Consider the following 44,787-nt stretch of genomic DNA (forward strand, 5'->3'; position numbering starts at 1 on the left):
TCAGCCTTTTCGTCGTTTGTTCTTATTTTGTTTTTACCACTTGTTGACGAATTGTTGACGAATTGCCGTGGATCGAATTTATTGAACCGTTCTGCAGTAGCTTTACTTGCTTTTTTCGTAACATGTCCATATGTGTCTGTAGTAATTTTTGAACTGGAGTGGCCGGCTCTTTCCTGGACGTTCAAAAGACTTTCCCCTTCATTTAGCAGGAATGAAATCATCGTGTGCCGCAGATCATGTAGTCGGATGTTTTTTAACTTATGTCTCTCTCTTATTTTACCCCACATGGCTGTGGCAGCTTCCGGTATATAAGGTTTACCTCTTCCGGAATGAAATATATATTGATCGTACTCATCTATCCATTCATCACCGATCAATTCTTTTTCTTTATCCCACCATTCTTTAAAAGCTTTCATTTCTTCCATATACCATCCTGGCATTGGGATAATCCTTTTATCCTCATCTGTTTTTGTTGACTTCACGTGTGGTTTCCCATCTTCAAAAAAGGGAATACTTCTTGATAATTCAATATAACCTTCATCAAAATGGATGTCAGGCCATTGCAATGCAATTACTTCACCACGTCTCATTCCTGATATTGCTGCAGTAATGAAATACATACGCCAGACTATGTCCACTTTTTCATACATAACTTTCATAAATTGGACAACCTCTTCATCCTCATAGTACTTCATTCTCTTTTTTTTTACTTTGGGTCTGTTTAGACCTTTCATGGGACTCTCCTTGATTAATTGCCATTCAACAGCTTTATTCAGCACTACCCGGAACGTTTTATCAATCTCATATATAGTGGAATCACCCAAGGCCTCTTTTCGACCGCTAGCTGCAGCACCTGGAAGCGACACATCGTAAAGAAAATCCACAATATGCTTTGGCTTTATATCACTGAGTTTTCGGTGTCCGAATCTCGGCAGTATATAATTATTAAGTTTTTCAGTGTAATTTCTTATAGTTTTCCCTTCCAGGTGTTTATTTGCATGCTTTTCTATCCAATCGTCAACAAAGTCTGCAAACTTTAATTTTTCCGGATTAACGTATTCCCCGGCATCCACTTCCATCTGGAATTTTGCCAACTCGAGAGTCAGATAATCTTCTAATCTTTTTGTTGTTTTTAAAAGGGAATCATCTGTGATCCGTATCGTTTTAGTTTTCTTTTTCCGTTTTCCTTTAGCATCGTATCCAGCTTCTACTACAAGCAGGAATGATCTCTTGCCGCGTTTTTGATAGCTACCCAATTTAATAACCCCCCATCAATAGCATAAAGTCAAAATTTGTAGTAATGTTTGATGAAAAATATACAAATTCCACTTATACAGTAATGATGGCTTTGCTTTGTTTAAATACGTTTGTATCTTTTTTATTAATTAAATTACTATCGTTTAATCTCTCGTAGAAAAGAGCAGCTTTTATTTGTCTTTCATAATGTGCGAGTCTAAGATCAGCAAATTCATGGGTTACACTATACGTTTTTGCTATAAGATCAACTGATTGTGCTCTTTCTTTGTACAATTTCTGATTCAGTAACATAAAAGTAGGTACACAAAAGTGAAGAGCAAAGTTTCTTGCTTGGTATTCTTGTAACAATCTAAATGATTCGGGCATAATTAATTGAATTCCGACATGGAATAAAACGTGTGCCAGTTCATGACCAAATACTTCTTTTTGTTTTTCTGGCGACAACCGTGGATCCAAAACCACACACCCTCTAGAAGAAAATGATGCGGTTTGCAAATAACATAATTCAATATCGAGCCTATCAGCAATGTCATCAATAGAATGATCTGGCTGACATACATCGATTCTTTGATAAAGCTGCTGGACTAAATCTTCTAATGGTGTCATTACATATTTCATAATATCCCCTTTCTGAAAACGTATGTTCGGTTTAATTGTATAATAAATGGTGTACAAATGTGTGTACACCTAAAAGAAGGTTAGTTTTCGTTTGGCATAACAGCTTCAATTCGTTTATATTTACCTGCGATATCACTTGATAATTGATTGACCTTTTCATTAAAAGACTGCAATGATCCATCAGGGTTAAATGCCATATCTACATACTCTGTATAAAATGTATACATATCTAAAAGTTCGTCATATGTCTTTTCGAATTCTTCGGGAGGATCATTCAACTCATTGATTTTGTTCTTAATTTCATCCGCAGTTTTTTCTATATGATCCAAATCTCCAGAATCATTATAATAAGCATTTAAAGAGTGAATATTATTAGAAAAGTCATCCGGGATGTTATCGATGTTGTTTACTTCAAAATAACCTCTTACAACACTTTCTTCCAACCCTGTTATTGTAGACATTTCCGAAACAGGTATAGCGCCGCCACTTTGTATAGTATGGTCCCAAACAACCGCATATTGATTCAAAATTTCCTCTGCTTTGGCAGCGTTATCTAACATTTGGTCTGCAACATCCTGTAAACCTTCCCCATACTCTGCTGCCTGGCTATTACACCCAATTAAGAGACCACTAAATAACATAATAAATAATGCCTTTTTCACCTAATCTCCCCTTTTTGCTTTTCTTTCTTTTGCCTTATGGGTTATGTACTTAAAATGATTTTTGATCTCTTTGATATCTTCATCGGTTAGATTTTTCCAATCTTCAATGTTGTGAAAGAAAATATCCTCTATGCCATAATCTTCTACTATTTTTTTAATCTCTGCAAGGGAATCAGATTCATCGTTATTATTTTTGCGTGGTGTATTTGTTCTACCTAATAAATAATCTGTATCTACCCGAAAGTAATCAGCAAACTTTCTAATTAAATCCATATCAGGCTCTACATGATTGTTCTCATAATGTGAGTAGCGAGCTCTGGATATGCCTATTGAATCTGCAGTTTGTTCTTGCTTCTCACCTTTATTGTTACGCAATTCTTTTAACCTTTTCCCGAATACATCATTCTTTTTTTCCATTAATAACACCCCATATCACCTCCTATTATATATGAAATGCGATAAAAAATTTATCCATGATAAAATATTTTTCAAAAAAGTGTTGACGATAAAAAACTTATCATGTATAGTTTAGATAGCGATAAAAAACTTATCAAAAAAGAGGTGACAAAATGGAACGCGAATTACTATTACAGCTTAGAAGTGAATACAATCTTACCCAACAACAACTGGCTGAAGAACTTAAGTTATCAACGGTTTATGTTCGAAAGTTAGAGAAGGGAGTGGTAAACCCTGGCAGGGAAACAATGTTGAAATATGAGCGTTTTTTTGAAAAAGATATGCGTCAACTTTTCCCGGATCTTTTTTTTAACAATAATGATAAAAAATTTATCAAAAATGCTCAGGAGGTTATCTAATGAACCAATTAAAAGTTATTTCGGTTGAAGGGCAGTTAGTAACCGATAGCCGTGATGTAGCTAAGTCGATCGGAAAAGAACACAAAGAATTAATGAGAACAATCAGGCAATATGTAGGTGTTTTAACCAGCGCAGATTTACGCTCGTTAGATTTCTTCATTCCGTCTTATTACCAAGACGCTAAGGGAGAGCAAAGGCCTTGTTTCTGTCTCACTCGAAAGGGTTGTGACATGGTTGCAAATAAAATGACCGGCGAGAAAGGTGTTCTTTTTACAGCTGAATATGTAACTCGCTTTGAAGAAATGGAACAAGAGCTCAAGAAACCAAAAGTACTAAGCGACAAGGAACAACGAATAGAAATGCTTAAGCTATCACTTGAACTGGAAGAGAAATCGCAAGAGCACGATCAGAGAATCACCAACCTCGAAGAAACTATGCGCATTGATGGTGGACAAGAATTCCAAATCAGGAAAAAAGCAAACCAGATTGTTGTTGAAGCCCTCGGTGGCAAAGAATCACCAGCTTACAAAGAATTAGGCCGAAAAGCATTTTCGGAATTCTGGAAAGATTTTAAAGGTCACTTTAATCTTCCGCGTTATGGCGATCTCCCCAAAAAGAAATTTGAGGACGGTTTAAGATTCATTGGAATGTGGCAGCCATCCACCGGTTTGAGAATAGGCATCGAAAATACTAATCGCCAACATACAATCCAGGAGGTTATTTAAAATCAGCAACTAAAGGAGTGATCTAAGGTGCTTAAGCGTTACACGGTAAAAGATGCTGCGGAGTATCTCGGCGTACACACTGACACGATATACACTATGGTCCGGCAAAAAGAAATACCACATTTCCGTTTACGCCGCCGGATAATGTTTTCCAAGGAAGCAATTGATAATTGGATCCGTGAACAAGAGCAAAATAACGTCCAAGAAAAAGAGGACGATCAATCTATGTTTCTATCATACTACTAATTTTAGTAACAATGATTAACCAAATATATACAAAAATCAAAGGAGGAACCAAAAAAATGAAAGTAGGAAAGCACTTGAAAGGACTGAGGGATAGAAAAGACTACACCCAGGAAAATGTGGCTACTGATCTCCACATCAGTAAGCCCCTTGTATCCCACTTAGAAAAGGATCGCAGAAACATGACTAAGGAATTAGCAAAGCAGAGTGTTGCAGCTTTTAACGACGCACAATACGGCTTTGAGATTGCCCGAGAGACAGCAAGAGACTACATAACACCATTGGCAACTGCAAACAAAGCAATTGAGTGGCATCGCTTGGCACTGGAGGAAACATTTAAACGTGAAGCTGCTGAAGCAATTGAACATTTTAATAATGTGAGCCTGGCAAAGCATCCAGATTTTGCAACGGATGAGGAAATCCAGGAGATAAAAATCGGAGTCAAAGAGTTATTGGATGTGCAGACAACAATAAATTCATTCATTGCGAGACTTGAACAGGTTTACCCTGTGACTGTTAAGGAGTGCATGCAAAAAAGGTTACCAGAATGGAAAGCGAAAGGATGGATTATATGAGATTACACAAGCATTTTATGCCGGAGGATTTAAAGCAAGCGAGTAAAGAGAGCTGGTGCGCTAAGGATTTATTACAGTTGATTAGCGAATTGCTGGAAGCTGGAGAAGTCGAAAAAGCCAAGCACTATTCTACCGATTTAACTAAATCCCTTCATGAGCTTAGTAAATTAGCTGACAAAAAGCGTATTGCAGAAAGTTACGCTAAAATGCTGCGACAAATGGGAGTCCAGGGTGAGCTAATTAGGAGGAATTTCTTTTGAATGAAAGGCACATAAATCTGTTTTTTAAACTGTCTTTTGTCGGTAGTATGCTATTCCTTCATTTTGCATTAGTAAACAGCTAGGGGGGTAAAAATGGCAGCATCTGAATTTTGGTGGCATATAGCGGGTGCGGCAATAGTAATGCTTTTTATCTTATCGATTCTGGAGGGAGTGATTAAATATGGATGATTTGATCAAGCAAGCTGAAACCCTACGCAAAAGCATCAAGCGAAAGGAAAGGGAAATAGACAATCCGGCACTAGTAATGGGCATTCTGAACGAGCTCGATTTCTTTATCGAAAACGTAAAGGAGGAAGAAGAATGAATCATCCATTGATAGGCCAAATTGAGCGGACAGGATATCCGCGAGAAATGTTGGAACAACCGGAACACAGCGGCATTGATGCACTTGGAACAGAAATCCTGTCAGGCGATAAGATTTATGAATTTGGTCATGAAACAGTCCTGGAGGATAACTTGGAAGAATTTTTGGTGGAACATTTAGGCGTTGAGATTAGAGAAGCGCAATAAAGGAGGGGATTAAATTGACGAAAATAAAGTCTCTGAAAGTAATCAATACCACAGATGAAAATGGTTATTCTTTTGGATATGAAGTTGGTCAACAGGGAGTCGAGAAAATCATTGATGCAACTCTTGAATTCCCGGATTCAGTCAGTCGGATGTATATGGTATATGGCCCTAAAGAAAATTTGATAGCGAGCATCGAGGATGCACCTGTTGTAATTGAGTATTTTAAACAAAAATAAAACGCCTCTGCAAAGGCGCTTTTAAAAAAGAATTTTTCATAAAAACTTGTAACCCTATTATATCACAATTTAATAGGGCTGCAATTAGGAGGAAGCGGAATGGCTTATGTATTTTTAGGTAATTTAACAACAATGCAATTGTCTAAAAGATTAGGTATCACACTCTCGGAAGATGAGGCCCAGAAACTAGAAGAAAGTCGTATTGACAACGCCCAGGCGATACCAAAAGGGAAATGGCATTGCTTTGATGCGCCTTTTGCAATCCATGCAGGCGATTATGATACAGCTTTACTTTTGGCAGAGACACTTAGGCCATACGAAGGCGACATGAAAACTAGTGTTCAAATAGCTATAAACAGTAGGAGGAATTGAGATGAAAGTAAGAGAGTTAATAGAGGAATTATTGGACTTCCCAATGGATTCAAATATTGAAGTCGAATTAGATTTAAATGACGACACTGAGTGGGAGGATTTTGAGGTCCAACAAAACATAACTACGCAGGAGATTTATTTGGAAGTTAATTTAAGGGACAAAGTGCTGATTGATGCCGATGAGTATGAAAAATTAAAAGAGTTGGAGGATGAAATTAATGAATAATTTAACCGATCAGTATCAAGAAAGCCAAAATGGAACACTTGCACAAGCGCAATCCAGTAGAGAAATGGAGGAAGTGAAGGGTCAAATTTTCATGGCCCGTCAGTTTCCCAGAAATGTATTTCAATCAGAACAAAGGATTTTGGATAACTGTAAACGTCCGGATTTAGCACAAGCAGCAGTGTACAGCTACCCAAGGGGAGGCACTAAGGTAGAAGGTCCATCCATTAGATTAGCGGAAGTGTTAGCGCAAAACTGGGGAAACCTTGCTTTTGGTGTAAAAGAGTTAGAGCAACGTCCTGGGGAATCAGTTGCCATGGCATACGCATGGGATTTGGAAACAAACGTTAGACAAGAAAAAGTATTCACGGTACCGCATACACGAAAAGCGAAAGGTAACATAAAAAAGCTTGAAGATCCACGTGATATTTATGAATTAGTTGCGAATAACGGAGCTAGGAGGTTACGCGCCTGCATTCTAGGAATCATTCCAGGTGACATCGTTGAAAAGGCGGTAGAGGAATGTAACCGGACCTTGCAAGGCAGTAACAAAGAACCACTAAAAGACCGGATTTCAAAAGCGTTAACAGCATTTAAAGACCAGTATCGAGTAACTCAAGAACAAATAGAAGAACGTATGGGATATAACGTTTCAGCTTTTACAGAGCGTGATTATGCAGATCTTATAAAGATATTCACATCGTTAAAGGATGGCATGAGCAAACCGGAAGACTGGTTCTCCAAGGAAGTGAAGACAAAGCAAGAATCAAAGCTTACAGAAGCCTTTAAAGAAGATAAGACCAAAGACACCAAGAAAGAAAGTAAGTCCGAAGAAAAGCCAAAAAAGGATGTGAAAGCTGATGCAAGCGGCCAAGAAGAACTCACCTTCGAATAAGCGGCAACAGATAAAAAGAATCATCCATTTGAACAATGAAGAATTTACTGTAAAAGAATTATCCAAAATGTACAACGTCAATCCAAACACGATATACAGTAGGTTGCGACGGAATCAACCGGCAATCACTCAAAACGAAATGAACAATCTGAACCAAACTAACTATTATTCATTAGGGATGGACAGGCGATATATGTCTGTCTCCCTCTTTAAGAAATTTGATAAATGTGAAGCTGACGCATTGGCCTACCTTAACGGCGAATATACCAGCTTTCCAAATGCCGCAATGATGGTCGGAAACTATACACATGCTGCATTTGAGTCAGAAGAAGCATTTGCAACATTCCAGGAGAAGCATAACAGTGCGATCTTTAAGAAGCGCGGCGGCAAATATGCGGATTATGAGCAGGCAGACAGGATGATTGAAGCTCTTAAAAATGACAGTTTTGCAATGTTTGCCATGGAAGGTGAAAAAGAGCAAATCTATACAGCAAATATCTTCGGTATCGATTGGAAAATGAAGGTTGACTCTATAAACCATAAACGTAAGCTATTCACGGATTTAAAGACTACCAGAGACATACATGCAAGGTCCTGGAGTGAGAAGTATGACGGCTGGGTATCTTTCATCGAAAAGTGGGATTACGTACTGCAAATGGCTATTTACAGGAAGATTATTGAGTATAACACAGGTGAAGCATATACGCCTTATATCGTGGCAGTCAGCAAGGAATCGATCCCGAACAAGGCAGTAATTTACTTCGATGAAAGCCGATTCGATTTTGAGTATGAGTATGTAGAAATGAAACTGGAACGGATAAGTGAAGTGAGGTCCGGTGAAGCAGATCCAGTAGCTTGCGGGAAATGTGACTACTGTAAATCTACTAAGAAGTTAAACGCCCCGGTCGAGGTTGGCGAACTGATTTATGTATAACAAGACTAACGTTCTGCTCCCAGGGTGGATCTGGGAGCAAGCAAAAGACCAGGAAGAGTTAAAGCAGCTTGTTTTAGAATACATGAAACGGTATCCCGGATATAGAACTTTGAAGGTTAAAGGTAAATTTGCGGTTTGTGAGATTGATAGACACTAGAGGTTGGGGGCATTGAAATGAAAGGTTTTATAAGCTTGCACAGAAAATTAATGGACAATCCAATATGGTCAGACCCCAATTACTTAAAGTTATGGATTTATTGTTTATTTGAAGCTTCACATAAAGACAGGGAACAACTGGTTGGTAATAAAATAGTTTCCTTGAAAAGAGGGCAATTTGTGACCGGGAGATTTTCGTTAGCAGAGGAAATGAATAAGGGTGTAAAACCGAAACAACGATTAAATGAAAGAACTTGGTGGCGACACTTAAACAACTTTGAACAGTGGGGCATGTTGACCATCAAAAGTACCAATAAATATTCGGTTGTAACCATTGATAACTACGATGTTTACCAAAATGTATTCAGTGACAATGCCCATAAAACTGACCATCAATTGTCCAACAAAAGTCCAACAACTGACCAACAAATGTCCACAAACAATAATGTTAATAATGTTAATAATGTAATAAACGCTACTACCGATAGCGCGCCGGAAGAAAATCACCAAAAGATTTTAAATCGCTATATGGAATTGAAAGGGCATTTCATGTTTAGTCCAAAAGACGAAACTGCAGCTAAAGAAATAGAGCAATCTGGTATACCGCCTGATAAAGCAATTGAATTTTTAGAAGAGCGTTTCAGAACATTTCAACCTAAACATTCCAGAGACAAGATAAATTCTTTAGATTACTGCGTTGGTTTTATATTGGACCGTTACCACGAAGAAAAGGAAGGTGAGTCTAATGGCAGCAGGGTTCACGGATCTGGGTTCAGCAATGCAACAGGTACTGGAAAGGGCACAAGCTATGAGCAAGCAATACGAGAGCTCGAAGCCGCAGAACGAGCCTTCGGACGCTGAGTGCAAAGCATGTAATGATACCGGTTTTTTGATTGAAAAAGCGGAACAAGAACAGTACAACGGCGAAATTATTATTAAAGATTTAGGAAGGCCATGCCATTGCATGAAACAAAAAAGCCTTAAAAACAGATTTAAAAACGCTCTAATTCCTGAAGAGTTCAAGGATGCCAGGTTTGATAATTACAAGACCGAAAGTGATGTGCAACAAACGCTTTTACATGCAACACAAGAATACCTTAAAGAATTCCCGAGCATTATCAAAGATAAACCGGAGCATAACAGCTTAGGGTTCCTGGCGGTATTTGGTGAAAGTAGGATTAGATCATTGTCTGGAGAGGCGAAATACAAAGCAAAGCAAGATCATAACAATTTTGGCCTTGGGAAAACGCACCTGCAGATGGCAGCCGCCAAATGGATATTAAATCGGATCCGCGTACGTGACGAGATTGCTCCAGGACAATATTCCAAGTTCGACAGGGGAGCAAGAGTCTTATGTGTATCGGACATTACTTTCATGGACGATTTAACAAATGCGCGTATGGCAGGTGATGGCGGAGAAACGCTGAGTAAGCTATTGGAAAGTGCGATCGCTGCTGATGTACTGGTTTGGGATGATCTGGGCAAAGCCAAATGGTCGGAATCAAAAGAGGGCCTGTACTACCAAATCATCAATGAGCGATATTTGCATAAGCGGCCAATTCTATTCAGCTCCAATGAGGATGCCGGAACATTGAGCGACAAAATTGGTTATGCGGCTTCCAGTAGACTGCTAGGAATGTGCGGAGATAGATTGTACCGGGTTGAAGGAGACGATTATAGATTGCGAAAGGAGAGGTTTTAATGGGAGCATGCACCAGATGCGGCAGAAAGCTAAAAGACAGGAAAAGCATTGACCGTGAATTTGGTCCGGTTTGCTATAAGAAATATTTGAAAGAGCAAGAGCAAGAGGAAGTGGGATTGGCGGAGAACCAGATGGAAATTGATGAATTGGAGGGGGAGAATCATGAGAACAATTAAATTCAGGGGAAAAACTTTAGAAGATGCTGGATTAAGAAAAGCAGGGGAATGGGCGTACGGCGGTTACTTTGTTGACTATTGCTATGGTGGATGTTCTGAAGGTAAGCATCATATTGTGGAGTGGAACTCTACAGGAATGGGATATTTTGCGCACACTCTTGTTGAAAAAGAGTCAGTAGGTCAATTTACGGGTTTAAAAGATAAGCATGGCAAGGAGATTTATGAAGGGGATCTTGTTAAAACTCATGACCAAAACAACGTTATTGAATACCGACATGGTTCATTCATGATTATAGGTCTACATGAGGATAAATACGAGAGAACTTATTCTCGGTTTTATCATTATCTGATTGATTCTACTATACCGCATGTGGAAGTTAGTAGGTTTGATGGAGTCACCACTACTTTAGAAGTCATCGGAAATCGATTTGAAAACCCCGAACTGTTAGAAGGTGAATCGCATGTTTGATACAACAGAATGTCCTTATTGTGAATATGAAAACGATATGTCCGATGCTCTAAGTGACGGATTATCAAGCGACAACACATTCGATTGGGAGTGTGAAAATTGTGAGGAGGAATTCGAGGTTTTCGTTGAATTCGACCCAGTGTATTATCCATCGAAAATAGTTTATGAGAAATGTCAAAAGTGCGGAACTACAACTAGAGATATATGTGAGAAAGGGCGTATTTTCCCATACCCGGCGCATTATAAAGAAACGAAGATTTGCAGACCTTGCTTTCATAAAGGCTATTTAGAGGAACTTGAAATGGAGGAAAAATCCCATGTGTAAAACCTGCAACGGAACGGGCGGCCTAACGATAGACAACGGCTACTACCTGCAATTCGAGCCCTGCCCGGACAGCGATTGTGACTTTGTCCGGGATGACAGTGACTTAGAAAAGCTAAAAGAGGCAGTGGGAATGGAGGCTGCCCCTATATGAACACAGCATCTAATACAACGCCAATGCTTCCACTCACAGGAAACCATGAATTTATCCTGGAGGATTTGGAGCCGGCTTTTCCAAAAGGTCAAGTCGCTCAAATAACTAGAGATTGGCACGCAGGCATGGACATATATTTTATCGCTAAAAAATATAAAAGGGATCCGGATGAAATCTTTTTAGCTTTGTTCGATCAAGCAAGAAAGGGAAAAATAAAACGGCCATATGCTTATCAGAGAAAAGAACCAACCAAAGTAGAAAAAGGAACTAAACAAGCAGCTGTCATTGAAGTAAAGAAATTGAAAAAGGGAGAGCCCAGCGTTATTGAAATAGGCGGTAGAAGGTTCGTTTATGAGCCTGAGACCAAGCGGAAATGAGGGGATGTAATGCAACAACTATCCATTTTTGGCGGCGAACTCCCCGAACCGGGCGATAGCTTAGAAACTCCAAACGGAAAAATAAAGGTTATCGGCTATCGGACTACCTGGGGAGGACAAGAACTCATTTTGTGGGAGGAAAAAGGGTTTTTGAAAGGTTGTCCGCCGGATGAATTTATGAGAGGGGAATTTGAATGAGTGTATGGGTGCATGAAAGGAAAGAAGTTCACGAAACAGCGGTAAGCAAGGTCCTTTTAAACCTTATGCTTTATGATGAAAACTTTAGAAGGATAAGGAAACGGGATAAAGCATGCAAGCTTTGCAGAAAACCATTTAAAAATATGGATTCTTTGCATGTGGGGTTCACTGACAAAGGCAATAAGTTGATGTGCTGGACATGTGCTGATAAAGCTATCGAACACGGAGTTGAGTGCTTCGATTATCTCAAAAAAAGATGGATAAATAAAGGAGAATCGGAATGAGACCAATCAGAGCACACGATATGCAGGAAGACATCATGATCAATCACATCGTAGAGGAATTAAATAACAGATTTAATTATCACGATACGGAAGGCAAGTCACTCAGGGAACTTAAATACAAACTTGCAGCATTTAGAGCAATGGAAGTGGAGGCGTAAAGCAGGGGGTGAGAGTCATCAAAAAGATAAATGGGGAATTATTGAGCGAGGAAGAATGCTATAGAAAACATAAAAGATTAATTCCTTTAGCACTTAGAACATCGCTCCCAGTCGCACGAAACGCGGGATTGGATCCGGATGATTTAATAAGCGAGGGCAATATAGCACTTATCAAGTCTTACAGAAATTTTGACGACAGCAAGGGATATAAATTTTCAACCTATGCTGTGAAGAATATCAGGCTCCAGGGATTAAAATTCTTACGTGATCATTCAAAAACTGTTAAGCATCCCCGCCGCGCATTGGAGCTTGCAAATAAAATCAATTCAGCTGACTATGAAGAACTATCAAAAAAGGAAATAGCTGAAAAGCTCAATGTGTCGGTAAAGAATGTGCAGTTAGCTTTCTCCAGTATGATGCAAGAAGAATCTTTGCAAAAGGTAGTATCAGATGAAAATGAAAAGATGACTTTGCTTGATCAGATGGGAATGAGAGCAGATTATACGGAAGTTTATGTCAATGATTTTATAGCAAGCCTGGAGCCTGTTGAACAGAATATAGTAAAAATGCGCTTGGAAGATAACACTCAATCGGAGATCGGGCAAAAAATGGGATATACCCAGCCGCATATAGGTCGGCTGAATAAGAGGATCGGGGAAAAGTATTTGAAGTATGTGATGTGAAGTGGAAACAAAATTTGGAGCAAGGTGAAGGAAATGGAAAACAGATTGTTCATACATGCTTACAACAAAGGTGAGAACATCAATTTTTATAAAGGTTATTACAACGGAACTGAATTTGTTCCAAAAATAGGTTCCTGTAAGTCTATAGATGAATTACTCCAATTAGATTACGTTCAATTTTATGGGGATGACGGATTGACATTGCACATTGGTCACAAAATGCATAAAAAAAATCTGGAGGACAAGATGAAACGTGAATATATAAAAACTTTTGGAGACGTAGAACAAACTAAATTATTCTAAAGTCTAATTTCTGATTAAGAACCGACACAAGGAGAGGAAACAATGAACCTACAAAAACTAATAGACAAGCAGGGTGAGCTTTTGAATTTCATTCTGCAGGAAAAGAATTTAAATGAACAGGATGTAGTTAAAGACACATTCCTGGCATTGCAAGTAGAACTGGGAGAATTTGCGAATGAGGGTCGCTGGTTTAAGTATTGGAGTGAGGACCAAAGTCCAAAAACATCTATAAGTCTAGGCGACTGTATTCACTGTAATGGTAAAGGATTTAATGGCTTAGACGAGTGTACACAATGCAATGGTAAACGAAAAACAATTAATAACCCACTCCTAGAAGAATACGTTGACGGAATGCATTTCTTCCTGCAAGTAGCAATCCTCAACAAATGGGAAGATGCACTATTTATCTTTGAAGAGCAGCTGGACCCTAATGAATTTGATGGAAAATTGACGGAATGGTTACTAGAAACGCTTTACTTTATCAATAAGTCATATTTTGAAAATCCTACTGATGAACAGAACGAAAAATGGATAAAAGCATTTGGTTTCCCGGAAAGCCAGTACCATTTTAGAACAGCGTGGATATTATTCCTAAATATCGGGATTAACGGTTTCGGCTTTACGTATGAGGATATAGAGAATGCTTACATGGATAAGAACAAAATTAACCATGAACGTCAGGAGGCGGGTTACTAATGGTCGATATCGCCGAAAAACAGCGGCAAAGAAGAATCAACGATCGTAAAGTAGAGTTGATAAATGAATTATATAGGCTTGGAGTCTACGAAACTAGAGACGGAAGAAAAGTAGAGGATTTAAGTCTTTTCACCTTGGAACATGTCCACATTACCGAAGAATGTCGTGCAGCAAAAGCATACGGTGAATGCCGATGACAATTTACACAGGCAAGCGCGGACAAGCGTTTGAATACACATTGGATTACACTAACAAGCTTTATGAAAACCAGGGAAGGGCGCTCATAAACAAGCGTCCTACTCCCATGAAGATCATAGGTAAAACAAGAGGGAAACAGCATATATGCGTTTTTGATAAGAAATCAACAGTGGATTATGACGGAATATATGCCGGGTGTGCAATCACTTTTGAAGCCAAAACAACCGAAAAAAAGAGCTTTCCTCTTTCCATGTTAACCGAACACCAGGTCAAATATCTGAATGAAGCAGAAAAACAAAGAGCCATATCATTCGTAATCGTCGAAATGAGGGCGCTGAGAGACGTTTTCCTTGTTCCGAATAATATGGTTCAGAAGTATATAAGAAAAGCTGAACATGGCGGCAGGAAATCAATTCCTATGGATGATTTGGAGATTTATGCATTCATGGTCGAGTCAAAGAATGGTGTTCCATTAGATTATTTGTCAGCAGTCGATAGATTGATAGCTGCAGAAACAGCTTAGGAGTGATCTGCATGGCTGAAATAGTTAAAAGGTTCAAAGTAAGGCACAAATACAGATGTCTTTTTGAAAACCCGGAAAAGCAAGAAATAATTTATGTCCTGTATGAGGACCTGGATGGATATATCAACTATGAGTATTGCGATGATGGAACGCGGCAAGTTTATAAGATGACACCTGTAGAACTTTTCCGGAATTACGAGAGGATATGGGATTAAACCAGTCTGGCAATCATAAGGGGGCCATCAATTGCGTTTAAAAGATTTAGACATAAACCCTAGTACTATGCGCCTAGAAATTGATATAATGGAGACAGAGGGAAACTTTGCCATTGTAGTCAGCGAGGGAAAGGCAAGGTTAGCTGAACTTCCTGTGCATGGTGAAACAAAGATTATTACGCATCAAGGGAAGGTGAAGCGGATTAAATGGGATGAGGGGGAAGAGTTTTAAATGACAGAATTACTATTTAGTAAGAGTTTGGGATTTATATTAGACGAGTATTATTCACAACTTTCTGCATTAGAAAGTTACGTAGCATCCATAGAAGAACTTTTACTAGAACGTCATAAAAGTAGTATAAATAGAGAGAAAGAAAGTATTACAGAAGTTCAAAAGGAAATTTCTCAGCAACTATTGAGAAAAACAATAGAAAGATTGGAGAGGGAAATTGCGAAAGATGAAGTTGCCGCAACTAAAGAATCAGAAGAAGAACTTGATAATGTATTACAAAAACTACAAGATGTTGAAAAAGAAATAGGACCCAGAAAAACCACTTTAAACGCTGATGTTGATTTTGGAGAGGGGGAGGGTTATTTATCTGTATGGTATCACGACGAAAGAACAAAACATAGATTTGACAATTATTTCAATAGCATTGAAGAGGTTAGGAGTCATACTGAACTACTTTATAAATCATCTTTGATAACTTTAGCTGTAAATTTTGAGTTACTTATAACCAACATATTACAATATAGGGCTTATAACTATCCAGCTTCAATAAATATAAATAAAAAAACTTTAACTTTGTCCGAAATTGAAAAGATTGGAAGCATAGAAGAAGCAAAAAATTACTTAGTAGAACAGCATGTAACCGATATCATGAGACAGTCTAATGAAAGTTGGATAAAGCATATAAAATCAAATTTCAGTATTACTTTAGAAAAAGAATTACAGGATTACGAGAAAATAATTAATGAAGTATTTAATCGTAGGAATCTTATTGTGCATGGTGGAGGAGAGGTAAATAATATTTATCTAACCAAGGTTGATGAGAAATTAAGAGAAGGAATAAAAAAAGGAGATAAAATTAAAATTGATAAAGAGTATATACTATCAAGTATTGACATTTTTCGGGTATATGGTCTTTCACTTATGTACACTTGTTGGATGAGTTTAGAGAAAGAGAATGAAGAAAGAGTTAGGATAGGGCAAGAATACGCCTTTGAATTGCTTAGAAAAGAAAAATACTTTTTAGCACAATTATTATATAAAACAATATTAAAAGATAAATTGTCTCAGGAAATGGAATATCTCATAAAGATTAATTATTGGCAGACTTTTAAATGGCAAGGAGAATTTTTTAAGGTGAAATCCGAGGTAGAAGAAATAGATTTTAGCGCATCTAAATCTATTTATCAAATGTGTAAAAACTTATTGCTAGATAACAATACAACAGCAATTGAAAACCTGGAATCAGTACTTATTTCGGAGGATTATACAATGATGGATTTACTTGATTGGCCAATAATTCAACCACTATATGACAAAGAAAAATTTCAACAAATCCTGGAAAGAGAGGGGATAAATATTGAAACAGTCAATTCAAGTGAACATCCGTAAGGATAATGAAATAGGAACAAAAACAGAAAGAAACCTGATTCGATATGATATTAGTAAAAAAGAAATTGAAATTTTAATAGACAAGAAAATAGCAGATATTTACTTTGGGTATATAAAATAAGAGTTCTACCAGCCAACTGGAGGACACTGAATGACAGCTTAGCTGCTGCCGTTTGGTGTCCTTTTTTATTTTATTTAGAAAGGTAGCATGCAAATGTACAAGTGGAAAATCAATAAGTACAGAAAAGATAAAAGAACGGGTCCGGTAAGTCCAGTTAAGGCAAGTGAATATTACAAATACCTTCTTAAGGGAGTGGGTTTTGATGGACGTAAAAGAGATAGAAAATCTAATTTATCAATATCACTGGAGAAAAAGAGAGATGGACAGGATTGAAGGTATTTTGTGGAGGAGCTTTAGCAAGAGTCCATCAGTTGGACTGGTTTCCCAATACGGAGTAGAGGCTACGTTACCAAAACCAAATACTAGCATTAAGAGCCAGGCCGAAATGGAAGCGATGGATGCAAGAGAAAGACGATTACTGAACAGATGGCGGGAATATAAACAAATAGTCCAATCCATTGAAAGTATGGGAGATTGCCTGCAGGATCCACAGCAATTAATTATATTGGATTGCATGATGGAAGGAATGAGCTACAGATCAATAGCAGATCATCTAGGCATCAATAGAAACAAGATTAGAGAGATGAAAGAAAACATGCTGTGCCAAATATGCCAAAAATGCCACTTCTTGCATGATTTGATTTTAGAAAAATTTGTAGTTTAAAATGGGAGGGAGGTCGGCGCGGCAAAATACCTCTATGTTACGTTTGTTACTGGGTTATACTGGGTACCGTTTTTACAGGAGGTGCTCTTATGGCAGAAAGAGACAAAGGTAGGACAAAGCCCGGCCAGGTCAGCAGAGAAAATACGACAAATACAAGCAAGAAGGATTCCCGATTGCAAGGTAGATCGGGACCAAATAAGAATAAGAAAGAGTGATAAAGGCATCCACAGCGGGTGTCTTTTTACATAAAATTTTAATTCCTTCTAAGTATGGTTTTAATTTTCTGATTATAGTAAGATTACACTAGGAGGGGATAAGATGAATGAGCCGTTATTTGATGGAATACACAAAGTACCTAATGAAATAGTTATTAAAAAAATGAAATATTTTATAGACAGAGCAAACAAGCTAATGGAGTTGTATGAAGAAGATAAAAGGGCTACTGTGATATTAGCAAGAGAGCTCCGGAATGAGTTAAGAGTAGAATACAAAAACAACGATTTAATAAGAATAGAAAAAGCTTATAATAATCACGAATTATTTTCTAGATACTACAGACCAGCGGTGGCTGAAGCGTATACGAAAACAACCGGGCAATTAACGGAAAGAAAAGCATTTAGTTTTTTGTGGGATGTAGATAGTTATATGAATTATTATATGCCAGAGAAACATTAAATTATTCTAGCACCTCTATAGGTGCTTTTTTAAATTCAAAAATATATGTCGGGGGTGGAGTTGATGTAAATGGCTAATTGGGAGGAAATACGTAGAGAGTGGGAAACAAGCAAAATTACATTAGCTGCACTTGCCGATAAGCATAATGTAAAGCTGGGTACATTAAAAAGCAGAAAAAGCCGGGAGAAATGGTCGAGGAATGCAACCGGCAAAAAGGATGCAACCAAAAGTCAGAAGGTTGCAACCCATTATAAAGAGATGCAGCCAGCTAAAAAAAAGAAAGCTACATCTAATGCACAGAAAAATAGGAGTGGTAACCCTAATCCAAAGAACCAATTCACAAAACGGAACAGTGCAGCTAGAAAGCATGGTTTCTTTAGCAAGTACATTCCTGCAGAAACGTTAGAGATAATGGGAATGCTAGATAAAGAGGATCCGGCCGACTTAATCTGGGATCAGATACAAATACAGTATGCAGCTATCATACGTGCTCAACAGGTAATGTACGTTGAGAATAAAGACGAAATAATTAAGGTGCTGAAAAAGAAGAAAGACGGCATGGACATACAAGAGCGGGAATGGGAGTTCCAGTTTGCTTGGGATAGACAGGCAAGCTTTTTAAACGCGCAGTCAAGAGCTATTGCTGAATTGAGATCATCTATAAAGCAATTTCTTGAAATGGCTCATGATGAGGACGAACGCAGATTGAAATTAGAGTTAATGCAAGCCAACATAGATAAATCTAAAGCCGAAGCTGAGAAGTTGAGCAGGGAACAAGGCGAGGAAATAGAAGAAATCGTTATTGTCGACGAATGGGGCGATGGTAATGATTAAAGAGAAAAAGCAGATAGTATTTAATGTCCAGAAGAACGTTAATCCCCATTTTAAGGATGTATGGCGATCCAAAAAACCTTATAACATATTAAAAGGCGGCCGTAACTCTTTTAAATCATCCGTTATTGCTTTAAAGCTCGTTTTCATGATGGTTTTATATATAATGGCTGGAAAGAAAGCTAATGTAGTCGTTTTGCGAAAAGTAGGCAGCACAATAAGAGACTCAGTTTACAACAAGGTCCAGTGGGCTATTAAACTGTTAGGCTTAACTAAAAGCTTTAAATCGACCGTTTCACCTTTCAAATTAACCCATAAAAAAACAGGGTCAACATTCTATTTTTATGGCTTGGATCAATTTGTAAAGTTAAAATCAAATGATATCGATGATCTCATTGCAGTCTGGTATGAAGAAGCTGCAGAGTTTGAAACGGAAGAAGAATTTGATCAGACAAACATTACGTTTATGCGGCAAAAGCATGAAGCTGCGCCATTTGTACAGTTCTTTTGGTCTTATAATCCACCGCGGAATCCATACCATTGGATAAATGAATGGGCGGACAGGATGATTGGAGTAGAAGATTACCTGGTACATGAGTCCAGTTATTTAGATGACACACTCGGATTTATTACGGACCAGATGTTGAAAGATATAAACCGGATTAAGAATAATGATTATGATTATTACCGGTATATTTATCTTGGCGAGCCTGTTGGGTTAGGTACCAATGTTTATAATATGAACCTGTTTAAAGAGTTAGAAGAGTTGCCATCGGATGATAGAATCATTGGTTTATATTACTCTACAGATGGCGGCCACTCGCAGTCAGCAACAACACACGGCTGTTATGGGCTGACCGCTAAAGGTAAAGTCATATTGCTTAATACGTATTATTATAGTCCGGCCGGTAAAGTGGACAAAAAAGCACCGAGCGAGCTGTCGAAAGAATTAAATGAATTTATAACCAAAACAGCTACGCAAGATTATTGGCAAGGTGCCAGGATTATGAATCGAACCATAGACAGTGCCGAGGGGGCACTCAGGAACCAGTATTACAAGGACTATAGGCAGCATTTAACGCCAGTAAATAAGAAAAAGAAAGTGGATATGATTGACTACCCAACTGACCTTTTAGCACAGGGTCGTTTTTATTATCTCAAAAATCCGTATCCAACCGGAATGGATCATGCAGATAGTAACGAGATTTTCATTGAAGAACATAAAAAGTTCTCCTGGAATGAGAAAACAGTCAACAGTGATAATCCGCAAGTTATCGAAGAAGACGATCACACTTGTGACCAATTTATATATCTATGTTTATCCAATGCACGTGACTTCAGATTGAAAGTCTAGGAGGTGACAGGTTGAATATTATAGACCGCATTAAAGGCTGGTTTAGGAAAGGAGGTTACGCATTGACTGGCAATACATTACGGAGTATTAATGATCATCCTAAGATTAATATTGACCCGGAGGAATTAGAGCGCATTGAGCGCAATATAAGAGAGTATTCCGGGGACTATCCCCAGGTAAAATACTATAATTCAAACGGCGACTTAAAGAAGCGAAAATACATGCATTTGAACATACGTAAGCTAAGCGCAAACGTACTTGCTGGCCTTGTTTTTAACGAGCAGTGCGAAATATACGTTTCGGATGCAGATGAAAACGGAGAAGAGACTAACAGCTTTAAATCTGCTCATGAATTTATTCAGCACGTATTTGAGCATAACAAATTCAAGAAGAATCTAGCGGACTACCTGGAGCCGACGTTTGCCGTTGGTGGCCTGTCTGTTCGTCCTTATCTTGGAGACAATGGGGAAATGGAATTCTCCTGGGCTATTGCAAATGCTTTTTATCCATTACGTTCTAACAGCAATGGTATTAGTGAGGGGGTAATGAAGTCCGTTACTACTAAAGCAGATGGTGACAAACTCACATATTACACTCTGCTTGAATTTCATGAGTGGGAAAAGAGCGAAACCGGAGATGATTTGTATGTTATCACAAATGAACTATACAAGTCAGAATCGCCCGGAGAAATCGGGAAAGAAGTTCCTCTGGAAGAAATATACGAAGGGCTGCAGAAGCAAACCCATATTCGTGGCTTGTCACGTCCGATATTTAATTATTTGAAGCCGTCCGGATTTAACAATATTAATCCTCACAGCCCGCTTGGTTTAGGTATATGTGATAATGCTACATCGACGCTGAAAGACATTAACGATACTTATGACCAATTTGCCTGGGAAAAGAGAATGGGGCAGCGGACCGTATTTGTGGATGATGCGGTATTAAATACCCTGCCAGATGAAAGTGGCGCACCTCCAAAACAAATATTTGACCCGGATGTCAATGTGTTTAAGTCTATGCGGATGGGCGATAAGGGTAAAGTCATTCATGATGTCACCCATGACATTCGGACAGAACAATATACCTCTGCCATCAACCAGTCACTGCGGACCCTGGAGATGGAATTAAAACTATCTGTAGGCACATTCTCTTTTGACGGTCGCAGCATGAAAACAGCTACAGAAATAGTCAGTGAAAATGATTTGACCTTCCGTACTAGGAACGAGCATGTATACGAGGTAGAACAGTTTATTAAAGGACTGGTTATATCAGTTTTGGAGCTTGCAAAGTTCTACGGACTATATACGGGTCCAATACCTTCACGTGAGAACATCGGCGTGGACTTTGATGACGGGGTATTTCAGGATAGGGCAGCACTGTTGCGATTCTATGGACAGGCTAAGACGTTTGGCTTTATTCCATCCACTGAAGCTATCCAGCGTATCTTTAAAGTACCAAAAGAAACCGCTGAGGAATGGTATGACATGATCCTAAAAGAAGAGAATGCTATTGATCCGACAGAAATAGGTGAAAATGCTGCAAGGCATATGTTTGGGCAGGAGGAGTGATTGAATGCTTGAATTTATAAAAAGATTGTTCATTTCACCCAGACACGATTACAAGCTTATGGGACACTCTAATTACTACCGGTGCAATAAATGTAAAAAGATAACATACATTCCACCTTACAGTGACTTTTATTATCAGAGGAAGCAGTTTAGGGGCTGTAAGGGATGATAACACCGAATCAATTGGACTTGTGGAGCGGCAACATGGCCGAGCTTTACCAATCCCTTGAAGGTGAAATAATCCGCATACTAATAAAGCGTTTAAAGCGTGGTTCCAGCGACATTACAGCATGGCAAGCACAAAAGCTGCAGGAATTACGCTTATTTAACGATGAAGTTACCAGGCATCTGTCACAAGTTACAGACGTTGCAGAGCCGGAAATACGCCGCATGTTTGAGGATGCCGGCCAAGGCATGGTACAGGACATTGACGAGGCTATGCCGTATGCTACACGCCCGATGCCTACTAATCTTGATCAGGTCATGAGAGGCTATTACGAACAGGTCTGGAGCGATATTGATAATTATGTTAATCAGACGCTGATTACAACCGCATACGGTGCCGGCACAGCATCAAGAGCTTATACGGATGTATTAAACCGTACAACCGCAATGTTTAACACTGGGATATACACATTTGAGCAGTCTCTTGAACGGTCTATTAATCAGTTAGCGCAAAGAGGTATCAGAAGTAGCATGATTGATCGTGGAGGACACCAGTGGTCTTTAGAGGGATATGTTCGTACTGTTTTAAAGTCAACTCTTGGAAATACCTATGACGAGATCAGGAAAGACCGTATGGCCGAGTATGGAGTTCATACGGTGGTTGTTACAAGCCATGCGGGGGCAAGGAAGGCGTGTTCCATTATTCAGGGTAATGTCGTCGATTTGAGACCTGTATCGGAGATTCCACCAGATAGTGAGTATCTTTCAATCTATGATCCATATTGGCAGGCAGATTATGAACATCCGGGCGGTCATAGAGGGGTAAATTGTAGGCATATTCATATTCCATTCATTCCTGGTGTAAACACCAATAACCAGCCGACTTTTGACGCTGAACTGAATGAAAGAGTAGCAGCTGCAAGGGATAGGCAGCGCCGAATTGAGCGGGATATTGTTAAATATAAGAAAAATCTAATGGTGGCTGAGGAACTTGGCAGCGATAATGCCGAGCATTGGCGCCGGATGGTTAGGAAACGGCAGAAAGCTATGCGTGACCATCTGAAAGAAAATGGCGAGTATTTAAGCCGGAATTATAAGCGTGAAAGGGTTTATACTCCATTGGATACACTTTTAGAGGACTTTGATTATGCGGGTTAGGAGGTGGTAAAGTGCTACCACAAAACATAAAAGTTGGCGGATTGGAATACAAAATTGTTGAAAAATCCTTTGTAGAAATTGGTCACAGTAGAAATTATGACGGCGCTTGCGATTACGGTAATACCACTATCGAAATCTTAGATTCACTATCTGATTCTAAGAAAGAAGAAGTGTTTATACATGAACTTACACATGCAATCTTTGAAAATGCTGGTTATTCCGATCACGATGAGGACATGGTGGATAGGTTGAGCAAGGTTTTATATCAAGTTTTGAAAGATAACCATATTTACTTTGGTGAAGGTGAAGAAACTGTAGAAACTAAATTCTATGGAGAAAAATAAGCGAAAGTGATCCACATCTCCCAGCTGCCGGGTGGGTAGCCGTTTGTAAGTAGTGAAAGGGGTGAAAATATGAAGTTAAATAAAAAGCATCTAATCGAGCAATTCGATAAAGCAAGAGAAGAAAAAGCTCCATTTGTTTTTGTGGGAATCGAAGCTGAGGGAGTTCAAGAAACTATCTGTATTCCTAGTCGTTCATTTCATGAAAAACAAGCATTTTATGAGCGCAGCTATACAGATGAATTAATCCATGTGATGAATAAAAATGTATTTATTCGGGGATTATCCCGTGGCGGTTCTGAACAACTAGATATTATTGGTTAACATGCACCTAGCAGTCAAGCGTTAGGTGCTTTTATTATGCAATCATCCGCAGCCATGCGTTAAATGGCTAATCCAATTCGTGGACTATACCACGTAAAAATAATGTAGGAGGACTTATAAATGAACAGAGAAGAATTAAAAGCGTTAGGTTTAACAGATGAACAGATTGATAAGGTTATGGCAGCACATGGGAAAGTAGTGAAATCCACTAAGGATAAGGCTGATAAGGTAGAAGGTCTTGAAACTCAAATCGAGGATTACAAAAAGCAGCTTACCGAACGTGATAAACAACTAAATGATTTATCCGAAAAAGCTAAAGGCAACGAGGATTTACAAAAGCAGATTCAAGATTTACAGCAGCAGAACGAAACTACCAAAACTGAATATGAGAAGAAACTTGATGCTCAGCAGCGTGACTTCGCCATCGAGTCTGCTTTGCGAGATGCAAAGGCGGTTAATCCGAAAAGAGCAAAAAAAGCATTAGAGGACGAGCTAGAATCAGTCGTATTCAAAGATGAAAAGTTGATTGGGTTTGAAGATGTCTTGAAATCCGTAAAGCAAAACGAACCTTACCTGTTCGAGAAAGAGGAAAAACCAGGTGTTCCGCACATTGTAACAGGTGGCAACCCAAACGGTGGCGGTAGCGGGACGATAACTAAAGAACAGATCATGAAAGAGAAAGACGCAACCAAGCGTCAACAAATGATAAGAGAAAATTCACATTTATTCAGATAAGGAGAGGACGATTTAAATGGAGAAAAAATATGCATTGAAAATGGACTTACAGACTTTTGCGCGGTCAGGTAATTACCCAGAGCCAAACACACAAATGCAGGATAATTTCAGTGAATTAGAAGCTAAATCCATCGATTACACTTACCGTTTCGGAGAGGATCTTAGCAAGTTCATTGAAATGTTGGGTATCACTCGCCAAATCCCTGTGCAAGAAGGTTTTACTATAACCATGTACACCGCGCCGGAAGTTGATTTGGCGGATGGAGACGTAGGAGAAGGGGAATTGATTCCACTTTCTAAAGTAACGCCTCAACCGGCTGACACGAAGGAAATCAAGCTCAAAAAGTATCGTAAGGTAACCACAGCTGAAGCAATTCAGCGCTATGGTCGTGATGAAGCTATCAATCGTACAGATGATGCGCTTATTCGCGAGGTTCAGAAAGGCATTCGTGATTACCTGTACGAAACAATTAAGACACATGGCACTGAACAAGCGAACCTGAACGCCGGAACATTGCAAGGAGCCCTGGCCTCTGCATGGGGTGCGCTGGAAGTATTGTTTGAAGATGATGTAATAACTACAGTAGCCTTTGTTAATCCGTTAGACGTTGCTACAGAAATTGCCAACAAGGATATCACGCTAGAAACTCAATTCGGATTAAGGTACTACACCGATGTGACTGGAACTATGGTTATTTTAAATAACACTATTCCTCAAGGCACTGTTTACGCTACTGCTTCAGATAACTTGCAAGTGGCTTACATCCCTGCTGGTTCAGAAGCATATCAAGAGTTTAATATGTATACTGACGAATTCGGATATATTGCTATGGCACATGGCCAGCAGCTAGAAACTCTATCTGTACAGACTGTACTGGCATCCGGTGTATTGATCTTCCCAGAGCGTTTAGATGGCATGGTCAAAATCGACATTGAGGAAACAGTTCCGGAAGCGTAAGCCTAAAAATATTGAGAGGATGATTTAAATGGCAGTATTTAAGTTTAATAAAAATTATCGAGACAAAGAATTAAAGCGCGAGGTTAAAGCGAATGAACCTGTTGAGATGACGGTGAAACGCGCTGATGAAGTCGTTAAAAACATTAGGAACCAAAGTAACAAATTCAAAGGCTACGAGGACTTTGAGTACGAGCGATTAGACAAGGATGAGGAAAAGACACCCGATGATAATTTCGATCGCGAGGCGGCTAAGAAGCGTCTTGAAGAGCTCGGCGTCGAGTTTAAAGGAAATGCTAAAAACGAAACACTTAAAAATTTACTGGAAGAACACGAACAACCAGAAGCAGAAGAAAATGTAGGGGATGGCAAATAAAGCCCTCCTCTTTTTATTAGGAGGGAGAACATGCCTTATCTCACATATGAAGAATTTACTGATTTAAGCAATGTTGAAATAAACGATACAGAATTCAACAGCCTGCTAAAAAAGGCATCCGCCATTCTCAATAATGTTACAGGCTATTTTTATGTTAGAAATAGCATAGAAACTGATAACGAATGGCGTGTGCAACAATTTAAACAGGCGTTAGCGGCTCAAATAGAGTACTTCCATGAGGTAGGAGGTACTTCCTATGAAGCTATTAATAAAACACCTCAGACGTTTAGCGCCGGGCGCACAAGGGTTACAAATGCAGAAAGCAGAGCAGGCAATACCAGTAAATCGATGGTGGCTGAGGATGTTTATATTTACCTGGAAGATACAGGGCTTTTATATGCCGGTGTTTCCGTATGGTAATGCCAAAGCCACCTGCTGAATTTTGTATTGATAGTTTTAAATACCATGAATACCTGGGCGAAAATGAATGGATGGAACCTGTTTATGATGATCCTATCAAGATTGAAAATTGCCGAATAGATCGGGGTGCTGAATACAGTTCGTCATCATCAGGAAAGCAACTGCTATATAATGCGGTTGTTTTTTGCTATGAAGGGATAACGGATCCGTTACCTGACTTTAAAGCTGAATCCATTCTGAATTTTGATGGCATAGATCATAAGCTGACAAAGGTTATACCAATCTATGAACCATACGAAAAGACCATTTATTCCTACGAATTGGAGGTGGTCTGATGGTAAAAGTTGAAATTAATTTGGGTGGTGCCTATCAAAAAATGAGTCCACAGGCAAGGCGTAGAGGACAACAGGCAATGGCGAACCAGGCACTTGCAGACATGAATCCGTTTGTGCCAGCTGATGACTTTATTTTAAGGCAGACTGCCACAATCGACATTGATGGCTCAGAGATAAATTACAACACTCCTTATGCTGCCAAGATGTTCTATATGATGATGTACAATTACACGACACCGGGAACGGGTCCGCGTTGGGATAACAAAGCAAAAGGTCTGCATATGAAAGATTGGGAACGTGCGTACTTGAAGGGAGCTGGATTCTAATGGATTTTATGCAGCGATTAACTGAAAGAGTAAATCAAATTCCACAGCTCCCCATTGAATTAAAAATGGGATATTTAGGTACAGGTGAATCCTTTGTTATCTATCCTTTACCAGGCAGCAGGGTAGTCTCTGAATACATGGACGGCACTAGTGATCAGCAATTGAATTTTGAATTTGCTATGAAGTCCCAAGAGCAAAGCAGGATACACCCTACTTTATGGGCTGTCCAAAACGAACTTGAGGCATTAACTGAACTGCAAAGTAATGATGGCAGTTTTGAATTCGAAAATTTAATCATAACGAACAAACCATTCATTAATCAGTTAGATGATCAAGGATGGTTTGTTTTTTTATTGGATGTGCAAGCAAATATAACGGTATTTAAGGAGGAATAAACAAATGGCTAGACTGAAAAACGCTGAACGGAAACACTATGTACAAGCATACACTCCAGGAGAAAGCGATCCGGGCGATGAGTGGTTAGAATTAGCCAAATACATCTCCACAATTGGTGACGATACGAACGAGGAAACGGAGGATGAGGCTTTCTACGATGGGGATGGAACACCTGAGACAACCGTAACATCGGTAGCAGAAGCGTACACTCCGGAAGGTTATTACGATCCGGAGGACCCAGCACAGGAACTAATTGCAGGGTTGAAGCGAAAAACAGGTGACGGCCGCAAAATCTGGCACCGAGTTGTCCGTTCTGATGGTAAGAAAGAATGGGTCGGTCGTGCAACTGTTTCCGCAATCGTGGCAGGTGCTGGGGATGCATCGGCATATGAAACATTTTCCTGTAATATCCGTTTTGACCGAATTCCGGAAGAAACTGACTTGGAAGGCACACCAGAAGGATAGAGGGGCTTAAGGCCTCTCTTTTTTTAGGAGGTAGGACATGTCGGAAATCAAGATAGACATACAACGGACCGGATTCCCGGTAAAAATAGGCAAACTAGAATTATGGTTTGACAGTTCTTTTGAGAATTTAAGGCGCTTCTTCGACATTGACAAAATTGCAAAAGAAAAACTTAAAGAAGCAGAAGAAAAAGCAATGCATATTCATTTTCCGGATAACTTCAGAGAATATAAGCCAGAAGATTACACCGAAAAGGACATAAAAAATGTAGATGCAGCACTGGATTTGAATAAGGAGTTTATAGCTGCCCAGTACGACATCCTTTTTGGTGACGGTACATTCAAGAAAATTTACAAGGAATATCCGGATATTATCGCTCTGGAAAAAGCACTTGATCCAATCGGTCATGCTATAGCTGAAAAAATCAAAGAGCTAGAAAAAGAACGTGCTGAAAGCGTAGATGAATTGAAAAAAGAAGCATTACAAAAACAAAAAGCAAAGCAAAAGAAGTGATTAGATGCGGTTAAACGACCCTTTAGTCACTTCTTTTATTTATAACGGAAAAGAATATGCCATTAATTTTGCATTCGATGTCGTTTTAGATGCTTTTGATTGGCTGGACAGGAAAGACCTTAGAGATCATGAAAAAGCGGAAATATGTCTTGAATTACTTCTGGGTGAGTCTTTACAAGGCCTGGAAGCAGTTGAACTTTGGAATTATATCTATGAAGAATTTATTGAAATGAAGCAAGAGAAGCGCGTTGAGTATGATCTGCAAGGGAATCCGATGCCTACTAAAGAAGATAACGACAACAAACGTCTTATTGACTTTGAAAAGGATGCAGCACATATATATGCCTCTTTTAGGCAGGCGTACGGCATTAATTTATTTGACGAACATGGAAAAATGCACTGGCATGAGTTCCGTGCTTTATTCCAGGGGCTACCAGCTGATACATCCATGAAATGGATTATGCGAATTAGAGCGTGGGAGCCATCGAAAGGCGAATCAAACGAACATAAACAAAACATGCGCGAATTGCAGAAAATCCATGCTTTGGATGATCCGGAGGAGGTGGACTGATGGCTGCAGATGGCTCTATAAGGATTAGCTTAGAGGTAGATGGCAAACAAGTGGATATAGCAACTCATAGCTTAAATGAATTGGAAGCCACCGCGCAAAAAGCCGGAGATGGTGCAAAAGACACCGAGGAAGGTGTCAAGGGTGCTGGTAACGAATCTCAAAAAGCGAGCGGCAAGGTTAAAAAGTTTGTCTCTGCTTTGGGGCTTATTGCTGTTGGTGCTGCTGCATTTCAAGTGCTACGTAGGTCTATGGATGATGCAATAGCAAGGTTTGACACAATGGACCAGTTTCCTCGCGTACTGGAAGGGCTTGGGGCATCTGCTGATGATTCCGAGCGTGCCGTGCAAAGATTATCGGATGGTATAGACGGCTTGCCTACTAAACTAGATGACATCACTAACACCACACAGCGTATGTACACATCCTTTAATGATGCGGATAAAGCTGCAGATTCCGCACTTGCTTTAAATAACGCCTTGCTAAGTTCAAGCTCTGGTACAGAAGATGCTAGACGTGGTACTGAGCAATATATTCAAGCTCTCCAAACGGGAAAAATGGACATGCAAAGTTGGCGTACTTTGCAGGAAACAATGAACGTCGGACTTGTGAAAGTCGCTGAATCGTTTGGTTATGCAGGCAGTAGTGCGACAAATGATTTATATGCTGCTTTACGTGACGGCCATATCACTATGGACCAGTTTAACGATAAATTAATAGAAATTGGCACCGGAACCGGGGAATTGGCTGGACTAGCAAGGGAAAACAGCTTGGGTATTGCTACATCTTTTGGAAACTTAAGATATGCAGTAGCTAGAGGTATCACAACAGTTATAGAGTCCTTAGACAGATTGTCGAAAGAAGTCACAGGTAATTCGATCGCCGAAAACATTGACGGCATGAAGGACATTGTTGTGGCAGCTTTTGAAGTAATCGGAAATATAATTGAGGGGACTGCCCCTTATATAAAAGGTTTTGTCGGAGTAATAGAAGCAACTATTCCTGTTGTCCAAACTTTATCCCCGCTATTGATTGGCCTGGCAACTGCATTTGCTTTTCATGTAACTGTTACAAAAATGATTACCGCTATACAAGGTGCTAACGCAGTATTAAAGGCTGCTGTGGCATCGACACAAGCACTTACTGTAACCACAAAAGCAGTAACGGCTGCCACTGCCGCACAAACAGGAGCAGTGAAATTAAGTACACTTGCTATCGGGGTGATGACTGGAACAATATCCGCGTCTGTGGGAGTTAAGGCACTGGCCACTAAAGCATCTTATGCGTTAGGTGCTGCTTGGCGGTTTTTAACTGGCCCGATTGGCTGGGTAACTGCCGGGATTGGAGCCCTAGTTGCAGGTGGTGCGGCTTTAATAAAATGGCTGAACAGATCAAGTGCGGAAGCAGAAAGACTAAGTGATGAAACTGAGGAATTAGGAGAGACAACCGATGCTTTAAATGATTCCGTTGCCCAATCGGCCGATGCATATAAAGATCAACAGCGAGACATTCAAGCTACCGCAGAAGCTAACCAGGAGCTGGCTGACAGAGTGCAGGACTTAGCAGACAAGGAAAATAAGTCTGCTGCTGAAAAACAAACACTGGCTTCATACGTTAATCAGTTGAATGATTCCGTAGAAGGATTGAACCTATCCTATGATGAGCAAGCCGATTCACTTAATATGTCAACTGGTCAATTACAAGCGCGTCTCGATGTTATGAAGGAAGAAGAAAACCTTATTTCAGCACAAGAACGCTTGTTGGAGCTTGACAAAGAACGTAATGAAGTGCAAATGCAATTAAAAGAAATAAATGAATTAAGAGAAGAAGCAATTGAATTGTTCAACGAAGGCGAGATAACTAATCGCAATTTTGAGGACTCTGTTACAGATTTGAACGAGCAAGAGAAAGAGCTGAAAGGAACACTGGAAGAACTAGATACGCAGTTTGCAGAAACAGAGGAACAAGTCCTTGTATCGTCCGCCAACATGACATCAGCTATCGAAGAAGCCAACTTGAGACAAATACAATCATACGAGGATATGTCCGAAGAGCAACAACAAACATTCGACAAAATGAGAGAGCAGTATGAGGACTTGCAAGAAACTGCCACGAATGCATTTGAGAAAATCTCTACTGAATCAGAGTATTCTCTTAATGAAATGATCGAGAACATGGAGCATAACCGGAAAGCCACGGAGGAGTGGGGCGAAAATCGGGCTGCTATCATGGAATGGGCAGCTGAAGAAGGCTATGTCGGTTTCATGAAATGGGTTGAACAACTCGGAATAGATCATGCCGGGGAACTTGATGAAATGGCTAAAGCCCTGGATGGTTCAAGCGATGAACAAATCACTATGCTTGAAAAATTAGCAGAGGGTTATGACGAAAACTCCAAAGCAGCTTCTGATGCTCTAAAAGATGGCTTGGGAGACGGCTTTGACGACGCCATAGGAATGGTTGTTGATTTTGTAGACGAGAAATCAAGTACTATGCGTTCTGAAATGCAGGCTGCAGGCTTTGAAAATATCGGTAAAATTGCCCCAAGTCAAATGTCGAAAGGAATAGGCGCTGCTTCTGGTGCAGTGCATTCACGATTGAGGACTCTAGCAAGCGACATGAAGTCTCCATTCCAAAATACAAGCGGAGACTTTAGTGCTATTGGTACAGGTGCCATGTCTGGTCTAAGAGGAGGAATTGTCAGCGGAGAAGATGATGTACTCGCCACTGCAAGAAGGGTAGCAGGAAACGTTACAAACACATTGCGTAGTGCATTTAATATAAATTCTCCCTCCCGACTTTTGAGAGATGAAATTGGGCAATGGCTACCGAAAGGGATCGCTGTAGGTATTGATGAAAATGTAGACAGTATTTACAGATCGCTAAGCAGAATGTCTGATAATATCATGCGTTATGCAACGCCAGAACAAGCACTAGGAACCAACGGCATGGCTTTCACTGGAGCAGGAAGTCAAACGATTAATAGACAATCAACGGTCAATAACAGCAGATCTTATGCGCCGCAGATTAATAATTACTTTACCAGGGACGAATCCACACCGAGTGAAGTGGCACGTAAAAATAAGCAACAGCAACAGCGGTTAGCTATGGAAGCGGGGTTTTAACATGTTCAAATTGATTTATACGAACCCAAAAGTTCAGTCAATAGAATTGTTCGGTGCTCCCTTCCGGCTTACTCGTGTTGACGGTTTGGGTGGTACAGAATCCGAAACCCAAATGCAGAGAGTTCCATATCAAGACGGAATGATCTACCTTGATTCACTGTTGCAGGATAAACCGATAGAAGTTGAATTTAAAATAACTGGTAGAGATCCCGAGGAAGTAACCGAACATCGACGGCGAGTTTCTTCTATTTTTAATCCAAAATTAGGAATGGGAATGCTTCAGTATGTTGGAGATGGCGGAATAAAGGAAATCGGCGTTGTTGTTGAATCGGTGCCGTTCTTTCCAGATGGACGAACAAATAGAGGTAGAACCTTTCAAAAAACGTTAATCGACTTAAGGGCACCATATCCATATTGGCGTGACCCACAGCAAGTTTCCCGATCACTAAGGGCTTACGAAGGTAAATTCACATTTCCTTTTACCTTTCCTGTCCAATTCGGAATTGAGGGTGACAAGACTATCATAAATAATGAAGGTGACACATCGGCACCAGTTATTATTACAATACAGGGACCGATCCGCAGACCAATGGTTGAAAACCGTACAACCGGAGAATTTATTCTTGTTAATACATCAATCGGACCAGATGAAGTACTTTTTATTGATACTAGCCCACAAGCCAAAAGAGTTGAAATTCACCGTTCAAATCAAATTATAAAGGCCATGGGATTCTTCGATCATAATGCTGACTTTTGGCAGCTGCAGGAAGGTGAAAATGAATTAAGGTATACGGCTGATGAGGGGATTGCTGAGGCTATTGCGGCGATTAGTTGGCATAGTCAGTATGTTGGGGTATAGGAGGTGAAAGAGATGGATTTGGAAAAGGAAATATAAGAATTGAAAATAAAAATAAATCATTTAGAAGCAGAAATTTCCACACAACAAATGGAAATAGAAGTTTTAAAAGAAGAAGCTACTCTTAAAGTAAAAGCAGGAGGACAATAGAAAGGAAAAGAGCATCCAGCCACTGAGTGAGGTCAGCGACTGGGATTGTTTTTACTTGAATCTCAAATAGTGTTCTTTTTCTTCAGAGACTTTGTACCCCTGTTTTTCGGCTTCTGGGATAATATCTTCTTTTGAAATTTTAAACTGACGTAAATCAATAAGAAGAGACTTTTTCGAGGGATCAGTAAACGTGTTTTGTAACATGATATTTAACTCATCCCAAGAATATTTTGGCTTTTGACTTTCCGGGCGTGGATCCAATTTAGACAATATATTTACCTCCCTTCCACAGTTTTATTTCGACAGGAAGGGACTTTTTTCCTGCATTAATTTAGAAAGGAGTTGATTTAATGGCAGAACTATCACGGTTTTTTAACTCAGTTGAAGGTGATGAGCGAACCTATCAAGCGAATGACTTTGCACAATTCTTTTCCAATTTCCTTGGTAACGGATTTTTTGAAGGATTGGCAGTGTCAACAGAAAATACCATGAACACAATTGTGGCGCCTGGCTCTGCATTTATAGAAGGTCATGAGTATACAAACACATCAAGTCTTACATTAACACACGCAGGTGCTGATGCCTCACAGGATAGAATTGATCGTGTAGTATTAAGACTTGATCGTGATATTGACGTTAGGGCAATCCAGGCATTTGTTAAGCAAGGAACACCAGGTAGTGATCCGGAACCACCTACTCTAACAAGAAACGATACGGTATATGAATTATCTCTTGCACAAGTACGTATCACAGCAGGAAAATCATTTATAGAAGGAAGTCAAATCACGGACGAGCGCGGAAATCATGAAGTATGCGGCCGTGTCCAGGTTGCCCGTCAAGTTGGGGATCAGATTAATACAGTGGACATCAAAACACCTGATGCGCCTCCTGGGGATTACGCGGAAGGTATTGTTCAGTTTTATCTCAGTGGCGATGCAAATGCCGAAATCATGGAGCAATGGCTTGATAGTATAGGTGTCAGTCCTGGCGATTATGGACGTAGTTTAAGTAATTTAAGAGCATATGTCCATACGATTGGAAATCGTACCCACACCGGAGTACAGACAATCACCATATTTGATTGGTCAAGCTCAAATAACTATGAAATATATGGAGAATTTAAAAGAGCTTCTAACTCTGTTAACGCGGTTATTCCTTGGGGCTCTTGGTCTGAAAATGTATTACTTGTGGAACAGGGAAGTAACGCAAGAGGAGAGTATAAGCGGTACTCCGACGGTACTTTAGAGTGTATGTTTGAAGATAGTGATGTATTGTCCGTTGAAGAGGGAGCAAACATCCATTTCAACAGTCGGACTTTTAACTTTCCTTACCCATTTGTGAACCGTCCAAATATACAACATTTCTCCCGTCGTTGGGAAGGGGTGCAGTGGACAGGAGTAAGGCTTCTCACTGGCGATTATGTGGAACTATATATATTATCCACTAACAGCATAGCAAGTGGCTATTTAGGATATAAAGCTACTGGAAGATGGAGATAACATGAAACCAATTAGAGTATATGACAAACAATTAAATATGCTCACAGAGACGGATAATTATTTATCTTTGCAGTTCAATCCGCGCTTTTATGAAGTTGGGGAGTTTGAGCTGCATATAAATCAGTACATCGAGGGCGCCGAGTACTTTGTTAAAGGGAATCTGGTTATCCTGGACAAGCGAGGAGATAAAGCAATGCTTATCCGACATCGGGAAATCGCTCTTGACCAAAATGGCAAAGTGACCGAAAACTGGCGTGTGACAGGTGTAACTTTAAAAGGTGTATTGGATCAGCGAGTTACTATACCGCCAGAAGGGCAAAGCCATGACAAGATTAATGATGCTGCAGAAACAGTAATGAAGCATTATGTCCACAGGCATTTTGTTAATCCAGTGGATCCGTCTCGCAAAATTGATTATATTGAAATAGCTCCTGATAAAGGTAGAGGCTCACTGATTGAATGGGAATCCCGGTTTAAAAATGTAGCTGATGAACTGACTGCAATAAGCAAGCAGGCCAACCTTGGCTGGATTATGTATGCTGATATGGAGCGCGGCAAATGGATATTTGACGTTGTGGAGCCCCGGAACGTCACACAAGGAAATGAAGCAGGTTTGCAGCCTGTTTTTTTTAGTCCTGATTTTTCTACGATCAAAACGCAACAGTTTGTTGACTCTGATAATAATTATCGAAATGTCGGATATGTAGGTGGTCAGGGTGAAGGTGTAGAACGTAAAATTGTAAAAATCGGTGAAGCGGAAGGCATGGGTCTCCATGAGGTGTTTATTGATGCTCGGGACGTATCCGAAACTGATGAAGAAACAGAAGAGGAACTACCGCCGGAGGAATATGAAGCCTTATTAATTGAACGTGGCGAACAGAGAATGAGAGAATTTGAGACTACTTTTTATTTAGAAGCTCAGATACTCACACCATCCATTAATCGCAATAACGACTTTGCCATGTCCACTCCTTTCGAATATGAAAAAGACTTCCGTTTAGGTGACCTGGTAGAAGTGTTTAATAAAAAGTGGAACATCACCATGAATGCCCCTATAACCGAGTTTACGGAAATTCATGAGCCGAGCGGCTTTATTTTAGAAGCCACTTTTGGAGAAGCGCAGCCCACTCTCATTACTAAGATTAGGGATAAATTTAACGAATTAGATGGTATAGAAAAACAGGAACTACCTGCACGTTTGGCTGTGGAGCGTATGCGGGATGCCATGCAATATGGTGATGAACGTTTATCCGAGGAAGAACAAGCAAGGATTGAACAAGCCCTTGAAATCCTTGACGAATCCAAAGAATGGGCTTCAGGCGAAGCCTATCAAGCTGAACAAGATGCAAAAAAACATGCCGACGAACAAGACATTGTCTATGATGAAGAAGCCAAACTGGATGCCAGCGAAAAGTCCGAGCAGGCAAGAGACGATGCCCAAGGGTATGCTGAAGCTCAGGATGACATTGTTCGGGATGATGCAGCGTTGGATGCTACAGATAAAGCAGATCAAGCTGAGGATAATGCAATAGGACATGCAGATCAACGTGCTGATGAAGCAGAACAGAATGCCAAGGATTATACAGACGAAAATGCTGTAGATCGTGGAACTTATGAAATTAAAATGCAGGAAATTGCGGATGATTTAGCAGACCGTACTACAATTGAATACGTGAACGGTCAGCTGGTAGACAAAGCAAATATAGATGACGTTTATACTATTGAAGACATTAATAACAGGCTGCTAAATTATGTAGGGATAACGGAATATGAAACAGATATAGATGGTATTGTGCAAACGTTGGATGATCAAAATACGCAAATAAGTCAGAATGAAGAAGCTATTGGTTTAAAAGCATCTCAGGAAGATTTAAATACTGTTGAAGGCAGACTCTCTACAGCAGAAGGTGAGTTATCTGTTCTGCCAGGTCAGATTGCTTTGAAGGCTGATAGTGAATATTTGGATGATGTCGAAGAGCGTGTAACAACTGTGGAGTTAAATATTGATGGCCTAGAAGGGGCAATCACTTCCAAAGTTGAAGAAGATGAAGTCCGTTCTATTTTTACACAAGAGGCCGGATCCTTCACTTTTGACGCTAACCAAATAAATTTTGAAGGTCATGTGTTTGGTGAAGATGCTACTTTTGCAGGGTTAGTCAGTGGTGGTGCCATTGAACAGAATGGAGACACCGGAAGTATTATATTGGATGATGAAGGCTTTAAAGTTTATAACAAAAATGACGAAATGAGAATTTCCATGCTGATTACCGATTCAGGTGGCTTCCAAGGTGAGGAAAATGCTTTAATCTTTTGGAATACTATAAACCATAGTGACGGGTCTTCTGAAATAGTTCCAATGCTTTCCATTTCACAATACTATACAGGTGCACAAATAAAATCAGATGAATTAACCTTAGTTGCAGATATACTTCCTCTAACAATAGATGGATCGGGTGTAGTTGATTCTGGCTTTGCTCGCTATGGAGTATATATTTATGGCGGAATCTATTTAAACTCAAACGATGGAACAGGTAATCAGAACGGAATTCAATTCGGTCAAAACAATCATTATGTGAGTGATTTTCAAAATGCCCTGGTTTTTTATCCGAACAGGGGGCCACATGGAGATCAAGATCCTGTAATAAGGTTCAGAACTCACTCTCACACTAATAATTATAGAGACGATTTGTATATCAGTGGTGATGGAACGTTATTCAGCAATCCTACTCAAGATAATACGTCCAGTAACTCATCGAACTTACGGATAGCTATGGCAAATAACGGTGACTATCGATTTTACCGTACTACTTCAGCAAGGAAATATAAGACAGAAATACAGCCTATAGATGCAGATCCTTATAGTCTGTTAGATATAAATCCTAAAGCTTGGTATGACAAAAGGGAAGTTGAAGAAAATAATGGACTAACCCACGGTTTAAAGAAGCACCATGGAATCATCGCAAATGACTTAGAACAAGTTGGATTATACTATTACGTTGATTACCAAGATGGCGAAATTGAGAACTACGATGAAAGGGTATGGACTCTCCTAATTCCAATAACAAGAGACCACGAAGAAAAAATCACAGATTTATACAGTTTAACTGAAACTCACGAGGAAAAAATAAAACGTCTGGAAACTGAGATTGAAAAATTAAAAGGAGTGGCATAATGAAGCTAACTGTAAAAGATTTATATGATCTAAAAGCTGGATTAAACGATATTTTGGATAAAGAGCTGCCGACTTCGGTGGCTTTTTCTATCCAACAAAACTTTAAAAAGGTAGGTGATGAATTAAAGCCTTCTGATGAGGTAAGAAAGAAAATCACAGAGAAATACAAAGAGCATATCACCGAGGATGGTCGGATCCCGGATGATGTTAAAAGGGAAGCTTTTCGCAATGAGACGAAAGAATTAGCGGACCAGGAGGTGAAAATTGCTTTAAAGAAATTCAAACTGTCTGATCTTGGTGAAGAAATCAAGCCGCGTACATTAGGGTTGCTAAGCGTTATTTTAGAGGAGGATAAAAAGTGAGATTTGAAATTAAAAGTAAAACCGAGAGATTGAAAAACGGAGAAGTCGCAAGTGTGGTTATCGGGTACAGCGCATTTAATGACAAAAGAACAGCTCATGGTGGAGGAAGGTTCGAACTGTCTCCAAACGAATATGAAGATAAATCGAATGAAGACTTAAAGGGAATGGCAAAAGAGCACTTTCTGAATGAATTAAACGCTGAATAAACGTATTTTTTGATGTTAAAAATATTATAAAAAAGCAGGACTTTATACCCTCTTGGCGAATTTAGTAAGTAGGAGGGATAATATGAGTTTTAGACATGATATGACAGATAAATCGGTACAGGCACAAGCTATAGTTAGACAAAGGGATAAAGAGCAGGAGCGCAGGAGAGAAGAGTCTGAGGAACGAAAAAAGGAAGAAGCATTATTAAATAAAATTAAAGCTGTATTGAAAGAAAGTGAAAGCGTTATGGATGTTCATAAAATTTCAATAGAAGTTAATGAGCCCGAACCAAACGTTTTAAAAGTTATTAACAACGTGCAACATGAAATAATAGAAAGGGTATTGGTAGAAAAACACCCGAAAAGTGTAGCCTATAAAATTGGAAGAAAGGCATAAGCATCTCAATTGAGATGCTTTTTTAATGTCTAAATTACAGGGGGTCGACGATGACAGTTGAGGTAGGAATACTAATTTCAGTTGTATCGGTATTTATTGCAGGTACAGGAGTTTTTGTGGGTTATCTAACCTATCAGTCAAAAAAGACAAATAGCACGAAAAGTGATACCAAGGAAGGTGCAGAGCTAAAGGCAGGCCTGGACTATATACGCAAAGGAGTTGATGATATTCGGATTGATTTAAAAGCAAATGAAAAACAAATAAGTCACCTTTCCGAACGTGTAACAAGGGTAGAAGAGTCCAACAAACAAGCGCATAAACGGATTGACAGTATAAGTCCTGATTAGGGCTTTTTTATTTTGCTTAGAAAGGTGGTGATTTTTACATGAAAAAACAACTCAAAAAAATTGATAACAAGTGGGTTCGATTAATAGCAATGACAGTGGTTTTTATAAACGCTGCAGCAATAATGTTTGGATATGAGTTACTGCCTTTTGACAATGAAACAATTATAGCAGGCATATCCGTCGGCGCATTGGCAGGCACAGAGATTTGGAACCATTGGAAAAATAACAACTGGACCCCGGAGGCTGAACGAGCTCAAAAATATTTAGATGGAGAGAAGGAGGTTAATAAATAATGGTGAAAATTAAGCAGCAGCTTGTTTCTAGTCACATTATAAACAAACGCTCATACGGTTACGGAAATAGGATTACTGGAATCACAGTCCATCAAACCGGGAATACAAATCCAGGAGCAAATGCAAAAGCGCACGCTAATATCCAAAGCAGGCTTAATCCGCGTGCGGCCAGTTGGCATGTATCTGTTGATGACAAAGAGGCTTATCAGTCTTTTCCGTATAATGTTATGTGCTGGGCGGCTACAGATGGGCGCGGACCGGGTAACACCTCAACAATCCATGTAGAGCTTTGCATTAACTCCGACGCTGACTATGAAAAAACACTTGAAAATGGTGCGGATGTTGTAAAGCAGCTGATGAATAAACACGGAATAAGCATTAAAAACGTTAATCAGCATAACAGTTGGTACCCGAAAGACTGTCCTGCACAGATCCGGTCCAGCAAAGCAGGTATAAGCTGGGATGACTTTCTTGCAATGATCGAAGGTAAAAAAGTTACAAGTAAAACAACAAAGAAAACCAGGAATTATTTACAGCGCGGCGATCGGGGATCCGAAGTAAAAGACATGCAGGAAATGCTCATCGATCTTGGCTATAATCTGGGTGGCCATGGTGCAGATGGTATTTTTGGGGAAGATACTGAAAAAGGATTACGGCAGTTTCAACGTGACTATGATTTAACCGTAGACGGTTTATATGGACCTGCAAGTAAATCAAAATTAGAAAACACAAAACCGGAAACCAAACAAAATAAATCGGATTGTATTTCGCAATTTCAAAGCTGGCTTAACAGCTATTCATTTAATAGCATTGCAGTCGACGGGCTATACGGTGCCCTATCTAAAAAGGCAGCAGTCAAAGCTTATCAACGTGAGTTAAATGTGCAGTTTGGTGCTGGTCTTACTATGGATGGCATCTGGGGACCGAAAACAAGAGCAGCATCTAAAGCAGTTAGCCGCGGGGCCAGGGGTAACATTACAAGAATAATACAAGGTGTGCTCTATGGCCTGGGGTATAATCCACAAGGTTTTGACGGAATCTTCGGCGGTGGTACTGAATTAGCTGTTAAAGCTTTTCAGCGGGATGAAGGTATCGGCGTAGATGGTAAACCTGGAAAAAATACTTTTGCTAAGATGTTTGGGTAATATTTAAAATAAATTATTGTTTTAATTGTTTAAAATTCCCCGGTAGTGGAAACTACCGGGGAATTAATTTGGCTTTAAATACATATTTTGAGCAAGATGGTTTATTTATCTCCACCCTACACTTAGAATACCTCTTTTTATGAAGAAGATTATGGTAAAGTTATAGTTAAAAAGAAGGGGGAGAAGCAATTGAATTTTATAGCTACATTGTTATATACCATTGGATGGGTTTGTATTGCATCAGGAATTATTTTAGGTTATTTTAATCATCTACCAAATGTTCCAGGGATGGAAGAAGCGTCATTTGTAACTTTTGTTACCCATGTATTTGTTGGAGTTGTTTCCGGGATTTTGATGTTTGGTTTCGCAGAGATAGTAAAATTGCTGGATGAGCAAAAGCGTATTCAAAAGGAAGTATTAAGGGAAATTAGTAATATGAAACAGGGCTTGATTGAAGAAGTTAGAAAAATAAATAACCTTTACAGAAGTTAAGAAGAAAGAAATCTTGTTGTTATTTTGTAAATAAATAACAGTATACAAATTAATATTTTTTGTTATAATAGAACAAACGTTCCTGCAGAGGGTGATACATCATGGTTAATGACAGAGGAGACATAAAGTGGACGTCACTCATGCTGCCTGAACATGTGCAGATGATTAAGGACATGTGGGCAGAGGATGAAAAGAAGGAAATGCCCATCCTAGATGAGCAGCAGATTGAAGAAAATATGATGAAGCTACAGTTGGCGATACATAATAATTTAAGTTTAGAAATAAAATATTTTAAGGATCATGATTTCCATACTGTGAAAGGTAAATTAAAAAGTATAGTTGCTGGGGATTGTATTATTTTTACTGATGGCGTCAAAGTAAATCTTAACGATGTGATTGAAGTTTTTATTGATTAGCATTAATTTGTAATCTTTTTTAATTTTTTTGTAATAAAAGCAGGAAAATAGTCCCTATTTGTAGAAGTAGTATTTAAATACAAAATAGGGGGAATAATCTTATGACTACTGAAATAGCTGGTATGACTATTAGAAGAATGGCAATTAACGCAATTGAATTGGAGGAATCCGATGCAAAGGTTTCCGATGAATTGTTTCCATTAGAGGAAAGCAGTGAAATAATTGATGATTTCTTTAGAACTCATTTTTTGGATACAAGGAGTGGGAAAAATACTAAAAGTTGCAAATTTATAGATGAAGATGCAACAGTAAAAACAAAGATAGACCGGTTTGCCGAGAATAGTACTAATGAAAATTTTATACAACTATCAGGTGAATTAACGGATAATTTATTTAGAATAATGAAGAACTCAACTTCGACTAGTAATGGAACTTTTTTTGTTTTCGATGTCAACACTGAAGAAGAAGATTGTATCTTTTTAATTAAATTAGATCCTAAGCATGGTGTTCAAGTTGATTATGATGATCTGACTGTAAAGGTACTAGAAAATATTCTGCCAGATTCAAATGATAGAGTTCATAAATGTGCAATTATAAGATATAATGTTAAGGATGAAGTAGAAACAGAGTTATTTGTAATGGATAAACAGCAAAGGGAAGGCGAACCGGCTAGGTTTTTCATAGAAACATTTCTTCAAGCCGAAGAGATTTTAAATGATAAAATCATAACTAACTCAGTAATTAGGGAAGCTAAGGATAAAATTACAGAGATTCTTCCAGAAGTTGATAAAAACTTGATCTATAATTCAATCGATACAGTTTTTTCAAATGGGTCTCATATAGAGTTAGAAAAAGCCATAAAAGATGTATTAGAAGATCATGTACCTGTAAATAAGCCTGACAGAGAACTTTATATTAATAACAATGCAGGGGATTTTGTATCAAATTATCTCACCAAATATAGTGATCACCAAACTTCTTTTACAGTGGAAAGAAAAGATAATGTCATAGTATATAAAGGAGATAAAGATCAGTTATACTTTCGATACAACAAAGGAATAACCTCCATGGTAGACATTAGCAAAGACCAAAACGGTGATGATGTAATAACAATCGATAAAAGTTTAAACTTCGATAGAACTTTGAAATAATATTTAGGTTTAAAGGAGGTATTACGTGAATGGCATTGGAAAAAATATTGAATGAGTACAAAGAATTTCAGGTAATACTTTCTACCTTAGATAGTAATTGGGAAATTAATGAACGATTGAGATTAGTTGAGTTTAAAACCAAAAGTAAACTACCTATAGAGTTTATTAAAAAATTAAGTGATTTGGTGGATAGTTTTGAAATATTTTGTAATCCATTTACTCAAGATTGTAATGAAGTTGTGGAGGACCTAGAAAAAAACCTTATTCAAATAGAAGAAATAGATTCAGTATCAATTCAATTAGAAAAAAACACTAATATAGGTGCTATAGACTATTATTTTTTTGACAAAGAATGCGCATTGAAATCTATTCAGGAAATAACAAATAGTAACAATGGAATAAAAGTAAATATGGGTATACCGGAAATAAATTACATAGAAACTGAAACAATATCATTTATACCTCTAAATAATAAATTAAACTTTGATAATATAAAAAAAAGAACAATTGATGATAATACCCAAAAAAATATTAAATTTTATTTATCTAATAATAAAAAAGGAACACAAAATTATTTTTTTAATCCATATGCTTTTTTACTATTAGATAATTCTTACGATGATAAAGAAGAATTGGTTAATTTAATTAAGCGATCTTTTTATCTAACCCTTTTAGAAAGTCTTTCAGATAAAAATAGTGAATATGAGTTTGTTATTAGAGGGGAGAAAAGTATAAAATTAATTGTTGAAAATAACTTTGAAACAACAAATTACGAGTCTTTTAAAAATCTATTTGAATTTTTGATTTCTGCTAAGAAATATACTGAGAAGTATTTGATTATTAAAAAAGTATTTTCACTTTACATTACGGACCAGGAAAATTTAACTTCTATGGACTCTAAGTTATCTAATATATGGAAAACAGTTAACCATTATTATGACCACTATATTGAGGATAATCTAAAAGATTTTTTTAAAACAAAAGATCAACTATTAAAAGAAGCGATGAACGTTTCAAAAGTTATTTATGAACAAACCGATAGAATAAACACTTCTATTGTAGCATCCCTACTTTCAATAATAATACTGCTTGTAACAACACTGTATAGGTCAATTGATAGTTTAACCATCCCTTATTTTGGTTATATTGTGCTGATTTTTATAGCTTTTTCTTTTGTATTTTATTATCTAATTAGAAATTCAGCTATAAAAAGATTTGAGTTAACTAAAGATCAATTTTCGTACTTTTTAGATGAAATTTCAGTAATGCAACCTGCTGAGGTAGAAAAATTGGAGAATACATATTTAGATAGCCCAAATTATGAATTACAAAAAACATTACGGAGATTAATGGTAATATTAATAGCTCTTAACTCTTTATTAGTTCTTTCCTTTTTAATTTTTTTATGCATTGAATATCGTACCCCTTTGTTAAATTATATTGAGGCTGGGATAGAAATTATAGTTGCCCTTTATAGATAAACAATGCAGAATGTTAGCTACAGAAATATTTATAGGCCCAGCGGTGGAAGGCATTGGTGAGGAACCACTTGGAATGCGAAAGCATGAGAGGTTTCACCAGTCTTCCGTGGGAAAGCGATGTATACCCTGATCGATTTTAATGCCCAAAATATTGGGCCTTCTTATTTTCCTCATAAACCTTATACAAATCAGTTAACACTTCTAGTTTTGAAATATGTACTTTATTCAGCTGATTAAGGACCTCGGCCATTTTTTCATCCTCTTCATTAGCAGCAGCTTCATCTAAATACTTATTCAGTTTCTTCCCAAACTCATCAAGTTCATCCAGGTTACCCTGTTCTTTCTGAATACGACCGACTGTTTCCATGGGAGCCTGAGCATGTTCTATAAAGAGAGCGGTGACCAAGTCATCTACTGATACATTATGTAATTTAGCATACTTTTGCATGTTTGTAATAGTCTGTTCATCTAAATTAAGGGTTAATTGCTTCTTTTCATTCTTCTTTCTTAATTGCTTGAAAAAATCGTACTTGTTAATGACCTGGTGAAAAGTGCCTAAATCCTGTATTTGTGTTTCCAATCCATAACACGATTGATGTATAACCGTATTATATTCATCAAGTAATACCATGTCGTCATCCTTGTAGGGTTGTCTGCAGACACTACAATGCATTTCCATTTTAGTCACCTCTTTATTAATTATATTTCTACATTTGTTTAAAAAATCCTTTATTGTTGACGAACTGTTGACGAGCTTCGTCAACAATAAGTAAAATTAACCATATTTAAATTGAAAACGAATAAAATAAATCATTGGAACTTGCAG

At 38.7% G+C, this 44,787-nt stretch carries 69 protein-coding genes; 63 read left to right on the forward strand and 6 right to left on the reverse strand.

The features are described 5' to 3' along the window. The 4 genes from GHD25_RS17560 to GHD25_RS17575 all read right to left on the reverse strand — a co-directional run. Positions 1-1,256: tyrosine-type recombinase/integrase (locus tag GHD25_RS17560; protein WP_164219295.1), on the reverse strand; the 1,256-nt coding region annotated here is incomplete at its 3' end. A gap of 73 nt (positions 1,257-1,329) precedes the next feature. Next, positions 1,330-1,875, reverse strand: coding sequence for an ImmA/IrrE family metallo-endopeptidase (locus GHD25_RS17565; protein ID WP_164219297.1), 546 nt, complete (start codon positions 1,873-1,875; stop codon positions 1,330-1,332). An 80-nt stretch (positions 1,876-1,955) separates the two neighbouring features. Further along, positions 1,956-2,537: a hypothetical protein gene (locus tag GHD25_RS17570; RefSeq protein ID WP_164219299.1), complete on the reverse strand. Its 582-nt coding sequence runs from the start codon at positions 2,535-2,537 to the stop codon at positions 1,956-1,958. Beyond that, positions 2,538-2,954, reverse strand: a complete 417-nt coding sequence (locus GHD25_RS17575) for a helix-turn-helix domain-containing protein (protein ID WP_164219423.1) — start codon at positions 2,952-2,954, stop codon at positions 2,538-2,540. A 152-nt stretch (positions 2,955-3,106) separates the two neighbouring features. Between GHD25_RS17575 and GHD25_RS17580 the strand changes: the two genes are divergently transcribed. From GHD25_RS17580 to GHD25_RS17825, 51 genes are all read left to right on the forward strand, one after another. Continuing rightward, on the forward strand, positions 3,107-3,352 hold the full coding sequence (locus tag GHD25_RS17580; protein WP_164219301.1) for a helix-turn-helix transcriptional regulator: 246 nt from the start codon (positions 3,107-3,109) through the stop codon (positions 3,350-3,352). After that, positions 3,352-4,077 carry an ORF6C domain-containing protein gene (locus tag GHD25_RS17585; protein ID WP_164219303.1) on the forward strand — a complete coding sequence of 242 codons (726 nt, stop codon included), beginning with the start codon at positions 3,352-3,354 and terminating at the stop codon, positions 4,075-4,077. The genes GHD25_RS17580 and GHD25_RS17585 overlap by 1 nt, the downstream gene beginning before the upstream one ends. Before the next feature lie 27 nt (positions 4,078-4,104). After that, positions 4,105-4,323: a helix-turn-helix domain-containing protein gene (locus GHD25_RS17590; RefSeq protein WP_164219306.1), complete on the forward strand. Its 219-nt coding sequence runs from the start codon at positions 4,105-4,107 to the stop codon at positions 4,321-4,323. A gap of 56 nt (positions 4,324-4,379) precedes the next feature. Next, positions 4,380-4,895: a helix-turn-helix transcriptional regulator gene (locus tag GHD25_RS17595; RefSeq protein ID WP_164219308.1), complete on the forward strand. Its 516-nt coding sequence runs from the start codon at positions 4,380-4,382 to the stop codon at positions 4,893-4,895. Then, positions 4,892-5,155 carry a hypothetical protein gene (locus GHD25_RS17600; protein WP_164219311.1) on the forward strand — a complete coding sequence of 88 codons (264 nt, stop codon included), beginning with the start codon at positions 4,892-4,894 and terminating at the stop codon, positions 5,153-5,155. The genes GHD25_RS17595 and GHD25_RS17600 overlap by 4 nt, the downstream gene beginning before the upstream one ends. Positions 5,156-5,336: 181 nt before the next feature. After that, positions 5,337-5,480, forward strand: a complete 144-nt coding sequence (locus GHD25_RS17605; RefSeq protein ID WP_164219313.1) for a hypothetical protein — start codon at positions 5,337-5,339, stop codon at positions 5,478-5,480. Further along, on the forward strand, positions 5,477-5,686 hold the full coding sequence (locus GHD25_RS17610; RefSeq protein ID WP_164219316.1) for a YqaI family protein: 210 nt from the start codon (positions 5,477-5,479) through the stop codon (positions 5,684-5,686). Before GHD25_RS17605 ends, GHD25_RS17610 begins: the two co-directional genes overlap by 4 nt. 14 nt (positions 5,687-5,700) lie before the next feature. Next, on the forward strand, positions 5,701-5,922 hold the full coding sequence (locus tag GHD25_RS17615) for a hypothetical protein (protein ID WP_164219318.1): 222 nt from the start codon (positions 5,701-5,703) through the stop codon (positions 5,920-5,922). 99 nt (positions 5,923-6,021) lie between these two features. Beyond that, positions 6,022-6,294 (forward strand): hypothetical protein, encoded by a 273-nt coding sequence (locus GHD25_RS17620; RefSeq protein ID WP_164219320.1) that lies wholly within the window; start codon positions 6,022-6,024, stop codon positions 6,292-6,294. 1 nt (position 6,295) lies between these two features. After that, entirely contained in the window at positions 6,296-6,520 is a 225-nt protein-coding gene (locus GHD25_RS17625; protein ID WP_164219321.1) for a hypothetical protein, read from the forward strand. After that, positions 6,513-7,412, forward strand: a complete 900-nt coding sequence (locus tag GHD25_RS17630) for a hypothetical protein (RefSeq protein ID WP_164219323.1) — start codon at positions 6,513-6,515, stop codon at positions 7,410-7,412. The genes GHD25_RS17625 and GHD25_RS17630 overlap by 8 nt, the downstream gene beginning before the upstream one ends. Then, complete coding sequence (locus GHD25_RS17635; RefSeq protein WP_240452410.1) at positions 7,378-8,346, forward strand: PD-(D/E)XK nuclease-like domain-containing protein; 969 nt, start codon at positions 7,378-7,380, stop codon at positions 8,344-8,346. Before GHD25_RS17630 ends, GHD25_RS17635 begins: the two co-directional genes overlap by 35 nt. A gap of 174 nt (positions 8,347-8,520) precedes the next feature. After that, the gene (locus GHD25_RS17640) at positions 8,521-9,363 is read left to right on the forward strand and encodes a hypothetical protein (protein ID WP_164219325.1); all 843 of its coding nucleotides are present in this window, start codon (positions 8,521-8,523) and stop codon (positions 9,361-9,363) included. Beyond that, positions 9,281-10,204, forward strand: a complete 924-nt coding sequence (locus GHD25_RS17645) for an ATP-binding protein (protein ID WP_240452411.1) — start codon at positions 9,281-9,283, stop codon at positions 10,202-10,204. Before GHD25_RS17640 ends, GHD25_RS17645 begins: the two co-directional genes overlap by 83 nt. Continuing rightward, positions 10,204-10,380 (forward strand): DUF6011 domain-containing protein, encoded by a 177-nt coding sequence (locus tag GHD25_RS17650; protein ID WP_164219327.1) that lies wholly within the window; start codon positions 10,204-10,206, stop codon positions 10,378-10,380. The genes GHD25_RS17645 and GHD25_RS17650 overlap by 1 nt, the downstream gene beginning before the upstream one ends. Then, entirely contained in the window at positions 10,367-10,849 is a 483-nt protein-coding gene (locus tag GHD25_RS17655; RefSeq protein ID WP_164219329.1) for a YopX family protein, read from the forward strand. The genes GHD25_RS17650 and GHD25_RS17655 overlap by 14 nt, the downstream gene beginning before the upstream one ends. After that, a complete protein-coding gene (locus tag GHD25_RS17660; protein WP_164219331.1) occupies positions 10,842-11,174 on the forward strand; it encodes a hypothetical protein in 333 nt (110 codons plus the stop codon). Before GHD25_RS17655 ends, GHD25_RS17660 begins: the two co-directional genes overlap by 8 nt. Then, on the forward strand, positions 11,167-11,325 hold the full coding sequence (locus GHD25_RS17665; RefSeq protein WP_164219333.1) for a hypothetical protein: 159 nt from the start codon (positions 11,167-11,169) through the stop codon (positions 11,323-11,325). Before GHD25_RS17660 ends, GHD25_RS17665 begins: the two co-directional genes overlap by 8 nt. Continuing rightward, positions 11,322-11,702, forward strand: a complete 381-nt coding sequence (locus GHD25_RS17670; protein WP_164219335.1) for a hypothetical protein — start codon at positions 11,322-11,324, stop codon at positions 11,700-11,702. Before GHD25_RS17665 ends, GHD25_RS17670 begins: the two co-directional genes overlap by 4 nt. A gap of 9 nt (positions 11,703-11,711) precedes the next feature. Further along, positions 11,712-11,900: a hypothetical protein gene (locus tag GHD25_RS17675; RefSeq protein ID WP_164219337.1), complete on the forward strand. Its 189-nt coding sequence runs from the start codon at positions 11,712-11,714 to the stop codon at positions 11,898-11,900. Continuing rightward, positions 11,897-12,184 (forward strand): hypothetical protein, encoded by a 288-nt coding sequence (locus GHD25_RS17680; protein ID WP_164219339.1) that lies wholly within the window; start codon positions 11,897-11,899, stop codon positions 12,182-12,184. The genes GHD25_RS17675 and GHD25_RS17680 overlap by 4 nt, the downstream gene beginning before the upstream one ends. Beyond that, positions 12,181-12,342 carry a hypothetical protein gene (locus GHD25_RS17685; RefSeq protein ID WP_164219341.1) on the forward strand — a complete coding sequence of 54 codons (162 nt, stop codon included), beginning with the start codon at positions 12,181-12,183 and terminating at the stop codon, positions 12,340-12,342. Before GHD25_RS17680 ends, GHD25_RS17685 begins: the two co-directional genes overlap by 4 nt. Positions 12,343-12,350: 8 nt before the next feature. Next, complete coding sequence (locus GHD25_RS17690) at positions 12,351-13,025, forward strand: sigma factor (RefSeq protein WP_164219343.1); 675 nt, start codon at positions 12,351-12,353, stop codon at positions 13,023-13,025. A gap of 33 nt (positions 13,026-13,058) precedes the next feature. After that, entirely contained in the window at positions 13,059-13,328 is a 270-nt protein-coding gene (locus GHD25_RS17695; RefSeq protein ID WP_164219345.1) for a hypothetical protein, read from the forward strand. A 42-nt stretch (positions 13,329-13,370) separates the two neighbouring features. Then, entirely contained in the window at positions 13,371-14,024 is a 654-nt protein-coding gene (locus GHD25_RS17700) for a dUTP diphosphatase (RefSeq protein ID WP_164219347.1), read from the forward strand. Next, positions 14,024-14,221 carry a hypothetical protein gene (locus GHD25_RS17705; RefSeq protein WP_164219349.1) on the forward strand — a complete coding sequence of 66 codons (198 nt, stop codon included), beginning with the start codon at positions 14,024-14,026 and terminating at the stop codon, positions 14,219-14,221. The genes GHD25_RS17700 and GHD25_RS17705 overlap by 1 nt, the downstream gene beginning before the upstream one ends. Then, complete coding sequence (locus tag GHD25_RS17710; RefSeq protein ID WP_164219351.1) at positions 14,218-14,745, forward strand: Holliday junction resolvase RecU; 528 nt, start codon at positions 14,218-14,220, stop codon at positions 14,743-14,745. Before GHD25_RS17705 ends, GHD25_RS17710 begins: the two co-directional genes overlap by 4 nt. An 11-nt stretch (positions 14,746-14,756) precedes the next feature. Continuing rightward, positions 14,757-14,960 carry a hypothetical protein gene (locus tag GHD25_RS17715; protein ID WP_164219353.1) on the forward strand — a complete coding sequence of 68 codons (204 nt, stop codon included), beginning with the start codon at positions 14,757-14,759 and terminating at the stop codon, positions 14,958-14,960. A 31-nt stretch (positions 14,961-14,991) separates the two neighbouring features. Then, on the forward strand, positions 14,992-15,192 hold the full coding sequence (locus GHD25_RS17720) for an XtrA/YqaO family protein (RefSeq protein WP_164219355.1): 201 nt from the start codon (positions 14,992-14,994) through the stop codon (positions 15,190-15,192). Then, positions 15,193-16,581, forward strand: coding sequence for a hypothetical protein (locus GHD25_RS17725; protein ID WP_164219357.1), 1,389 nt, complete (start codon positions 15,193-15,195; stop codon positions 16,579-16,581). A 323-nt stretch (positions 16,582-16,904) separates the two neighbouring features. Then, positions 16,905-17,366, forward strand: a complete 462-nt coding sequence (locus GHD25_RS17730; RefSeq protein ID WP_164219359.1) for a sigma-70 family RNA polymerase sigma factor — start codon at positions 16,905-16,907, stop codon at positions 17,364-17,366. 89 nt (positions 17,367-17,455) lie between these two features. Next, positions 17,456-17,581: a hypothetical protein gene (locus GHD25_RS20280; RefSeq protein WP_276207851.1), complete on the forward strand. Its 126-nt coding sequence runs from the start codon at positions 17,456-17,458 to the stop codon at positions 17,579-17,581. A gap of 103 nt (positions 17,582-17,684) precedes the next feature. After that, positions 17,685-18,041, forward strand: coding sequence for a hypothetical protein (locus GHD25_RS17735; RefSeq protein WP_164219361.1), 357 nt, complete (start codon positions 17,685-17,687; stop codon positions 18,039-18,041). A 69-nt stretch (positions 18,042-18,110) separates the two neighbouring features. Further along, positions 18,111-18,875 carry a phage terminase small subunit gene (gene terS, locus GHD25_RS17740; RefSeq protein WP_164219363.1) on the forward strand — a complete coding sequence of 255 codons (765 nt, stop codon included), beginning with the start codon at positions 18,111-18,113 and terminating at the stop codon, positions 18,873-18,875. Beyond that, complete coding sequence (locus GHD25_RS17745; protein WP_205601384.1) at positions 18,868-20,226, forward strand: PBSX family phage terminase large subunit; 1,359 nt, start codon at positions 18,868-18,870, stop codon at positions 20,224-20,226. Before terS ends, GHD25_RS17745 begins: the two co-directional genes overlap by 8 nt. Before the next feature lie 62 nt (positions 20,227-20,288). Beyond that, the gene (locus tag GHD25_RS17750) at positions 20,289-21,794 is read left to right on the forward strand and encodes a phage portal protein (RefSeq protein WP_164219365.1); all 1,506 of its coding nucleotides are present in this window, start codon (positions 20,289-20,291) and stop codon (positions 21,792-21,794) included. Positions 21,795-21,959: 165 nt separating this feature from the next. After that, positions 21,960-23,117, forward strand: a complete 1,158-nt coding sequence (locus GHD25_RS17755; protein ID WP_164219367.1) for a phage minor capsid protein — start codon at positions 21,960-21,962, stop codon at positions 23,115-23,117. Positions 23,118-23,128: 11 nt separating this feature from the next. Further along, positions 23,129-23,461 (forward strand): hypothetical protein, encoded by a 333-nt coding sequence (locus tag GHD25_RS17760; RefSeq protein WP_164219369.1) that lies wholly within the window; start codon positions 23,129-23,131, stop codon positions 23,459-23,461. A gap of 69 nt (positions 23,462-23,530) precedes the next feature. After that, complete coding sequence (locus GHD25_RS17765; RefSeq protein WP_164219371.1) at positions 23,531-23,782, forward strand: hypothetical protein; 252 nt, start codon at positions 23,531-23,533, stop codon at positions 23,780-23,782. A 120-nt stretch (positions 23,783-23,902) separates the two neighbouring features. Next, positions 23,903-24,517 (forward strand): phage scaffolding protein, encoded by a 615-nt coding sequence (locus tag GHD25_RS17770; RefSeq protein ID WP_164219373.1) that lies wholly within the window; start codon positions 23,903-23,905, stop codon positions 24,515-24,517. A 16-nt stretch (positions 24,518-24,533) separates the two neighbouring features. Further along, complete coding sequence (locus tag GHD25_RS17775; protein WP_164219375.1) at positions 24,534-25,475, forward strand: phage capsid protein; 942 nt, start codon at positions 24,534-24,536, stop codon at positions 25,473-25,475. A gap of 28 nt (positions 25,476-25,503) precedes the next feature. Then, positions 25,504-25,848 carry a hypothetical protein gene (locus GHD25_RS17780; RefSeq protein ID WP_164219293.1) on the forward strand — a complete coding sequence of 115 codons (345 nt, stop codon included), beginning with the start codon at positions 25,504-25,506 and terminating at the stop codon, positions 25,846-25,848. 30 nt (positions 25,849-25,878) lie between these two features. Continuing rightward, positions 25,879-26,268, forward strand: a complete 390-nt coding sequence (locus GHD25_RS17785) for a head-tail connector protein (protein ID WP_164219377.1) — start codon at positions 25,879-25,881, stop codon at positions 26,266-26,268. Then, positions 26,262-26,603, forward strand: a complete 342-nt coding sequence (locus tag GHD25_RS17790) for a putative minor capsid protein (protein ID WP_164219379.1) — start codon at positions 26,262-26,264, stop codon at positions 26,601-26,603. The genes GHD25_RS17785 and GHD25_RS17790 overlap by 7 nt, the downstream gene beginning before the upstream one ends. After that, positions 26,603-26,929 (forward strand): minor capsid protein, encoded by a 327-nt coding sequence (locus GHD25_RS17795; protein WP_164219381.1) that lies wholly within the window; start codon positions 26,603-26,605, stop codon positions 26,927-26,929. Before GHD25_RS17790 ends, GHD25_RS17795 begins: the two co-directional genes overlap by 1 nt. Next, the gene (locus GHD25_RS17800; protein ID WP_164219383.1) at positions 26,929-27,324 is read left to right on the forward strand and encodes a phage tail terminator protein; all 396 of its coding nucleotides are present in this window, start codon (positions 26,929-26,931) and stop codon (positions 27,322-27,324) included. Before GHD25_RS17795 ends, GHD25_RS17800 begins: the two co-directional genes overlap by 1 nt. Before the next feature lie 4 nt (positions 27,325-27,328). Continuing rightward, positions 27,329-27,790 carry a phage tail tube protein gene (locus GHD25_RS17805; protein WP_164219385.1) on the forward strand — a complete coding sequence of 154 codons (462 nt, stop codon included), beginning with the start codon at positions 27,329-27,331 and terminating at the stop codon, positions 27,788-27,790. A gap of 37 nt (positions 27,791-27,827) precedes the next feature. After that, the gene (locus GHD25_RS17810; RefSeq protein WP_164219387.1) at positions 27,828-28,301 is read left to right on the forward strand and encodes a hypothetical protein; all 474 of its coding nucleotides are present in this window, start codon (positions 27,828-27,830) and stop codon (positions 28,299-28,301) included. Positions 28,302-28,305: 4 nt separating this feature from the next. Beyond that, on the forward strand, positions 28,306-28,872 hold the full coding sequence (locus GHD25_RS17815; protein ID WP_164219389.1) for a Gp15 family bacteriophage protein: 567 nt from the start codon (positions 28,306-28,308) through the stop codon (positions 28,870-28,872). Continuing rightward, complete coding sequence (locus tag GHD25_RS17820; RefSeq protein WP_164219391.1) at positions 28,872-31,994, forward strand: tape measure protein; 3,123 nt, start codon at positions 28,872-28,874, stop codon at positions 31,992-31,994. Before GHD25_RS17815 ends, GHD25_RS17820 begins: the two co-directional genes overlap by 1 nt. A gap of 1 nt (position 31,995) precedes the next feature. Next, positions 31,996-32,853, forward strand: coding sequence for a phage tail domain-containing protein (locus GHD25_RS17825; RefSeq protein WP_164219393.1), 858 nt, complete (start codon positions 31,996-31,998; stop codon positions 32,851-32,853). 198 nt (positions 32,854-33,051) lie between these two features. Here the strand turns inward: GHD25_RS17825 and GHD25_RS17830 are convergent, their stop codons facing one another. After that, on the reverse strand, positions 33,052-33,270 hold the full coding sequence (locus GHD25_RS17830) for a hypothetical protein (protein ID WP_164219395.1): 219 nt from the start codon (positions 33,268-33,270) through the stop codon (positions 33,052-33,054). Positions 33,271-33,350: 80 nt separating this feature from the next. Between GHD25_RS17830 and GHD25_RS17835 the strand changes: the two genes are divergently transcribed. From GHD25_RS17835 to GHD25_RS17890, 12 genes are all read left to right on the forward strand, one after another. Further along, the gene (locus GHD25_RS17835; RefSeq protein WP_164219397.1) at positions 33,351-34,499 is read left to right on the forward strand and encodes a hypothetical protein; all 1,149 of its coding nucleotides are present in this window, start codon (positions 33,351-33,353) and stop codon (positions 34,497-34,499) included. 1 nt (position 34,500) lies between these two features. Further along, on the forward strand, positions 34,501-37,671 hold the full coding sequence (locus tag GHD25_RS20050) for a Gp37-like protein (RefSeq protein WP_164219399.1): 3,171 nt from the start codon (positions 34,501-34,503) through the stop codon (positions 37,669-37,671). Further along, entirely contained in the window at positions 37,671-38,033 is a 363-nt protein-coding gene (locus tag GHD25_RS17845; RefSeq protein ID WP_164219400.1) for a hypothetical protein, read from the forward strand. The genes GHD25_RS20050 and GHD25_RS17845 overlap by 1 nt, the downstream gene beginning before the upstream one ends. Further along, positions 38,030-38,239, forward strand: a complete 210-nt coding sequence (locus GHD25_RS17850; protein WP_164219403.1) for a hypothetical protein — start codon at positions 38,030-38,032, stop codon at positions 38,237-38,239. The genes GHD25_RS17845 and GHD25_RS17850 overlap by 4 nt, the downstream gene beginning before the upstream one ends. Before the next feature lie 82 nt (positions 38,240-38,321). Further along, positions 38,322-38,636: a hypothetical protein gene (locus GHD25_RS17855; RefSeq protein ID WP_164219405.1), complete on the forward strand. Its 315-nt coding sequence runs from the start codon at positions 38,322-38,324 to the stop codon at positions 38,634-38,636. A 50-nt stretch (positions 38,637-38,686) separates the two neighbouring features. Further along, positions 38,687-38,983: a hypothetical protein gene (locus GHD25_RS17860; protein ID WP_164219407.1), complete on the forward strand. Its 297-nt coding sequence runs from the start codon at positions 38,687-38,689 to the stop codon at positions 38,981-38,983. 38 nt (positions 38,984-39,021) lie between these two features. Beyond that, on the forward strand, positions 39,022-39,276 hold the full coding sequence (locus GHD25_RS17865; RefSeq protein ID WP_164219409.1) for a phage holin: 255 nt from the start codon (positions 39,022-39,024) through the stop codon (positions 39,274-39,276). Next, the gene (locus GHD25_RS17870; RefSeq protein ID WP_164219411.1) at positions 39,276-40,421 is read left to right on the forward strand and encodes a peptidoglycan recognition protein family protein; all 1,146 of its coding nucleotides are present in this window, start codon (positions 39,276-39,278) and stop codon (positions 40,419-40,421) included. The genes GHD25_RS17865 and GHD25_RS17870 overlap by 1 nt, the downstream gene beginning before the upstream one ends. 189 nt (positions 40,422-40,610) lie before the next feature. Continuing rightward, the gene (locus tag GHD25_RS17875; protein WP_164219413.1) at positions 40,611-40,913 is read left to right on the forward strand and encodes a hypothetical protein; all 303 of its coding nucleotides are present in this window, start codon (positions 40,611-40,613) and stop codon (positions 40,911-40,913) included. Between the two features lie 101 nt (positions 40,914-41,014). Then, entirely contained in the window at positions 41,015-41,329 is a 315-nt protein-coding gene (locus GHD25_RS17880; protein WP_164219415.1) for a YolD-like family protein, read from the forward strand. 101 nt (positions 41,330-41,430) lie between these two features. Further along, a complete protein-coding gene (locus tag GHD25_RS17885) occupies positions 41,431-42,480 on the forward strand; it encodes a nucleoid-associated protein (RefSeq protein ID WP_164219417.1) in 1,050 nt (349 codons plus the stop codon). A gap of 29 nt (positions 42,481-42,509) precedes the next feature. Continuing rightward, positions 42,510-43,961, forward strand: coding sequence for a hypothetical protein (locus GHD25_RS17890; protein ID WP_164219419.1), 1,452 nt, complete (start codon positions 42,510-42,512; stop codon positions 43,959-43,961). Positions 43,962-44,097: 136 nt separating this feature from the next. Here GHD25_RS17890 and GHD25_RS17895 read toward each other — a convergent pair whose 3' ends face one another. Further along, a complete protein-coding gene (locus GHD25_RS17895; protein WP_164219421.1) occupies positions 44,098-44,640 on the reverse strand; it encodes a DUF6364 family protein in 543 nt (180 codons plus the stop codon). Positions 44,641-44,787 lie beyond the last annotated feature (147 nt).

The sequence above is a fragment of the Virgibacillus aidingensis genome (assembly GCF_010994035.1).
In the GTDB taxonomy this organism is placed as follows: domain Bacteria; phylum Bacillota; class Bacilli; order Bacillales; family Amphibacillaceae; genus Virgibacillus_N.

Bases quoted from the DNA above. Each gene is read 5' to 3' on its own strand.
- GHD25_RS17565 (WP_164219297.1), bottom strand. From the start codon at position 1,875: ATGAAATATGTAATGACACCATTAGAAGATTTAGTCCAGCAGCTTTAT.
- GHD25_RS17575 (WP_164219423.1), bottom strand. From the start codon at position 2,954: ATGGAAAAAAAGAATGATGTATTCGGGAAAAGGTTAAAAGAATTGCGT.
- GHD25_RS17580 (WP_164219301.1), top strand. From the start codon at position 3,107: ATGGAACGCGAATTACTATTACAGCTTAGAAGTGAATACAATCTTACC.
- GHD25_RS17585 (WP_164219303.1), top strand. From the start codon at position 3,352: ATGAACCAATTAAAAGTTATTTCGGTTGAAGGGCAGTTAGTAACCGAT.
- GHD25_RS17595 (WP_164219308.1), top strand. From the start codon at position 4,380: ATGAAAGTAGGAAAGCACTTGAAAGGACTGAGGGATAGAAAAGACTAC.
- GHD25_RS17600 (WP_164219311.1), top strand. From the start codon at position 4,892: ATGAGATTACACAAGCATTTTATGCCGGAGGATTTAAAGCAAGCGAGT.
- GHD25_RS17605 (WP_164219313.1), top strand. From the start codon at position 5,337: ATGGATGATTTGATCAAGCAAGCTGAAACCCTACGCAAAAGCATCAAG.
- GHD25_RS17610 (WP_164219316.1), top strand. From the start codon at position 5,477: ATGAATCATCCATTGATAGGCCAAATTGAGCGGACAGGATATCCGCGA.
- GHD25_RS17620 (WP_164219320.1), top strand. From the start codon at position 6,022: ATGGCTTATGTATTTTTAGGTAATTTAACAACAATGCAATTGTCTAAA.
- GHD25_RS17625 (WP_164219321.1), top strand. From the start codon at position 6,296: ATGAAAGTAAGAGAGTTAATAGAGGAATTATTGGACTTCCCAATGGAT.
- GHD25_RS17630 (WP_164219323.1), top strand. From the start codon at position 6,513: ATGAATAATTTAACCGATCAGTATCAAGAAAGCCAAAATGGAACACTT.
- GHD25_RS17635 (WP_240452410.1), top strand. From the start codon at position 7,378: ATGCAAGCGGCCAAGAAGAACTCACCTTCGAATAAGCGGCAACAGATA.
- GHD25_RS17640 (WP_164219325.1), top strand. From the start codon at position 8,521: ATGAAAGGTTTTATAAGCTTGCACAGAAAATTAATGGACAATCCAATA.
- GHD25_RS17645 (WP_240452411.1), top strand. From the start codon at position 9,281: ATGCAACAGGTACTGGAAAGGGCACAAGCTATGAGCAAGCAATACGAG.
- GHD25_RS17650 (WP_164219327.1), top strand. From the start codon at position 10,204: ATGGGAGCATGCACCAGATGCGGCAGAAAGCTAAAAGACAGGAAAAGC.
- GHD25_RS17655 (WP_164219329.1), top strand. From the start codon at position 10,367: ATGAGAACAATTAAATTCAGGGGAAAAACTTTAGAAGATGCTGGATTA.
- GHD25_RS17660 (WP_164219331.1), top strand. From the start codon at position 10,842: ATGTTTGATACAACAGAATGTCCTTATTGTGAATATGAAAACGATATG.
- GHD25_RS17665 (WP_164219333.1), top strand. From the start codon at position 11,167: ATGTGTAAAACCTGCAACGGAACGGGCGGCCTAACGATAGACAACGGC.
- GHD25_RS17670 (WP_164219335.1), top strand. From the start codon at position 11,322: ATGAACACAGCATCTAATACAACGCCAATGCTTCCACTCACAGGAAAC.
- GHD25_RS17675 (WP_164219337.1), top strand. From the start codon at position 11,712: ATGCAACAACTATCCATTTTTGGCGGCGAACTCCCCGAACCGGGCGAT.
- GHD25_RS17680 (WP_164219339.1), top strand. From the start codon at position 11,897: ATGAGTGTATGGGTGCATGAAAGGAAAGAAGTTCACGAAACAGCGGTA.
- GHD25_RS17685 (WP_164219341.1), top strand. From the start codon at position 12,181: ATGAGACCAATCAGAGCACACGATATGCAGGAAGACATCATGATCAAT.
- GHD25_RS17695 (WP_164219345.1), top strand. From the start codon at position 13,059: ATGGAAAACAGATTGTTCATACATGCTTACAACAAAGGTGAGAACATC.
- GHD25_RS17700 (WP_164219347.1), top strand. From the start codon at position 13,371: ATGAACCTACAAAAACTAATAGACAAGCAGGGTGAGCTTTTGAATTTC.
- GHD25_RS17705 (WP_164219349.1), top strand. From the start codon at position 14,024: ATGGTCGATATCGCCGAAAAACAGCGGCAAAGAAGAATCAACGATCGT.
- GHD25_RS17710 (WP_164219351.1), top strand. From the start codon at position 14,218: ATGACAATTTACACAGGCAAGCGCGGACAAGCGTTTGAATACACATTG.
- GHD25_RS17715 (WP_164219353.1), top strand. From the start codon at position 14,757: ATGGCTGAAATAGTTAAAAGGTTCAAAGTAAGGCACAAATACAGATGT.
- GHD25_RS17725 (WP_164219357.1), top strand. From the start codon at position 15,193: ATGACAGAATTACTATTTAGTAAGAGTTTGGGATTTATATTAGACGAG.
- GHD25_RS17730 (WP_164219359.1), top strand. From the start codon at position 16,905: ATGGACGTAAAAGAGATAGAAAATCTAATTTATCAATATCACTGGAGA.
- GHD25_RS20280 (WP_276207851.1), top strand. From the start codon at position 17,456: ATGGCAGAAAGAGACAAAGGTAGGACAAAGCCCGGCCAGGTCAGCAGA.
- GHD25_RS17735 (WP_164219361.1), top strand. From the start codon at position 17,685: ATGAATGAGCCGTTATTTGATGGAATACACAAAGTACCTAATGAAATA.
- terS (WP_164219363.1), top strand. From the start codon at position 18,111: ATGGCTAATTGGGAGGAAATACGTAGAGAGTGGGAAACAAGCAAAATT.
- GHD25_RS17745 (WP_205601384.1), top strand. From the start codon at position 18,868: ATGATTAAAGAGAAAAAGCAGATAGTATTTAATGTCCAGAAGAACGTT.
- GHD25_RS17755 (WP_164219367.1), top strand. From the start codon at position 21,960: ATGATAACACCGAATCAATTGGACTTGTGGAGCGGCAACATGGCCGAG.
- GHD25_RS17765 (WP_164219371.1), top strand. From the start codon at position 23,531: ATGAAGTTAAATAAAAAGCATCTAATCGAGCAATTCGATAAAGCAAGA.
- GHD25_RS17770 (WP_164219373.1), top strand. From the start codon at position 23,903: ATGAACAGAGAAGAATTAAAAGCGTTAGGTTTAACAGATGAACAGATT.
- GHD25_RS17775 (WP_164219375.1), top strand. From the start codon at position 24,534: ATGGAGAAAAAATATGCATTGAAAATGGACTTACAGACTTTTGCGCGG.
- GHD25_RS17780 (WP_164219293.1), top strand. From the start codon at position 25,504: ATGGCAGTATTTAAGTTTAATAAAAATTATCGAGACAAAGAATTAAAG.
- GHD25_RS17785 (WP_164219377.1), top strand. From the start codon at position 25,879: ATGCCTTATCTCACATATGAAGAATTTACTGATTTAAGCAATGTTGAA.
- GHD25_RS17790 (WP_164219379.1), top strand. From the start codon at position 26,262: ATGGTAATGCCAAAGCCACCTGCTGAATTTTGTATTGATAGTTTTAAA.
- GHD25_RS17795 (WP_164219381.1), top strand. From the start codon at position 26,603: ATGGTAAAAGTTGAAATTAATTTGGGTGGTGCCTATCAAAAAATGAGT.
- GHD25_RS17800 (WP_164219383.1), top strand. From the start codon at position 26,929: ATGGATTTTATGCAGCGATTAACTGAAAGAGTAAATCAAATTCCACAG.
- GHD25_RS17805 (WP_164219385.1), top strand. From the start codon at position 27,329: ATGGCTAGACTGAAAAACGCTGAACGGAAACACTATGTACAAGCATAC.
- GHD25_RS17810 (WP_164219387.1), top strand. From the start codon at position 27,828: ATGTCGGAAATCAAGATAGACATACAACGGACCGGATTCCCGGTAAAA.
- GHD25_RS17815 (WP_164219389.1), top strand. From the start codon at position 28,306: ATGCGGTTAAACGACCCTTTAGTCACTTCTTTTATTTATAACGGAAAA.
- GHD25_RS17820 (WP_164219391.1), top strand. From the start codon at position 28,872: ATGGCTGCAGATGGCTCTATAAGGATTAGCTTAGAGGTAGATGGCAAA.
- GHD25_RS17825 (WP_164219393.1), top strand. From the start codon at position 31,996: ATGTTCAAATTGATTTATACGAACCCAAAAGTTCAGTCAATAGAATTG.
- GHD25_RS17835 (WP_164219397.1), top strand. From the start codon at position 33,351: ATGGCAGAACTATCACGGTTTTTTAACTCAGTTGAAGGTGATGAGCGA.
- GHD25_RS20050 (WP_164219399.1), top strand. From the start codon at position 34,501: ATGAAACCAATTAGAGTATATGACAAACAATTAAATATGCTCACAGAG.
- GHD25_RS17845 (WP_164219400.1), top strand. From the start codon at position 37,671: ATGAAGCTAACTGTAAAAGATTTATATGATCTAAAAGCTGGATTAAAC.
- GHD25_RS17855 (WP_164219405.1), top strand. From the start codon at position 38,322: ATGAGTTTTAGACATGATATGACAGATAAATCGGTACAGGCACAAGCT.
- GHD25_RS17860 (WP_164219407.1), top strand. From the start codon at position 38,687: ATGACAGTTGAGGTAGGAATACTAATTTCAGTTGTATCGGTATTTATT.
- GHD25_RS17865 (WP_164219409.1), top strand. From the start codon at position 39,022: ATGAAAAAACAACTCAAAAAAATTGATAACAAGTGGGTTCGATTAATA.
- GHD25_RS17870 (WP_164219411.1), top strand. From the start codon at position 39,276: ATGGTGAAAATTAAGCAGCAGCTTGTTTCTAGTCACATTATAAACAAA.
- GHD25_RS17880 (WP_164219415.1), top strand. From the start codon at position 41,015: ATGGTTAATGACAGAGGAGACATAAAGTGGACGTCACTCATGCTGCCT.
- GHD25_RS17885 (WP_164219417.1), top strand. From the start codon at position 41,431: ATGACTACTGAAATAGCTGGTATGACTATTAGAAGAATGGCAATTAAC.
- GHD25_RS17890 (WP_164219419.1), top strand. From the start codon at position 42,510: ATGGCATTGGAAAAAATATTGAATGAGTACAAAGAATTTCAGGTAATA.
- GHD25_RS17895 (WP_164219421.1), bottom strand. From the start codon at position 44,640: ATGGAAATGCATTGTAGTGTCTGCAGACAACCCTACAAGGATGACGAC.